Here is a 55859-nt window from a genome sequence, read left to right on the forward strand (position 1 = left end):
AACCACAACTCGGACACCAGCAGCACCTCCTTGGTGCCGCGATTGAATCAGCCCATCGCCGCCAGCGCAAGCGATTTAATGGGTCCTGAGCCTAGCTATCCCGAAAGAACTTTGGCCTTCGAGCCGATTCTACCGACAAAATAAAAGGGTTCGCGCAGAGATCCGTTCAAGGTGCCGAATAGTCGGCGCGACTGAAGCATGTACACTAAATAATCAAGGGAAGGCGAGTAGTTATCTTAATGATATTAAGTGCAAAGCTGGAATTTATCGACGCCACCTCTGGCAAATGCAACAGCACCTTCTTTAGAAAACTCTCATAGCTTGCCACATCACCCACAACCACTCTAAGCAGATAATCCCTTTCCCCTGACATCGAAAAGCACTCCACGATCTCGTCCCGACAGCGCACGCTTTCTTCAAACGCTTCAAGCGTCGCCTCGTCATGCTGGCGAAGTCGCACCTCGGCAAAAACACTGATCGGAAAGCCCAAAATCTGAGGGTCGAGAATAACGGCCCGTTCCCGAATCGCGCCCGACGCTTCGAGCCTTTTCAGGCGTCTCCAACAAGGCGTGTGCGATAGCCCGATTTGCTCGGCGAGATCGGCGGTGGAGAGATCCGGCGATCGCTGGAGCGCATCGAGCAATTTGAGGTCAAGTCGATCCACGCAACCGTCATCCTACAAAGCCGCCTTCCGATAGGCATCGAATTGCCATATCTGCCAAAAATTTGCAAAACTAGAAAAGACCCTCCGCAGCGACCCATGCCACTCTCGAAGCGCGTTGCGAAGGAAGCTCATGTCCAATCTCCCGCCTCTCAGTTTCTATGTTCCAGAGCCCGCCGCTCGACCAGGGCAGACGAACCTGTTCTCGTCGTCGTCCATGCCTGCGGCCGGAGACATGCGGCGACCTGACCCGCTCGAAGCGGAAGCGGGAATGCGCGATCTGCCCTTTGGGCTCATCCGTGTATTGGATGACGAAGGCTTGGCGGCCGGTCCTTGGGCACCGCAACTGGCGCCCGGCCGCCTGCGCGATGGCTTACGCGCGATGGTCCTGACCCGGCTGTTCGACGACCGCCTTTTTCGTGCGCACCGCCAGGGCAAGACCAGCTTTTACATGAAGTCCTCCGGTGAAGAAGCGATCGGTGCAGCTCAGTCGATGGTGCTTGCTGCCGGTGACATGTGTTTTCCGACCTACCGCGTGATGAGCTGGCTTCACGCACGCAATTACCCGCTCGTCGAAATGGTCAATCAGATATTCTCCAATGAGAAGGATCCTCTCAAAGGACGACAATTGCCTATTCTGTTTTCGGCGCGCGACTACGGCTTCTACTCGTTGTCAGGCAATGTCGGCAGCCGGTTCGGCCATGCAGTCGGCTGGGCGATGGCGTCCGCCTATAAGGGCGATGACAGGATCGCGCTCGCCTATATCGGCGAAGGTACCACTGCCGAAGGCGACTTCCACGAGGCGCTGACCTTCGCCTCGGTTTACCACGCCCCCTGCATACTGTGCGTTACTAACAATCAATGGGCGATCTCGAGCTACGCCGGGATCGCGGGCGGCGACGAGACCACCTTCGCCGCGAAAGCGATCGCCTACGGCATCCCGGGCTTGAGGGTCGACGGCAACGACTTCCTTGCGGTCTGGGCCGCCACCGCCTGGGCTGCCGAACGCGCGCGGGCGAACAAGGGCGCAACCCTTATTGAACTCTATACCTATCGCGCCGGCGGGCATTCGACATCCGACGATCCGACCAAATATCGCCCAGCCGACGAGGCCGCGCATTGGCCACTCGGCGATCCGGTCGAGCGGCTGAAGAAGCATCTGATCACTCTTCGCGAATGGGACGAAGACCGGCATGCCGCGCTTTCCGTCGAACTGGACAGCGCGGTTCGCACCGCGGTGAAGGAAGGGGAATCGGTGGGCACGCTCGGCAAGTCCAAACCGCCGGTCTCGGAGATGTTCGAAGGCGTGTTCAAGGAACCTGATTGGCGCGTCGTCGAGCAACGGCGCGAGCTCGGGGTCTAGGTCCATGCCGACGATGAACATGATCCAGGCGCTCAACTCGGCGCTCGACGCGAAGCTCGCTCAGGATCCCGAGACGCTCATCTTTGGCGAAGACGTCGGCTACTTCGGCGGCGTCTTTCGGGTGACCGACGGGCTGCAGAAAAAGCACGGTCTTAAGCGGTGCTTCGATGCGCCAATCTCCGAAGGTGGGATCATCGCGACCGCTATCGGGATGGGCGCCTATGGCCTGCGTCCTATCCCCGAAATTCAATTCGCAGACTACATCCTGCCCGCTTTCGACCAACTCGTCTCAGAGGCTGCGCGGCTGCGCTATCGTTCGAACGGCGAGTTCTGGGCGCCGATCACGGTGCGCTCGCCTTATGGCGGCGGCATTTTCGGCGGCCAGACCCACAGCCAGTCCCCCGAGGCGATTTTCGCCCATATTACCGGGCTCAAGACGGTGATCCCCTCCAATCCCTATGATGCGAAGGGGCTGCTGATTCAGGCGATCGAAGACGACGATCCCGTGATCTTCCTGGAGCCGAAGAGGCTCTACAATGGCCCGTTCGATGGGCACCATGATCGACCAGTCGCCAGTTGGCAGGGGCACCCCGCAGCAGAAGTACCCGAGGGGCTCTACCGGATTCCGCTTGGAGAGGCATCGATCGTGCGGACGGGCGAGGCGGTGACCGTCCTCGCCTACGGGACGATGGTACATGTCGCGTTGGCTGCGATCCACGAGAGCGACGTCGACGCCGAGCTCGTTGATCTGCGATCGATCGTACCGCTCGACATCGAAGCGATCGTGGCATCCGTCAGAAAGACAGGCCGCTGCGTCATCATTCATGAGGCGTCCCGATTTGGCGGCTTTGGCGGGGAACTCTCGGCCCTCGTCCAGGAACGCTGCTTCCTTCACCTCGAGGCGCCAATCGAACGCGTGTGTGGCTGGGACACGCCCTATCCGCATGCCTTCGAGTGGGATTATTTCCCCGGTCCGCAGCGCATCTCCGCCGCGCTCACTCGCGTCTTGGAGTATTGATCATGGCGCGTTTCGAATTTCGCCTTCCCGATATCGGCGAGGGCATCGCCGAGGCTGAGATCGTCGCATGGCACGTCGCGGTAGGCGATGTCGTCGTTGAGGACCAATCGCTTGCAGACTTGATGACCGACAAGGCGACCGTCGAGATGGAATCGCCGGTTGCGGGACGGGTCGTTGAGATAGCGGGCGAGGTTGGCGATCAAATCCCGATTGGGTCACCGTTGGTCATCTTCGAGATCGAAAGCGAGGAGCCTGACGATCTCAACACCGAGGCGGAGCATGCTCTCTCCCCAACCGAGATTTCCTCGGCAGGCAACGAGGAGCCTTTGCCAGCAACGCCGCGCGCCTCCGAACCTCAGGATGCCGCTCCACCCCCCAACCAGCCGAAAGCGCCCCCCAACGATACGCACGATCAGCTCCCGCACCCGATCGAGCAGAGGCGAGAAGTCCTGGCCACGCCGGCGGTCCGCGAACGAGCGAAGGCACTTGGCGTCGACCTCCGTGAGGTGAAGGCCGATGGCGATCGCATACGCCACGCCGATCTCGACGCCTTCCTACGCTATGGTTCGAACCAAGGATATCACGCCCCGCACAACAGTCGCGCCCGCGCAAACGAAACCATCAAGGTCATCGGGATGCGGCGACGCATCGCCGAGAACATGGCGGCATCGAAGCGGCACATCCCGCACTTCACCTACGTCGAAGAAATTGACGTGACCAAGCTCGAGGAACTGCGCGGCGACCTCAACGCCACGCGCGGAGCCAAGCCAAAACTCACGCTTCTCCCGCTTCTGATAACGGCCATGTGCAGGACTCTGCCTGCGTTTCCGATGCTAAACGCCCGCTATGATGATGAAGCCGGCACGGTTGTCCGGTACGGCGCGGTTCATATTGGCATGGCGACCCAAACCGATGCCGGGCTGATGGTCCCCGTGATCAGAGACGCACAGGATCAGAATATCTGGCAGCTCGCGACCGAGATCGGTCGCCTCGCCGAAGCAGCCCGGACTGGAAAGATCACATCCGGGGAATTGTCCGGATCCACCATTACGCTGACGTCACTCGGCCCCTTGGGCGGCATCGCGACGACTCCGGTAATCAACCGACCCGAGGTGGCGATCATCGGTCCTAACAAAATCGTCGAGCGACCGATGTTCAGTGGCGACGAAATTGTTCGCGCTAAACTGATGAACCTTTCGATCAGCTGCGACCATCGTGTGGTCGATGGCTGGGACGCGGCAAGTTACGTCCAGGCCCTCAAAAAGCTTCTCGAAACCCCTGTCCTCCTGTTCGCGGATTGAAAGATACCAAATGGACGTGACCTTTGATTTCGCCCTCGGCGAGCAAGCCGATATGATCCGGGAGGCGACCGCCCGCTTTGCTGCCGACAAGATCGCCCCGATCGCGGCGAAGGTCGACGCCGAGGACTGGTTTGCCAAGGAACTTTGGCCCGAGATGGGCGCGCTCGGCCTACATGGCATCACAGTCGCCGAAGAGGACGGCGGGCTGGGGCTTGGCTATCTCGAGCATGTCGTGGCGCAGGAGGAGATCGGCCGCGCGTCGGCCTCGATCGGCCTCTCCTACGGCGCCCATTCGAACCTCTGCGTCAATCAGATCCGCCGCTGGGCGACCCTCGAACAGAAAGCCCGTTACCTGCCGAAGCTGATCTCCGGCGAGCATGTCGGCAGCCTCGCCATGTCGGAGGCGGGCGCGGGCTCCGACGTCGTCTCGATGAAGCTCAGGGCCGAGAGGAAAGGCGATCGCTACATTCTCAACGGCACGAAGTTCTGGATCACCAACGCGACCTACGCCGACACGCTGGTCGTCTATGCCAAGACCGGCGAAGGTTCGAAGGGCATCACTACCTTCATCATCGAGAAGGGCTTCAAGGGCTTCTCGATCGGCCAGAAGATCGACAAGATGGGAATGCGCGGCTCGCCCACCGCGGAGTTGGTGTTCGACGATTGTGAGGTGCCCGAAGAGAATGTGATGGGCCCGGTCGGTGGCGGAGTCGGCGTGCTGATGTCGGGGCTCGACTATGAGCGTACCGTGCTGGCCGGCATCCAGCTCGGCATCATGCAGGCCTGCCTCGACACGGTCATCCCCTACGTCCGGGAGCGCAAGCAGTTCGGCAAGCCGATCGGCGCCTTCCAGCTGATGCAGGCCAAGATCGCCGACATGTATGTCGCGCTCAATTCGGCGCGTGCCTATGTCTATGCGGTGGCACGCAACTGCGACGCGGGGCGCACCACTCGCTTCGATGCCGCCGGCGCGATCCTGCTCGCCAGCGAGAATGCGGTGAAGGTCGCCAACGAGGCGGTCCAGGCGCTGGGCGGCGCCGGCTACACGAAGGACTGGCCGGTCGAGCGCTACATGCGCGACGCCAAGCTGCTCGACATCGGGGCCGGCACCAACGAGATTCGCCGGATGCTGATCGGCCGCGAGCTGATCGGGGCATGACGCGGCTTTCCTCCCTGCTCGATCCCGCATCGGACGCCTTTGCCGCCAATGCCGCGCACAATCGCGCGCTGGCCGAGGAGCTGCGCACCAAGGTCGCGACGGCGGCGCTCGGCGGCTCCGAAGCGCATCGCGAGCGCCATGTCGCGCGCGGCAAGCTGCTGCCGCGCGACCGCGTCCACCGGCTGCTCGATCCGGGCTCGCCGTTCCTCGAGATCGGCCAGCTCGCCGCGAACAACATGTACGATAAGGAGGGCGGACCTCCGGGCGCGGGTGTGATCGGTGGCATCGGCCGGGTCAACGGTCGCGAGTGCATGATCCTCGCCAACGACCCGACGGTGAAGGGCGGCGCCTATTTCCCGATGACGGTGAAGAAGCATCTGCGCGCGCAGGAGATCGCTCGCGAGAACCGGCTGCCGTGCATCTATCTCGTCGACAGCGGCGGCGCAAACCTGCCGCACCAGGCCGAGGTCTTCCCTGACAGGGAGCATTTCGGCCGCATCTTCTACAACCAGGCCCAGATGAGTGCCGCTGGCATCCCCCAGATCGCCTGCGTGATGGGAAGCTGCACCGCGGGCGGCGCCTATGTGCCGGCCATGTCGGACCAGAGCGTCATTGTGCGGGAACAGGGCACCATTTTCCTTGCCGGCCCGCCGCTGGTGCAAGCGGCGACGGGCGAGGTGATCTCGGCCGAGAATCTGGGTGGTGGCGATCTCCATGCGCGCAAGTCCGGCGTGGTCGATCATCTCGCTGAGAATGACGAACATGCGCTGCTGATAGTCCGCGATATCGTCGCGACGCTCAATCGTCCCAAGCCGATTGACATCGCACTAGCCGAGCCGCGCCCGCCAAAGCTCGATCCGGAGGAGCTTTACGGCATCGTGCCGCAGGACGTGCGTGCGCCTTATGACGTGCATGAGGTGATCGGCCGGCTTGTCGACGGGTCAGAACTGCATGAATTCAAACCGCTCTACGGCGCCACGCTCGTCTGCGGCTTCGCGCATATCTGGGGAATTCCGGTCGCGATCCTCGCAAACAATGGCGTGCTTTTCTCGGAAAGCGCGCAGAAGGGCGCGCATTTCATCCAGCTGGCGTGCCAGCGCCGGGTTCCGCTGCTGTTCCTCCAGAACATCTCGGGCTTCATGGTCGGCGGCAAATATGAGGCGGAAGGCATCGCCAAGCATGGCGCCAAGCTGGTAACGGCGGTGGCGACGGCGAGCGTGCCCAAGATCACCGTGCTGATCGGCGGCAGCTTTGGCGCCGGCAATTACGGGATGTGCGGGCGGGCCTATTCGCCGCGCTTCCTCTTCACCTGGCCCAATGCGCGCATCTCGGTGATGGGCGGGGAGCAGGCGGCCTCGGTGCTGGCGACGGTGCATCGCGACGCGGAGAAATGGACGCCGGAGGAGGCGGAAGCTTTCAAGGCCCCGATCCGCCGAAAATATGAGGATGAAGGCAATCCTTATTATGCGACTGCCAGACTGTGGGACGACGGCATCATCGATCCGGTCCAGACCCGCGACGTCCTCGGCCTCGCGCTCGCCGCTACGCTGAATGCGCCGACCCCGGAGCGCGCGCAGTTCGGCGTGTTCAGGATGTGATGGTATGATCCGATCCCTCCTCATTGCCAACCGCGGCGAGATCGCGCGGCGGATCATCCGCACCGCGCGCGGCCTCGGAATCCGCACCATCGCGGTCCACTCGGACGTGGATGCCGCCATGCCCTTCGTGCGCGAGGCGGATACTGCGGTGTGTATCGGCCCCGCGCCCGCGCGCGAAAGCTATCTGGTGCAGGAGAAGATCCTGGCCGCCGCGCGGGAGACGGGGGCGGAGGCGATCCACCCCGGCTATGGCTTCCTCTCCGAGAATGCGGAGTTCGCCGAAGCCGTGCAGGCAGCCGGGCTCGTCTGGGTCGGCGCGCCGCCCGCCAGTATCCGTGCGATGGGCCTCAAGGATGCAGCCAAGAAGTTGATGGTGGCCGCCGGCGTGCCCGTGACGCCCGGCTATATGGGCGAGGACCAGTCGCCCGAGCGCCTCCAGGCCGAGGCAGATGCGATCGGCTATCCCGTTCTCATCAAGGCGGTCGCGGGCGGCGGCGGCAAGGGGATGCGCAAGGTCGATGAGCCAGGCGTGTTCGCCGATGCACTGGCGAGCTGCCGACGCGAGGCCTCGTCGTCGTTCGGTGACGATCATGTGCTGATCGAGAAATATATCCTGAACCCGCGCCACATCGAGGTGCAGGTGTTCGGCGACACCCACGGCCAGGTCGTCCACCTGTTCGAGCGCGACTGTTCGCTCCAGCGCCGCCATCAGAAAGTCATCGAGGAAGCGCCCGCGCCGGGCATGGATGATGTGACGCGCGCGGAACTCTGCGCCGCGGCGGTCAAGGCAGCTCGCGCTGTCGACTATGTCGGGGCCGGCACGATAGAATTCATTGCCGACGGATCGGGTCCGCTCACCCCCGACCGCATCTGGTTCATGGAGATGAATACCCGGCTCCAGGTCGAACATCCCGTCACTGAGATGATCACGGGGCAGGATCTGGTCGAATGGCAGCTCCGCGTCGCATCCGGTGAACCCCTCCCGAAACGGCAGGAAGAGCTTTTGATCTCTGGCTGGGCGATGGAAGCACGGCTGTATGCCGAGAATCCGGCAACCGGCTTTCTACCTTCGACCGGCCCGCTCGCCTGGCTGCGTTTCCCGGGTGGAATACGTGTCGATGCGGGTGTGGAGGAAGGCGGCGAGGTGACGCCGCATTATGATCCGATGATCGCCAAGCTGATCGTGCATGCCGAAAGCCGCCGCGGAGCGGCCGCCCGCCTGGCACAGGCCTGCAGCGAGATGCAGGTCTGGCCGGTGCGCACCAACGCCGCCTTTCTGGCGCGCGCGGCCGCAGACGAGGATTTCGCAGCCGAACGCATCGATACGGGCTTCATCGAGCGACGTGCCGACCGGCTTGTGCCCGGTGCGGATCCTTTGGAACCGATCCTCCAAGCTGCTGCCCGCGCCCTTCTGCCGCGTAACCCTGCCGATCCCTGGGGGACGCTCACCGGCTTCCGCGCCAACGCTGCACCGGATCGGCGCATCGCGGTGGAGGTGGCGAATGTCCTCTATCTGGTTGACCTGAAGGCGACCGGGCCTGCTGCGACCACGGTCGAGGTAGCGGGCGAGCCGGTGCTGTTCCTGAGCGGAGAAGCTTGGCCGTTCAGGCAGCCTGTGGCCGATCATGCGGGCGCTGGAGCAGGCGCCTCCGATGGCGCGATCCTTGCGCCCATGCCTGGCCGGGTGATTGCGGTAGAGATCAGTGCCGGTGAGGCGGTTGCCAAGGGGCAGCGGCTTCTTGTTCTGGAGGCGATGAAGATGGAGCAAGCCTTGCTCGCCCCGTTTGATGGCATTGTCGAGATGTTGGACGCCGCCACAGGCGCGCAGGTCAGCGAAGGTACGCTGCTGGCCCGGATCGCGAAGGGGGAGGGATGATGGCGGGGCGTGGTTTTGACGAATGGCAAGTCGGCGATCGCCTCTCTCATGAAATCAGGCGAACCGTCACCGAAACCGATAATCTCCTTTTCTCGACGATGACGCATCATCCCCAGCCGCTCCACATCGATCTGGAGGCTGCCAAAGCAAGCGAGTTTGGCCAGATCCTCGTCAACGGTACCTTCACATTCGCTCTGATGATCGGGCTTTCGGTGGGTGACACGACGCTGGGGTTTCTTGTCGCCAATCTCGGCTACGACAAGCTGGTAATGCCCAAACCCGTTTTCATTGGCGATACGCTACACGCTGAGACCGAGGTGATCGAACTGAAGGAATCGCGCTCGCGACCAGACGCGGGCGTCGTCACCTTCCGCCATGTGCTCAGCAATCAGCGCGATGAGATCGTCTGCCAATGTCTGCGCATGGCTCTCCTCAAGCGTACGTTCGCATGAGGCTCCGCTCGCTGCTGTTCGTACCCGGCGATCGGCCGGAGCGGATCGAAAAGGCGCTGGGGCTCGGAGCCGACGCGTTAATCCTTGATCTCGAGGATTCAGTGGTCCCAGCCGCCAAGGAAAATGCTCGCCGCGCTGTGGCCGAGGCGCTCGCACGGCCGTTACGAACGGTGCCGCTATTCGTGCGGATCAACCCTCTGGACTCGGGCATGCTTTCGGAAGATGTGATGGCCGCGCGAGGTGCTGACGCCCTCATACTGCCCAAGGCTGAGGGCGCTGAGAGCGTGCGCGCGCTCGACGCCGTTTCGGGCGGGGTCGCGCTGATCCTGCCTATTGCCTCGGAGACAGCGGCAGCGGTATTTCAGCTTGGCCACTATGCCGAGGTCGCCGATCGCCTGGTGGGGCTGACCTGGGGGGCTGAGGACCTTCCGGCCGCGATAGGCGCCTCAACCAGCCGCGAGCCGGACGGCCGCTTTACGCCGCCCTATGAGATGGTTCGCGCGCTCACCCTGTTCGGTGCCCATGCGGCGGGCGTGTCGGCGATCGACACTGTGTTCCCCGCCTTCAAGGATCTCGATGGGCTCGCCACCTATGCCGAGCGAGCAGCGCGTGACGGCTTTAACGGCATGATGGCGATTCATCCGAGCCAGGTGCCCGTAATTAATGCCGCTTTCACGCCGACCCCCGAAGCGGTGGCCCATGCACGCGCAGTAGTGGCGGCTTTCGAGGCCAAGCCAGGCGTCGGCGCGCTTCAGCTGGAAGGCAAGATGATCGACGCCCCTCACCTCAAGCAGGCGCGGCGTGTCATCGCCCTGCTGGATGCCTCAAGTACCGGGGAAGATGAGCTTCGGTGAGGCTCATCGCAGTCGGTCGTAGCATGCTGTCTCGAAGAAAGCCTCGTCCTTCTCGTTGAAAAGCACGGTCTCGATGCAGCTTCGCGCGGAATTATCTTTGTAGTGGAGCGCTAGGGCGAGATGGCCGCTGTAGACTGCGACCTTCTCTAACGAAAGGTCCGGAATTCTTCGCATTGCTTCGGCCCAATAGTCTCTCAGCTCTGCCTTTCCCCTGACCGTGCCGTCACGCGCATAAACCTTCGCGAAGGGAGACCGTAGCTGGATATCATTTGCATAAAGAGAAACGAGGCCGTCGAGATCTCGCTTGTTCCATGCTTCGATCCACTGATCTGCCCATCGATCAGGATATATCATCCAACCTCCTCTTGTTTTTTGTCGTGTCATCCCCGTTCGGCAGCTCGCCCGGCGAAAGCGGTCGACACGAACCTGCCCCCTGCTGCGGTCGTCATGCAGAGTGTCGCAAGCATCGCCGATTGCGTAATCCGCTCGTGCAAGAAAATGGCTCCGAGTAACGTCGCGACCGCAGGGTGAACACAGAGCGCCAGGCTGAAAGTTTCCGCTCCGAGGCGCTTTATTGCGATATAGTCCAGCGCGTAGGGGATTGCCGTCGATAGTATCCCAATACAAAGGGCCGTCGGCAGGATCGCAATATCGATCAGCCGAAACCCAGCGGACACGATGCCGACCGGGATGACGATCATGGCTGAGACGGCGATTCCAAAGCCAACCAGATCGGAAATTTCGCTGCGCTGGGCGCGTTTCGCGATTAGAATATAAGCTCCCCAGCACAGCGCGGCGAGCAACGCGAAGAGCGTTCCACGGGCGCCAGCGTGAACGGCCTCATCTCTCGGCAGAATCTCTATAAGGCCGATAAGGGCAAGCGCGACCCAGACCAGATCGATGCGTCGCGAGGGATTGCAGGCAACAACAATCGGTCCCAGGAGTTCGATCGTTACAGCCATCCCCAGAGGCAGGGTCTCGAGCGACTTGTAGAATGCGAGATTGAGGCCGCTCAGCGCGATACCGTATAGCGCGACATATTGAGCGGTCCGAAGGTCCGAGCCGGTGCCGCCAGGGCCGTCGAATGAGGACGAGCAAGGCCGCGCCAATACCAACCCGTGACACCAAAGCCGCCGATCAACGGAATAATCGACTTGGCAAAGAGTGCGCCGCATTGGATGCTGAGCACCGCACCAAATGCGGTCGCGGCGCCTTGCAGGATATTCCGAGAATGCTCCTGCCTCGAAGGCTCCGGATTGGTGTCTATTGTCTGACGCCGAAGGAGGCGAGATCGACCGCCTCTTTCGAACCACGACATCATTCACGCTGGCTCATAGCGGACCGCATCGAGCGGCCTCGTGGAGCGCGCCTTCTCGACGATGGCTTCCACCTGCGCACGCCGCGCGCCGCTGAGCGGCAGCCGCGGTAGTCGCACGCGCTCCGTCCCCCGACCCATCATCTGCTCAGCGAGTTTGATCGACTGAACCAGATCATGCTCGGCGTCGAGGTGAAGCAGCGGCATGAACCACCGATATATGCGGCGCGCCTCCTCGATCTCGCCGGCTTCGAAGGCAGCGACCAGCGCGACCGATTCCTGCGGAAATGCGCTGGTAAGTCCCGAAACCCACCCACGCGCGCCAAGCATCAGCCCTTCGAGCGCGACGTCGTCGAGACCCGCCATTACCACGAAGCGATCGCCGAAAGCGTTGAGGATGTCGGTGAAGCGGCGGGTGTCGGGCGCGCTCTCCTTCACGGCGACGATGTTTGGAAGCGCCGCAAGTCTTTCGAGGAGCGGCAGGCCAATCGAGACCCGGTAGGAATGCGGATTGTTGTAGAGCATGATCGGCAGTGATGTCGCCATGGCGACCGCCTCGAAATGCGCAAACAGTTCATCCTCGCTCGGAACGTACACCATGGCGGGGAGAACCATGAGACCGCTTACGCCAGCCTTCTCGGCGTCCCGGGCGAACTGAGCTGCCGCCGCCGTCGTCAATTCCGATACGCCGGCTACCAAGGGCACCCGCCCGCCGACCGCTTCGCGGCTGGCAGCGAGGATCGACCGCTTCTCCTGTCCGGTGAGCGAATTGTTTTCGCCACAGGTGCCGAGCAGGATGAGGCCGTTGACGCCATCGTCCACGAGTGCGCTCTGCGTGGCTTGGGTCGCCGCGATATCCACGTCGAGCGCCTCGGTAAATTGAGTCGTCGCGGCCGGATAGACCCCGTTCCAGTTCAATTCTGCCATGTTTTTCTCCTCCGACGACGTACCCAGACGCGCCAAACTTTCAAAATCTGAAAATACCCTCTAACGATTATCCATTATAGAAAAAAGGGGGAATCGTTGCGAAGTGTCTCGGTGATCGGGGGCGGAATAGTCGGACTCTCGATAGCGCTCGCCGCGCAGACACGCGGCTTCGCCGTCACGCTCGTCGATGCTGGTCTGGATAAACCGGCCTCCTGGGGCAATGCCGGTCATATCGCTGTCGAACAGGTCGAGCCGCTGGCCTCGTTCTCCGTGCTTCGCAACCTGCCACGCCGCCTTCTGTCAAGCGGGGGAGGGCTGGCGCTGCCACTGGGAAGTATTGCCGCCTGGGCGCCGTTCGGCCTCAGACTGGTGAGAGCAGCACTTCCGGCGCGCTATGCGGCTGGGCGCGTGGCGCTGACCGACCTACTCCGTGAGGCGATGCCAGCGTGGCGCCGCCTGGTCTTGCAACTCGGTGACCCGGACCTGCTCCGTCAGGATGGCCACTTCATCATCTGGGAAACACCCCAGTCAGCGCGAAGCGGTCTGCAGCGATGGCAGACTTCCGATGTCGATACCGCGTTCGCGCGTCCTGCGAGCGCCTCGGAATTCGATCTGCTCAGCCAGTTGGTGACCAAGCCGATCTCCGGCGCCGTGCGCGTGGAAGGGAGTGGTCAAATCGCCGACCTGACGCGTCTTGCCGCGCTGTTGCGATCGACCTTCCGCGGCTGTGGAGGCACAATCATCGAGGGGCAAGCGCATTCGATTTCACAGGTCGGACATCAGTGCGTCGTGCGAGTCGAAGCGGGCACGCTTCTCGCGTCCGACTTCGCCGTCATCGCCGCCGGCTACGGGTCGAAAGCGTTGCTCGCGTCGACCGGATTGAATGTGCCGATGATTGCCGAGAGGGGCTATCACTTGCAATCGGCGGGTAGCGGTTGGCCTTCCTCGCTGCCGCCGCTCGTGTTCGAAGACCGCGCGCTGATCGTGACACGCTTCGACAAGCAGTTGCGCGCCGCGAGCTTCGTCGAGTTCGCCAAGGCGGAGGCTCCGCCAAACCCGGCGCGCTGGCGTCGCATTTTGAGCCACATCGAGCAACTCGGCCTACCGATCGAGCAACCCCTGGAACGTTGGGTGGGCTCGCGTCCCACTTTGCCCGATTATCTGCCCGCCATCGGCCGCAGCAACGCTCATCCCTCGTTCTTCTACGCATTCGGTCATCAGCATCTCGGACTGACGCTCGGACCGCTGACGGGAGAACTCATCGCGGCCCTCCTTGCGGGGGACGAGCCTGCGGTTTCGCTCGAGCCGTTCGATCTGGCGCGCTTCCACTGACCAACCGGGAGATCCCAATGCTAGAGTCTGTGCCCATCACGCTCGACGAAGCGCGAGCGCTGGCGCGCCGCGTGCTTTTGCGACACGGCCTGGCCGAAGACCATGTCGCCTCTGTGATCGAGACGATCGTCGCCGGTGAGCGCGATGGCTGTACATCGCATGGTCTCTATCGTCTGATCGTGTGCGCCCACACGCTTAGCACGGGTGCTGTCGCAAAAGCTGCTAAACCAGAGATCATCGATCTGGCGCCGAGCATCGTCCACGTCGACGCCGACGGCGGCTTCGCGCCGCTTGCACACAGCATGGGACTTCCCTTGCTGATCGCAAAAGCCCGTGCGCAAGGTGTCGCCGCGATGGTGCTCACGCGTTGCGTCCACTTCGCCGCGCTGTGGCCCGACATCGAACCGCTGGCGGATGAGGGTCTGGTCGCCCTGGCCTGCACCCCCAGCCATGCATGGGTCGCGCCGCATGGCGGCACGCTGCCAATGTTCGGAACAAACCCGCTTGCTTTTGCCTGGCCTCGCCAAGGCCGCCCCTCCCTGGTGTTCGATTTTGCGACCAGCGCGGTTGCCCGGGGAGAAATCGAACTTCACAGACGGCAGGGACGACCGCTTGCCAAAGGATGGGCGATCGACTCGCAAGGCGCTCCTACCACCGATCCGGAGGCGGCGCTTGCCGGGGCGATGCTCACCTTCGGCGGTCACAAGGGGTCGGCACTGGCCCTGATGATCGAGCTCATCGCCGGGCCTCTGATCGGCGATCTCACGAGCCGAGAGTCGCTCATCCATGACGACGGGCGCAAGGCAAGCCCGTTCGGCGGTGTGCTGATCCTTGCGATGGATCCCTCGGCTTTTCTTGGCGACACCGCAGCGTTTCACCTAAGCCGCGCCGAAGCGCTGTTCCAATCGCTCGTCGAGCAAGGGGCGCGTCTACCGGGCGATCGCCGCCTGGCAGCGCGCCGTGCTCACGACACCGCACCCTTGTCGATCGATCGGGCTCTCTATGACGATCTGATCGCCCTGAGCGGCGATCCCTAAACCTGGGAAGTATCCGAACTATTGCTTCTGCGGCCAGGTATCCGTGAGACGGTAGCCCCGAGGCCAGGGGTCTGTTTCATCCAGCCGATGTTCCTGCGTGCCGGTGATCCAAGCCCGCCCGGCTATCGATGGGATGATCGCGCGCAGGCCCGCGACGTCCACATCCTCTTCGATCTTACAATCGAACCGGCCACCGATAATCGAGCGCCCGATCATGCGATCGCCGACGCGAAGAAGGCCGCGCGCCGAAAGCACCGCCATCCGGGCGGAACAGCCGGTTCCGCAGGGCGACCGGTCGATCTTGCCGGGTTGAATGGCCACTGCATTCAGGCTGATGGGAACGCCGTCTTCCACGAATAAGGGGGCCGCGATCTGGCAGAACGAGATGTGCGACCAGTCCTTCTCAGGATGCACGAATCCGATCTGCTCGTTCGCAGCATTCGTAATCGCTATGCCAACACGAGCCAGATCAAGCGCCTCACTTGGGTCCAAACCAAAGCCGAGCTTGTGCGCATCGACGATGGCGAAACTGTCTCCGCCGAAGGCCACGTCCACTTGGACAGTTCCCAGTCCCGACACCTCTACATATGCATCTAGTCGCGCCGTGAAGCTCGGCAGGTTAAAAGTGCGGACCTCAACGACGCGGCCGTCCCTGCAGGTTGCGAGGATCTCAACGAGACCGCCCGGCGCCTCAAGGCGAACGATCGTCTCAGGCTCGATCATGCGGATCCTGCCGGTCTCCAGCAGCACCGTCGCCACGCACATCGAATTGGAGCCCGACATCAGCGGCGTGTCCTCGGGCTCCATGACAATCCAGCCGGCATCGGCACGAGGATCGATGGGCGGTACGAGCAGGTTGACGTGTCGGAAAACACCGCCGCGCGGCTCGTTGAGCACATAATCGCGCAACCCCTGATCCGTGGCCACCCAGCGTGCTTGTTCTCGAATGGTCTCTCCCGGCGGCGCTTCAATTCCTCCGACAATGACGTCGCCGACCTCACCCGCGGCGTGGCAGTTGACGATTTTCACAACGTCCGAGGGGCGCATCGCAATCTCCCGTCAGCAATTTTTTCACTGCGCTCGTTCGCGCCCATCCGCAGTTTTGGGATTGGTTCAATGGTAGCGTCCGATGCCAAGGTCTTCGGTGCGGATGGCCGAGGGCCGTCCGGCGATGACATCCGCCAATATGCGACCCGACCCGCACGCCATGGTCCATCCGTAGGTGCCGTGGCCGGTATTTGTGAACAGGTTTGAGATCGGCGTCGAACCGACGATCGGCGTCGTGTCCGGCGTCATAGGTCGCAAGCCGCTCCAGAAGGCCGCTGCGGCCAAGTCGCCCGCGCGCGGGTAGAGACCCTTGACGACCAGCTCCAGCGTTTCGCGCCTATTCGGTGGCAATTGCTTATCGTAGCCGCTGATCTCCGCGGTTCCGGCAACTCGAATGCGATCGCCGAGGCGCGTGACGGCAACCTTATAGGCGTCGTCGATCACCGTCGATTGCGGCGCATTGTCGGGATCGACGATTGGCAGTGTCAGCGAGTAGCCTTTTATCGGATAGATGGGCAGGCGAAGGCCCAGGCGCTTCACCAGAAGGGGGCTATAGCTTCCAAGCGCAAGCACATAGGCATCGCCCCTGACCATCCCGCGATCGGTCAGAACGCCGGACACGAGAGCGCCGTCGCGATCGATGCGTTCGATCGTCTCGTTATAGCGGAACTCGACGCCGGATCGCTCTGCGATCGCGGCGAGCTCGTTACTGAACTTGAAGCAGTCACCGGTCTCGTCATTGGGGAGGCGAAGCCCGCCCGCGACAGGAACCGTGGCGTTCGCCAAACCCGGCTCCACGGCTATGCATCCGGCTCGATCCAGGACCTGGTAGGGAACCCCGTCTGCTTCGAGAACCTTTACGTCCTTCGCAATCGATTCCATCTGAGCGGCGTCGCGAAAAAGCTGCAGCGTTCCTTCGGTTCTCTGGTCGTATTGGATCCCGGTCCGTTGCCGCAGGAGACGCAACTCGTCGCGGCTGAACTCAGCAAGGCGCAGCAGCCGCGCCTTGTTCTCCAGATATTTGGCCTCGCCGCAATTGGCGAGCATTGTCCACAACCAGCGCACCATATCCGGGTCCGCTTTCGGGCGCCAAACGAGGGGTGCGTGCTTGGTGAACAACCATCCCAACGCTTTCCATGGGGTGTTGGGCGTGGCCCACGGCGCGGCATAGCCCGGCGAAATCTCTCCCGCGTTGGCGAAGCTGGTTTCGAGTGCAGGCCCAGGCTGCCGATCCAGAACGACGACTTCATGGCCTTCCTCGGCGAGGTAATAAGCGGTGCTCGTCCCGATGACGCCTGCACCAAGAACGATGATTCTCATGCCGCATCCCGATCGCGCGATGTGTCTGACCGCGCGGCCGTCACCTCGATCTCAACCAGCGCGCCATCCAAGACCAGATCGCTGATGACGGTCGAGCGAACCGGGTAAGGCGCGGAAAACCTGCTTCCATAGATCGCGTTGAATCCGGCGAAGTCGCTCTTCCGCGTCAGCCAGACCGCAACCTTGAACACGTCCCTCAGGGTCAGATCCGCTTGAGCAAGGATCTTTTCGATCGCGTCAATGACTGCCTTGGTCTGCTGCTCGATGCCGTCACCAACAAGTTTGCCGTTGATGAGAGCAAGCTGGCCCGAAAGATAGACGATGCCGTCGATCTCGACCCCTGCCGTCAAGGGCAGCGGTTGTCCCGCCGGACCTATGATCGCTGAACCAATTTGTGTTCGCATGTTGCACCTGGATTTCTTTCGCGAACGATATCACGCGACAAGAAGCGCCCCCGGCGCAATCGCTGCACCGGGGGCGCCGGCCGGCGGCGTTCGCTTTCCCGCCGGCCTCCCGTCAGACGGGGCGCCGCACTTCCATCAGAATTCGAAGCCGACGCGCCCTTCGATCGTCCTCGGTGCACCGTAGTTGGCTTCGAGGCCCGGAGCGCCGCGGAAGTCTCCGAGATTGGCGGCATAGAGTTTGTCGGTGACATTCCGTCCAAGGACCTCGACGTACATGTGGTTCTTGAAGGTCAGACGCGCCGATAGGTTGAGCAACCCGTATCCGGGTGACCGCTCGGTGCGGTAGTCGCGTAGGTTCGAGGCAAAAAGATATGATGACCGGTGATTCCAGTCCGCACGAAGACGAAGCGCGGTCTCGCCGAAATTGGCATCATACTGGCCGCCGAGCGAATATTCCCATTTCGGAGCGAGCGGCAAAGGCTGATCATTATAATCGATGCCTTGGCGATTTACAAAACCGTGCAGCTTCGAGTCGAGATAGGTGAGGCCACCGTCGAGACTGAAGCCTCCCCCGACACGAAAGCGACCGCTAATCTCACCGCCGGTAATGTTGGCGCTTCCGGCGTTGTTGATGGTTACCAGTGTCGCCGTGCCCGAGACCACCGCATTCCTAAGCTGGAGATCCTTGTAATCGTAGTGGAAAACGGACGCGTCGATGAAGAAACGATTATCGAGCAGGGTCGCCTTCACGCCAGCGTCATAGTCGGTCACGCGTTCCGGCTTGAACGACAGGTTTGCCTGCTGCGAGTTCAGGCCGCCGGCCTTGAAGCCCTGCGCGAAATTGAAATAAGCCATGACGTCGGGCGTGGCCTGCCATGTGATACGCGCACGCGGTGTCGCCGAATTGTAGCTCACTTTGCCGGCGCCTGAGGGAAGCACAACCGCGACCGTGTCGGCTTTCTTGTCTTCCGTCGTATAGCGCAAGCCGCCAAGGACAGTCAGGGTATCGGTCAGCTTATAGCTCAATTCGGCATAGGCGCCGAGCGAACGGTTGCGCGCCTGCGTGTCGAGCGAGATCACGCCATCCTCGTTGAGGAAGATGAACTCGTGCGCGGTTTCCTGGTAGGCGAACACGCCTGCCGTGTAGTTGAACCGCCCGGAGCCATTACTCGCGATCTGTGCTTCCAGTGTATCGGCCTTCGATTTCACATTCGAAATCTGGTACCAGCCAAACGCCGGATCGGACGACAGGTCGATGTCCTGGAGATCATTCGCCCGATAGTCCGTATGCCCATAAATCAGCTTGGCGGTCGCGAACCCGAGATCGGCGTCGAGAGACGCGGAGCCCACGAACGATTTGCGTCGGCTGATGTAAGGCGTGTCATGACGAATATTGCGCGGATCCTGGCGTTCAAATTGCGGCGCAGTCAGAAAGCCGGTCGGCAAGCCCGGCAGCGCTGGATAAGGCGTTTGCGAATAGCCGTAGCCCACATTCCCGCGATCATCGGTATATTCGGCGGTCGCATGGAATGTAATTGCCGAGGACAACTGACTCTTCAGAACGCCGCGCACCGAGCGAATATTCGTCTGATCATCCTTCGAGGATTGATCGGTCAGGTTCTTGGTGTACCCGTCGTCGTGCGCGTAATAGCCGGAGATACGGATCGCGGTCCCGTCGGTGATCGGGGCGTTGAGAGCCGCCGACGCTTCCATTAGTCCATAGCTTCCGCCGCCGATATAGCCGTTGCCAGAGAGCGTATCGGTCGGCTGCTGGCTGATGATGTTGATGACGCCGCCTGTCGCGTTGCGGCCGTAAAGCGTTCCCTGGGGCCCTTTGAGCACTTCGACACGCTGTACATCGTATAGCGCACCAAGCACCATGTTCGATCGGGACAAATAAACTCCGTCGAGATAAGTCGCGACCGAAGGGTCCGCAGAGATGGCGCGTACATTGTTCGCGATGCCGCGAATGGCGACTACCGTCTCTCGATTGGTTGGCTGCATGAGAAGGCCCGGCGTGATCGTCTGAAGATCGCTGGTTTGCGCTATGCCTCGCGAGGTCAACTGTTCGCCCGAAAAGGCGGTGATCGCGAGCGGGACCTTACTGAGATTCTCGCTGCGCTTCTGCGCCGTAACGACGATATCGCCAGTGGTGTCGGACGTGTCAGTCGAACTCGCAGCGGCCGGCGGCGCGGCTTGCGGACTCGGTGCTTGCTGCGCAGCGGCCGCGGTGCTGATCGCCAACGCGCTTGCAGCAAGCGCAAATCGAATAGTTTTCATCTTGCCCCCCTTCACCTGTGTGGTTTCGGTCCGAGTCGTTAGCTCTGTTTTTCAAAAATGGCAAATATATTTCATGTCTAGACAAAACGTGAGAAATCGCTGCAAGATGGGCTGGGACAGGCTAAGCATCAGCAAGAGAGGACAGGCGATTGGCGCTTCCAGCAAAAAACGACGACCATCGCGACCGACCGGGCCATTTCGATGATGCAGCCACCCCTGTCATGGGTACCGAGCCGTTTGGGAAGCATGCATCGCCGGTCAATTGGTGGGGGGTCAATCAGTGACTGGGGCTGCGTTAACACCGCAGCTTAGCGAAGCTGAAGCACGCCCTTCCGCGGTCAAGGCCTGGTGGACCGTCGCGATCTTCTGCGTCTGTGCGATACTGTCCTATACGGACCGCCAGATTCTTGGGCTTCTGGTCGATCCGCTGCGGGCCGATCTCGCAATCTCCGACACGCAGGTCAGCCTTCTTCAGGGTCTCGCCTTCGCGATCATTTACTCGTTCGCGGGCCTTCCAATGGGACGTCTTGCCGACATGGTCTCGAGGCGGCGGCTCATCATGGCTGGCGTCGTTATCTGGACTGCGGCAACGGTCGCCTGCGGTCTGGTTGCGGACTTTGGACAGCTGTTTGCTGCGCGCGTGTTTGTCGGTATCGGCGAGGCGGCTCTGGCACCCGCGGCGATCTCGATGATCGGCGACATTTTCCCACCACAACGTCGTGGCACTGCGCTCGGCATCTTCGCGATGGGCATGATCGTTGGCAGTGGTGCTGCCCTCAGCGTAGGCGGCCAGTTACTGCAAGCCGCCCAAGATGGCTGGTTTCAGGGCTGGCCAATCGTGGGCCAACGCGCACCGTGGCGGGCCGTGCTCCTGCTGCTTGCTCTACCCGGCGTGGTCATGCTCCTGCTGCTGGCAACCATCGCCGAGCCGATCCGCCACAAGCGTAGCTGGCAAGGTTCAGGAGTGCCGATCAGCGCGGTATTCGCCGGGAAACGGCACCTTCTCCTGCCGCTGCTCGCAGCGATGGCGTTTATGTCGGCCGGCGACTTCGCCCTTCTCAATTGGACACCCTCGCTCCTCGCGCGACGCTTTCACGAGCAGCCAGGCCTTATCGGTTCGCAGCTGGGTGCCATCGCCATGACCGCTGGCGCCTTGGGAGCTTTGATCGGTGGCTGGCTGTCCGACCGCCTGGGTGCAATCGGCGGCTTGACCCTCCGGGCTCGTACCGCTGCCTTGATCTGCCTGGTCGCTGCCCCGGCAGCGACCATTGCCTTCTGGACGACCACTGGGCCCATCTACGTCGTTTTCGGACTCTGGGTCTTCGCCTCGACCTGCGTCGGCACAATGGGCATCGCCGCCGTCCAGCAGTCGGTTCCGTCAGAGGCGCGCGGACTGACGACGGCGGTCAACGCCTTTTCGAACATGACAGTGGGCCTTGGGCTTGGCACGATGGTCACGGCGTTGATCACCGAGCATGTTTTTCATGATCCGCTTGCCGTCGGAAAATCGCTGTCGCTGGTCACTTTTTTCGCGGCCTGTGTCGGAATTATCTCGTTCCTGATCGCGTCGCAGCGCGCGTGCGAGCAAAATGTGAAAGGCTGAAAACAACTTGGAACGCGCTTGGCGCAATCGACAAAACAGCGTAGGAATTTTCTATGCCTGAAAAAAGTACATCCGCAACGTCGATTGCCCGCCCCGGCGATGTTCTCAAGGCCCTTCGCGCAGAGAAGGGATGGACGCTCCAGGAGGTGAGCCGACGGACCGGTATGCCGATCTCAACCTTGTCCAAGATCGAGCATGGCAAGATGTCGCTCACCTACGACAAGATCACGCGTCTCAGTCGCGGTCTCGAAGTCGACATAGAGCGGCTGTTTGCGTCATCGCCTCATCCCGATCCCAGCGCCCCTATCAGGCTCCCGGCGGGTCGCCGCAGCGTCAGCCGCTCCGGTGAGGGGACATTGATGGAATCGGACGTCTATTCCTCGCTTTATCCAGCCGCTGACCTTCTCGCCAAGAAGCTCCTGCCCATCGTGACCGAAGTGAAAGTCCGCAGCCTTGCCGAATTTGGGCCGCTTCTGCGTCACTCAGGCGACGAATATTCCTATGTAGTTGAAGGTGCGATCGAGCTTCATACCGACCTTTATGCGCCGCTTCGTCTTGAAGTCGGCGACTCCGTCTATTTCGACAGCACAACGCCCCATGCGTATATCGCGGCAGCTCCGGGCACCTGCAAGCTTGTCACCGTCTGCTCGGCGGACAGCGCCGAGCTGCGCACCGAGCTCGAAGCATCTGTGCAGTTCTCGAACACTGAACCCAAGATCGGCCGCGGCGGCCGAACAGGTTAAGCTGGTCGGCCGAGAGGATCGTCGACGGCGGGAAAGTAAGGCATTGGCCTGCGCTTTCGATAGGCGATCCGCTCGAACGCCATGTCGATCGCGCCAGGTGTTGCTATCTCGAAGAGATGATCGCTGATTGGCTCGAAATGCTCGCGGAAATGCTGCGAGGATTTAACCACGATGATGTGCTTGTCACTGAGGTCGATGCCGAGCCCGGTAAAGGCGTCGGGGGCGAATGTCTGGGTGCGAACCGAGTTGATCACGACATCGACGCCCATGATTTCGAGCCATACCGTCCGACCCATGGGGATACGCGACGGTCCCGGGCCGCCCTGGTCGAACTCTTCACGAACCGCCATTATCCTGGCGTCGTAATCGCGGCTCCCACCCGATGCCGGCCCACACTTCCCGCCGAGGCGAACGGAAAGCCTCGTGCCGACGCCGGCATCCGCACATGCCGCGGCGACGATCGGATCCCAGATGCATCCGAATGCGGCGCGTTCAACCCGGCGTTCAATCAATTCATCGAGGACCGCGACCGTGTCGCTTGGCGCCCCGCCTCCGGCATTGTCGCCCACGTCCCCAAGGACGACGCGGCCGTCGAGAACCATAGCCTTGGCGATCGCTTCGGGGATTCGAGGGTAGCGCGGCAAGAGTGCGTGTCTCTGTTCATAGATGCGCAGCCCGAGTTCCTCCGCGGTCTGCGCTGCCAGCGCACGATCGTGATCGGCATAGACCAGCATTTTGCTTCCGGTCTCCCATGTGTCCCCCCACGGAAATCCATGGACGAAGCTTACCGACAGGATGCCAGGACGCGTCTCCGCCTCTCGCAAATCCCGAACGAGCCCAGACATAGGTTCGCGCATCGTCGGGTAGAAGCCGATCATCTGGCAGTCGAACAGTGCTGGCACGGGCCTGATCTCACCCCGGGCAGCCTTCAGCGCCAGCCCGTAAAGCTCCTCGGCCCGGACAAGATAATCGACATGGGGATATTCCTTGAACAGAATGACGAGCGATGCCGCCTCCAATAGGCGCTCCGATACGTGACAGTGCGGATCATGCTCGGCCGCGATAATCGTTTCCGGGCCAACAACTTCCCGGATGCGCTCTACCAGGTCCGCTTCGCAATCGTCGCATTCGGTCGAGACCATGGCGCCGTGCAGCCAGAGTAGCACCACGTCGAACGGGCCCTCCCGAACGAGATCCGCCAGAATCGTCTCGACCATATTTTCATAAAAGGCATGGACGGTTGGTCCAGACGGTTCGGCGGTGGCGAACAGGCTCTCAACGAACGCGTGCCCATCCCGGCCTGCGAGATCGCGATATTGGCGCGCGACAAGATTCTCCCGCATATCGCCCGATGCGCTGGCGTTTCCGGGATAGAAGCCGCCCTCGTGAAAGGCGGCTTCGCCGGTAGGCCAGGGTGCAAAGGTGTTGGTCTCAGTCGAGAGCCCGGCTGTAAAGATTCGCACTCTCGATTCTCCAAAACTGAAAATTTTTCTAACTGCCTATTGGCTGAGGGTCTTGGCGTCAATCCCGAGCGTTTTAACTCGTCCCTTCGAGAAAAATCGCGGCGACCCTTTGGGCCACTGCTGGGATTCACCGTCAATTGGACCTTGACGCTTGCAAAAGTTTGCTACTTTTGAAAAATCGTAGACCGCGGCATTCCTGAGGACTAAGGGAGAGGATATGGATATCAACGCCACACACCGCGAAGCGATCATCGTCGATGGCGTGGCGCCTCTTCTGCAGCGCCAGAAATATGTTGATCTGTACAAGGCCGGTGGAGTGACATGCGTCGCACCCACGCTTTCGACGACCGAAAATGCCGCGGATGCCTTCCGGGCGGCTGCAGGATGGCTAGGTTTCATCGATCGTCGCCCCGATCTGCTGCACGTTCGAACCGTCGACGATATCGCGCGCGCCAAGCGCGAAGATCGGCTCGGCATCCTCTTCCATTTCCAGGGGACATCGCCGTTCGAACAGGATCTAGATCTCGTCGCAGCCTTCGAAGCCGTAGGCGTGCGCATGGCGATGCTCACCTATAACACCCGCAACTATGTGGGCGACGGATGCGAGGAAGAGAGCGACGCCGGTCTCAGCCGGTTTGGCCGTAAATTGATCGAGGCGCTGAACCGCACAGGGATCACTGTCGATCTGACGCACACCGGAAAGCGAACGACCATGGAGGCGATGGAGGTATCAACCAAGCCCGTCGTTTTCTCGCATTCCAACGCCAAGGCGCTTCTCGACGTCCAGCGCAATATCGACGACGAGCAAGCACGCGCGGCAGCTCGGACCGGTGGTTTGGTCGCCGTGACCTTGGCGCCCTATTTCATCACCGTCGGACGCAAGCCGACCATCGATGATTTCGTCGACCATCTCGCCCACTTCGCCAATCTCGTCGGTTGCGACCACGTCGGCATAGGCCTGGACTATTATTGGGGGCAGCAACCCTTTGCCAGCGACCAGGAGGCCGACGATCTTTGGTCCGAATTCGTCGCGGCCGGAATCTGGGATCCGGCAACCTATCCGCGGCCGCCTCACTATTATCCTGACTCACTCGCTACCCCTGCCGAGCTGTCGGGCCTCACCGCGGCACTGGACCGGCGCGGCTTCTCCGAAGTCGAGATTCTGAAAATTCTCGGCGCCAACTGGCTTCGCGTGTTCCGCGACACCTGGCGCTAGGCGACCGCTCGAAATCGACAAGGACGATCTGCATGCACGACAATCTAATAGGTGGCGACTGGGTAGGCAGCTCGTCCCTTCTCTCGAACATCAACCCCTCCGACATCACCGAAAACGTCGGCAACTATGCCAAGGCGAGCCAAGCCGATGTGGCGAGGGCCGCCGAGGCGGCGCGCGCCGCGTTTCCAGCTTGGCGAAATGCGACGGCGCAATTGCGAGCAGACATCCTTGCCGCAGCCGGCGAAGAGATTCTGGCACGCCGTGACGAACTCGGCGCCTTGCTGGCACGGGAAGAGGGGAAGGTTCTTGCCGAAGCGATCGGCGAGGTAGTGCGCGCTGGTCGGATTTTCCGCTTCTTCGCTGGAGAAGCCGTCCGAACCCCCGGAGAGATTCTTCCCCAGGTGCGGCTAGGCGTCGATGTCGAGGTAACCCGTGAACCAGTCGGCGTTGTCGGGATCATCACGCCGTGGAATTTTCCAATCGCGATACCGGCGTGGAAAATCGCCCCGGCTCTCGCGTTCGGCAACTGCGTTCTGTTCAAGCCGTCCGAATTGACGCCGGCAATGGGCTGGATGCTCACCGACATCCTCCTGCGAGCCGGGCTTCCGCGAGGCGTGCTGTCGCTGTTGATGGGTGAGGGTCGCGACGTGGGTGCTGCCCTCGTAGAGACCGTCGACGCCATCAGCTTTACGGGATCTGTTCAAACCGGCCATTCGATTATGGCGGCTGCAAGCCAGCGAATGCCGAAGCTCCAGCTCGAGATGGGCGGCAAGAACCCGCTGATCGTCCTCGACGATGCGGATCTGACTTTGGCGGCCGAGGTTGCCGCGAATGGTGCCTTCGGACAGACCGGCCAGCGTTGCACGGCATCAAGCCGGCTCATCGTCACCGCCGGTATCCATGACCGCTTTGTGGCAGCGCTTCAAGAACGCCTCGAAGCCTTCGTGGTCGACAATGCCATGAAACCGGGCAGCCAAATCGGCCCGGTGATCGATCAGCGCCAGCTCGATAAAAATCAAAACTATATCGAGATCGCCAAATCCGAGGGTGCGAAGGTTTATGGCGGCGAACTGCTCCAGCGCGACACGCCCGGGTTCTACATGCGCCCGTGCCTCTTCCTTGAGACAAACTCCGGGATGCGTATCAACCGCGAAGAAATCTTCGGCCCTATTGCCTCAGTCGTCCGCGCGGCAAATTATGAGGAAGCGCTCGCGATCGCGAATGACACGGAATATGGTCTTTCCGCCGGCATTTGCACGACGTCGCTCAAATACGCCCAGCACTTCCGCCGCCATGTTGAAGCTGGTCTCGCGATGGTCAACTTGCCGACTGCTGGCCTGGACTATCACGCTCCGTTCGGAGGCACCAAAGCATCCAGTTTTGGTCCGCGCGAACAAGGTAGTTATGCGGTCGACTTCTACACAGTAACAAAGACCGCGTACATCTCCCCAGGCTGACAGGAATCATTCACTTATTTTACCGATTTTCGACAACGGCTACCGGGCCGAGCGCATCCGTCTTTCATGGGTGTCGACCAGGGGCTTCAATCCCTGGCCACTTCATATGTCAGTCTCACCTACTTTTATGGCTATCGCTGGTGAGTAAGGGGATAAAGCGACAACCTCGTCGTTCGGCTGCTCGGCCGGACTTTCACCAACTCGAAACTTTCCTCAAAGTCGTCGAAACGCGTAGCTTCGCAAATGCTGCTCGGCAGATTGGGATTAGCCAGCCGGCGGTCAGTCAAACGATTGCTAGGCTGGAAGAGATCTATGGTGCAGACCTGTTCGAGCGCCATCGAGGCGCTCCTGTTGCCCTGACGCCCGTCGGCCGCGCGATTCTGCCAAAAGCCAAATTGCTACTGTTCATGGTGGATGCCCAAATGTCGCGGGCAGTTGAGACTGCTCAAAGCATAAGGGGCGTGCTTACAATTGGATTCCATTCGGGGCTTGCGAATGGCCCGCTTAATGTTGCAATTTCGGAGTTTCTCTCGAGCAAACCAGACGTTGAGCTTCGCATTGTCGAAGCTTCACCAAGCGATCTCTATCGTCAGCTTAATGAGCGATCCATCGATTTGATGTTCGTGGCGCTGTTCCCCGACTTGGACCACGGCCCCAACGTACAGGAACGACTTTGGGACGAACAACTCGTCGTCGGCTTGGCCGAGGGTCATCCCTTGGCCGATCGTAGCACTTTGACCTGGAATGAAGTTTCTCGCTTGCCGATCATTCTTCGCTCCAACCAAGGAGATTTGTGGTCATATCGGACCGTTGCCGCCAGAATGCGAGATCAGCCTTTTGAATGCGGTCTGCACGATGTATCGCGAGGCACGCTCATAGAAATGGTTCGACTTGGCATTGGTGCGACGATCCTGCTTTCTTCAGGAGCTGTCCCTCGGGATGGTGTAGCCTATAGACCAATCGCCGACAGAGACGCCATTGTACACATTGAAGGACTCTGGCCCAGACATGATCGCAACCCGATCCGGCACAGCCTGCTGTCCTACGTCCGCAAACATGCCCAAGGATCGGAACCGTGAGTATTGCGGAAGAGTCCACTGCTCTTGCTCAATTCTATGGCCATCGTATCGGCAGGAGTAATCAATCCTGCGTGATTTGATCCTCCTCATCATCGGGGATGGTATCTTCAGAAAAGAGGTCCGCTGGTCGCAACTTGAGCGCTTCGCACACCCCCCATATCGTCAATAGCGTGACGTTCTGCTCGCCACGCTCCATCAAGCCGACATAGGCGCGGTCGACGCCCATTCTCGCACCAACAGCCTCCTGGCTGAGTTTGGCGGCCAAACGATAATGACGCAGGTTGCGACCGAAGAGCTTGCGAATATCCATCGCAAGGTTAGAAGCGATCCGGGTACTTTAGTGCTACGTATTATAACACCCTAACGCTTGGAGGCTCGATGGGCCAACGATCGAATCAGTGTGCAGAAATCCCGACGTCGGCCGCTGGACGGCAATCCGTTGGCCGGCGCATCGAAGCCGAACGTCTGATCGATCTGGCGAAGGCTCTGCTCACTGAGCCCGAGGAAGAGATAGCCGCGATCTATCTAGATCACGCTGTCGATGCGTTGCGCATGATCGCGATCCACCCAGTCTCGTAGGGCATTGTTAGCGCTGCCCTCATGTCGGCGCTAGCAGCAAGTCCCGCGACACGAGCACCCGCACCCGCGCGCCTGGCCGTATCGTGATCGCCGGCTGCACATCGAGTTGACGCGACACGATCTTGTCTCCTGCACTTTCGACCGACCGTCCCGCGCTTTCTCGAATCGCAAAAGCGATGTCCGCATTGTCGCCGCCCGTTGTAGCGGCATTCGCACCAACCCCGAACAACGTCGACAGCAGGCCTGCCACCAGAAGCTTGCCTGTATGGCTGTTGACCCGATCCGCGAAGCCGGATTGCCCGGCCCCGTCTGTCCCGATCATACGACCGAGGTTGATCGAGCGCCCATCCGGGAAGATCATCCGTGTCCAGACCACCAACACGCGAGACTGACCGTAGGTCACACGCGCGTCGTATGTGCCGATCAGCCGCGCGCCCTGCGGAATCAGCCGGCTCCGGCCGGTCGCACTATCGAACACATCCTCTGTCACCTGGGCCACGACCTGGCCGGGAAGGTCGGAAGACAGGCCGGTGATCAGAGCGGCGGCGATCGTCGATCCGGCGGAGATAACATAGCGACCAGCGGGCGCGTTCAGCCTGCCACTGTTCACGGTCGGCTGCGCGCCGCCGCCGGCAACGAACGCCGCCTTACGATCCTGCGCATCGGCGTTTCCGGCGCGCGCTTCATTGCTGGGCGCTTCTCCGGGAGGCGCGGCGACGGGTTCCGGTGCGGAGGCCACGGCTCTCACGCCGTCGCCCGCGCCGGCGAACAGCTTGCTCGACCGCGCACTGTCGCGTTGTTGTCGACGACGCTGCTGGTCCGCCGCTGCTTCATTATTGACGGGAGCCGCTGATCCGGATGCAGGGCCAGAAGGCGGCTGCGGTGTGACCGGCTCGGTCGCAGTCGCCGGCGCCGCGATACCGGCGGCGGCAGTCCGAGCCAAATCCCCATAGTTTTTCGGCGCATCGGCAAGCGCGTCGGTATTGCGGCGTTCAACAGACACGGTTTCCTGAGGGACTTCGGTGCGATGGCTCATGGTCAGACTGTAGCCGAGCGCCGCAGCCACTCCGAGCGCGCTGACCCCGGTGAGCGTCACCAGCGCCTTGCGCGATAGCCGCCGCGGTGTTGGCGCGGGTGCGCGGGTCGCGATCGGCGACCGCGCCGCCGGATCAACCGGACGATCGTCGGGACCGCTCATTTGCCGGTCTCCCGGGCACGCGTGCGCTCGATCCGCACAATCTGCTGCTTCTTCGTGCCCAGCCGCAGCTCGGCGACGGAGAACAACCGGTCGACCACCATGTAGCGGCCCGACACCCGATAGTTGACCAGTTCGGCCTTCTTCCTCTCGCCGATCAGGAATAGCGGCGGCAGTTCGCTCTGCGCGATCGTGGCCGGGAAGAGGATGTAGGTCTTCGCGCCGTCGTCGAACACCTGGACTGGCTTCCACGCCGGATTGGCCCCGGTCAGCCGGTAGGCGAAGTCGAGGTTGGCCGGATCGATGCCGGTCTGGACCTGCGTGTTCGCCACCGCGTTCGCAGCCTCGATCCGGGCGCGCACCGCTATCAGCTCGTCCTGAGGATAGGACCAGCCGACGCTCGCCATATAGATGCCAGGCGTCGAGCGGAGCTCGATGTGATAGGTGCGCCTGTCGGTGTTGATGACGAGATTGGTGCGGATGCCGGGGTCGGTCGGCTTGATCAGGATATGCGTGCGGCGGCCAGTGCCAGTGCCGCTCGCTGCCTCGCCGATCACCCAGCGCACCGTGTCGCCGGAGGCGACCGCGCCGGTGTCGGAAAGCGTCTCACCCTCCTGCAGCATGATGTCAGTAACCTGGCCTACCGCCGCATAGACTTGGTAGAGTCCGCCCGGCGCATAGACAAACAACTGGGTCGCACCCTGCCAGCCGGCGGCGCGTGGACTGACTCGTGCTGCTTCAGTGGCAGCGGCGACCGGGCGTACGGATGCCGGCGTCGATTGCGCAAACGCGGGCATAGAGGCGAGCAACAAAGGCGTGGCGAACAAGGGCAGACGCATGATCATTCTCCAAGATCCTGGGACCAGTTGATGGCGTGGACATAGAGTCCGAGCGGGTTGCGGCTGAGGGTCGCAGCATCGTTCGGGCTACGGACCACGATCGTCAGGACCGCCGTCCAGTGGGTCGTGGCGCTGAGCTGGCCGTGGTCGTAGTGACGCTCGTCCCACGCGACGCGGAAACTGTCGGCGGACGCCCGCACGACATTCTTCACGTCGACCGACACCTGTTTGTCGGCGAGATCGGCGAACGGATCGCTGGCGCGCGCATATTCATTGAGCACCGCCGCGCCCTGCTCGGTCGTGAAGTCGTAGGCGGCCGCGAGGTTCTGCCTGAGCACGATCGCATCGGCGGGTCGCGACCGCACATTCTCGATGAACCGCGCGAGATGCCACGCGATCTGCGGATCAGTCGGGCGGAAGTTGGAATCGGCCGGCGACACCGCGCGTGCGGCGCCCAGCCGGTCAACCTCGACGACATAGGGCACGATCTTGCTGCCGAACCGCAGCCGCAGATTGTCGGTCACCGACAGCGACAGGAGCGCGGTCGCGCCGAACGCCATCAGCCGCCAGCTATGGGCCTGTGCGCGCGCTGAGCCGATGCGATCATCCCAAGCCTGGCCGGCGCGCTGGTAAGGGGTTTCAGGGGTCGGCTCGCGCCCGAGGCGCGACGAGGGACGACGGAACGGGTTCATGAGCGATCCTCCAGCGAGATGTGAGCAGAGCCGCCGTGATGGTCGGCCGAGCGAAGGGTGTGCGCCGCCATGGTCGCGCCCTGGACCATGGCTTGCCGGCGGCGCAGGCGCTTCGCCCAGGCGGGAGCCGGGGTTTCCGCGGGGGCCGCAGTGGAGGTGCCGGCGGCTTCGACGGCGAGCGGTTCCGGCGCCGCACTGCTTTCGGCTCCGCCCTGGGGCGCGGAGACCGAGCCGTCATCGACAGCACTGCCGCCGCTCGATCCGCCCCCCGGCGCTCCGGACGGCGGGGGAACCGTCGGAGCGCCGCCCGTCGGCGCCTGGGGAGCTGGCGGCGCAGGCGGGGATCCACCGCCTGCCCCGGGGGCGCTGGGCGAGCCGGAGGACCGGGAAAGGGTGGAGGCAGCAGCCGATCCCGCGCGGCTGGCAAGCCCGGCGGCGCCGGCGACGCCCATCGTGGCCGCGGCACCAATCCCCGCGACCGTCGCGCCGGTCGCGACGGCGGCGCCGGCACCAAGCTGGGGACCGCCTGAAATCAGGCCGGAGGCGATGCCGGGGCCGAAGATGGCGAGCCCGAGCAGCGTCAGCGCGGCAAGCGCGAGACTGACCACCTGTTCGATCGTCGGCTGCGCGCCGCCGAAATCGATCACAAAGTCTCGGAAGATGGTCGAGCCGATGCCGATGATGACGGCGAGCACGAGAACTTTGACGCCGGTCGCCATGACATTGCCGAGCACGCGCTCGGCGAGGAAGGCGGTGCGGCCGAACAGCCCGAACGGCACCAGCACAAAGCCAGCGAGCGTCGAGAGCTTGAACTCGATCAGCGTGACAAACAGCTGGATCGCGATGATAAGGAAGGCGAGGAGCACGATCGCCCAGGCAATCAGCAGCACCGCAATCTGCACGAAGTTGGTGAAGAAGCCGACCGGCCCGACGAGCAACGATGCCTGGTCTAGCAGCGGCTGCCCCGCATCGATGCCGATCTGCGCGATCTTGCCGGGATGGAGCAGGTCGTCCGGGCTGCCCGAGCCTGCCGCCTTGAGTCCAATCCCCGAAAAGCTCAGATAGATGATCTTGGCGAGGCCGTTCCAGTTCGAGATCAGGAACGCGAAGAAACCGACCTGCAGCGTCTTCTTGACCAACCGCGCGACAACATCTTCGCCGTCGCCCCAGGTCCAGAACAGCATGGCGAGCGTCACATCGATGACGATCAGGGAACTTGCGAGAAACCCGACATCGCCGCGGATCAGCCCGAACCCGGAATCGATGTAGCGCGCGAAGAGATCGAGAAACCGATCGATGACGCCCGTGCCTTCCATGGCTCAGTGCTCCAGCGGATGAGAGGGTGTAGAATCGCCTGTGGGCGCGCGCGGCACGGCGGACCCGGCCGGCTGGCGGTCAGCAGGCGGAAGATAGCTCCGGCTATCGCCCATGAAGCGGCGCCGGTTCACCTCCCAGGCGGCCTGGCAGCGCGCATCGACGGTGTCGGCCGGCAGGGTGCGGCACCGCGCCAGCTCGATACGCAGTGGATCGACGTCGGCCGGTGCAGTCGTGTCCGGCCCATCTCCCACCGCATAGCGCGACGGAGGCGGCGTCTGGTCGCGCATCGCGACCAGGGCGACCATGCCAGTCATCGCCACCGCGGCGGCGATCGCTACCGATCGCCAGCCGAGGCACGGCAAGCGGCGCCCCACCGATTGTGTCCGCGCCTCAGTCACGGAACAGCGTCACGCTCTGGGGGACGTAGCCGCGCCCGGGCGCAAGGAAGCGGCGGGTCTGCTCGCGGCCCTGCGCCTCGTCGGCCGCGGCGCGCGCGGCTTGAACCGCTGCGGCACGCGATTGCGCCGCCACCATCGCGGTCAGGTCGGCGAGTTGGCGCGTCTCGAGCGCCAGCAACTGATTGCCGGCCTGTGCCGCCTGCAGCGCGCCCGTCGCGCTTTGGCTGGCGGTGACGAGGGTCGAAGCCTGATCGCGCGTGCCATCGATATTGCCGGTGACCGTCGCGCCGGTGCGCAGCGCATCCTGATAGGAGGCCAGCGCGTCGGTCCACCGCGTCTGCGCGTTGGCGACGAGATCGCCCGACGACGTAGCGGCGAGCGAACCCGAGGGGTAGCGCTGGCTGAACACCTGGTCGATGTTCTGGACGTTATAGGCGATCTGCTGCGCTTGCTGGATCAGCTGGCGGGTGCGGTCGATGTCACGCTGGATGCTCGACAACATGCTGGTTGGCAGATTGGCGAGGTTGCGTGCCTGGTTGATCAGGCTTTGCGCCTGATTCTGGATCTGAGTGATCTGGTTGTTGATCTGCTGCAGGCTGCGCGCTGCGGTCAGCACATTCTGTGCATAGTTTGTGGGGTCGTAAACGATCCCACCGAACTGCGCCTCGGCCGGTGCGGTGGCCATCAGCGCCATAGCACCGGCGCCAATGGCGAGAATGGATTTGCGGAAGCGGGTCATGCGAACGTCTCCTGGGGTTCGAGGGATTCAGGGATGAGATGGTCGGCGGCCCATGACAGGCCGCGGTGGCGCACCCAGGCCGCGGCAAAGCCGTCAGGGCCATGCGCTTCGAGCAGCGCCGTGATCGCGCCCAAATCGGTGCGCGACGACGCGGCGGCAAAGGCCAGCGCGACCGGCCCGAGCCCGAGATCGAACAGCCGGTTGCCAAGCGCCGACTGGCAATAATAATCGCGCTTGGGCGTGGCGCTCGCGATGATCTCGATCTGGCGATCGTTGAGCCCGAAGCGGCGGTAGACGCCCATGATCTGCGGCTCGAGCGCACGCTCGTTGGCGAGAAACAGACGTGTTGGGCAGCTCTCGATGATGGCGGGCGCGATCGCCGAGCCTTCGATATCGGCAAGGCTTTGCGTGGCGAAGATGACGCTCGCATTCTTCTTGCGCAGCGTCTTCAGCCATTCCTTGAGCTGGCGGCCGAACAGCGGATCGTCGAGCGCGAGCCAGCCCTCGTCGATCAGGATCAGGGTTGGCCGCCCGTCGAGCCGCCGCCCGATGCGGTGGAAGAGATAGGCGAGCACCGCCGGCGTGGCGGGCGCGCCCACCAAACCCTCGGTCTCGAAGGCTTGAGCGTCACTCTCTCCGAAATGCTCGACATCGCCATCGAGCAGGCGCCCATAGGGACCGGACAGCGTGTAGGGCGCGAGCGCACGCTTGAGGCCCGAAGCCTGAATGAGCACCGTGAGCCCCGTGAGCGTGCGCTGCGCGACAGGAGCATCGGCAAGACTACCCAGCGCCGTCCAGAGATGCTCCTTCACCTCGGGCGTGATCGCGAATTCCTCGCGGGCGAGGATCGCCGCGAGCCAGTCAGCCGCCCAGGCCCGTTCGTCGAGCTCATCGATCCGCGCCAGCGGCTGCAGCGACACCGGCGCGGCATTGCCGCCGAGCGCCCCGCCCAAGTCATGCCATTCGCCGCCGACGCCCAGCGTCGCCGCGCGGATCGAGCCGCCATGATCGAAGGCGAATATCTGCGCATCGCAGTAGCGACGGAACTGCAGAGCCATGAAAGCGAGCAGCACGCTTTTGCCCGAGCCGGTGGGACCGACCACCAGCGTGTGGCCGACATCCCCGACATGCAGCGAGAAGCGGAATGGTGTCGCGCCTTGCGTGCGGGCATGGAATAGCGGCGGCGCATTGAAGTGCGCGTCCCGGTCCGGACCGGCCCAGACCGCCGAGACGGGCATGATGTGCGCGAGATTGAGCGTCGAGACCGGCGGTTGGCGGACATTGGCATAGGGGTTGCCAGGCAGCGAGCCAAGCCAGGCCTCGAGCGCATTCAGCGTCTCGGCGATGCAGGCGAAATCGCGGCCACGGACGATCTTCTCGATCGCCTGAAGACGCAAATCGGCGTCCCGGGCCGTGTCGCCCAGCACCGTGATGGTGATCGTGACATAGGCGTAGCCGGCGATATCGGCGCCGAGATCCTGCAGGGCGGCATCCGCCTCCGCCGACTTGTTGGCGGCGTCGGTATCGACCAGCACGCTCGCCTCGTTGGTCAGCACCTCCTTGATGATCGCAGCCAGGCTCTTGCGCTTCGAGAACCACAGCCGGCGGATGCGGCCGAGCATCCGCTGCGCCGACACCTTGTCGAGACAGATCGCGCGCGTCGTCCAGCGGTAGGCGAAGCCGAGCCGGTTGAGCTCGTCGAGCATCCCGGGAACGGTCGATGCCGGGAAGCCTGTAATGGAGAGGCAGCGAAGGTGCTTGCTTCCCAGTTGCGGCGTCAGACCGCCCACCAGCAATTCGTCGGCGAGCAGCGCATCCAGATGCATCGGCGTTTCGGGCACCGCGATGCGCTGATCGTGGGTCGAGATCGTCGAATGCAGGTAGGTCAGCGTCTCGGCATCCGACAGCCAGGCGGCCTCGGGCATGACGCCCTCTATCATGTCGAGCAGCCGACCCGTATCACGCTCGAAATCTTCGAGATGGTCGGCCGCTGTAGCAACGCCCTCAGCGCCGCCTTCGTAGAACAGCGAGGACGCCTTCGCCGTATCGTCGGCCGGGGGCAGCCATTGCAGCGTCAGATAGAAAGCGCTGGTGAAATTGGGGTGGGCGATATCGCCGCCCTCGAACTGGTCGCGCCGTTCCTCGTCGATCAGCGCGGAAACCGGATCGGCAAAGCCGTCCGACATCGGATAGCCGGGCGATGGCTTGCGCTGCGCTTCGACATAGATCGCCCAGCCGGTGCCCAGCCGCTTCAAGGCCGAGTTCAGACGGTTCGAGGTGGCGATCAGCTCCGACTGCGTCGCGCTGTCGAGGTCGGGGCCCCGGAAGCGGGCGATGCGCAGGAAGCTGCCATCCTTGTTGAGGATGATACCCGGCGCGATCAATGCGGCCCAGGGCAGGAAGTCGGAAAGCCGGGAAGCCCGGCGGGCATGTTCGCGCAGGAACATCATGGCAGGTCAGCTTTCGAAAAGAGTGGGTAGTGCGATGTGACGGCGCGCGACCGGAAGGATCTGCGCGTCACGGCGCGCGGCGAAGACCGCGAGGCCGTGGCCGACCACCGCCATCACGATGCCGGCGATCCAGAGACGGAGCCCGATGCCGATCGCGGCGGCGAGCGTGCCGTTCACGATCGCCAGGGCGCGGGGGGCGCCCGCCAGCAGGATCGGTTCGGCGAGCGCCCGATGCACGGGCGCCGCGAACCCGGGCAGATCCTCCTGCATCAGACGAGCGCCCCGCCGCCGAAGCTGAAGAAACTCAGGAAGAAGGACGACGCGGCGAAGGCGACCGACAGACCGAACACGATCTGGATCAGCTTGCGGAAGCCGCCCGACGTGTCGCCGAACGCCAGCGTCAGGCCCGTGATCACGATGATGATCACGCCGATCACCTTGGCGACCGGACCCTGGACCGAGTCGACGATCGACTGGAGCGGCGTCTCCCAGGGCATGCCCGATCCGCCGGCCCAGGCGGGCGAAGAGGTGAGAATCGCGGCGGCGGCGAGGCCGGCGCGCTGAAGTTTCTGCAAACGGGTCATGAGACTGCTCCTGTGGCGGGGTGGATGGTGAGAAGGCGGTAGCTGCCGTCGGACTCGAGCCCTTCGACCCGGACGAGCTCGGACAGCCGACGCTCGGGCCCGCGGCCCGTCAGCACCGCGATCAGGTCGATCGTCTCGGCGATCAGTGCGCGGGGCACGTGGGCGATCGCTTCCAGGATGAGCTGCTCGAGGCGGTGCAGCGCCGCGGTGGCCGTGCCGGCATGGATCGTACCGATCCCGCCGGGATGACCGGTGCCCCAGGCCTTCAGCAAGTCGAGCGCTTCGGGGCCACGGACCTCGCCGATCGGGATGCGATCGGGGCGCAGCCGCAAGCTGGAGCGCACCAGGTCGGTCATCGTGACGCCGGGCGCGGTACGCAGCGCAACCACATTGGCGGCGTCGCAACGCAGTTCGCGCGTGTCCTCGATCAGAATGATCCTGTCGCTTCCGCCAGACGCGACGCCGAGCAGCGCGTTGGTGAGCGTCGTCTTTCCGGTCGAGGTGCCACCGGCAACCAGTATGTTGGCGCGGTCCTTCACCGCTTCGGCCAGATAGGCAGCGGCTGTCGCCGTCATCGTACCCGCCGCGACATAGTCGGCGAGCGCCAGCGGTAGGCTCGCCGGCCTGCGGATCGAGAAGACCGGTTCGGTCACCACCGGCGGCAACAGGCCCTCGAACCGCTCCCCACCTTCAGGGAGTTCAGCTGAAACGCGCGGGGAGCCGCGATGCACCTCGGCGCCGACATGGTGGGCGACCAGCCGGATGATGCGCTCAGCCTGCAGCGGGCTCAATTGCTCTTGCGTCGCTGCGATGCCGCTGTCGAGATGATCGACCCAGAGCCGGCCATCGGCGTTGAGCATAATCTCGGCGACATTGGCGTCATCGAGCCATGCGGCGATCGCCGGGCCGAGTGCGCTTCGCAACATGGCGGTGCCGCGTGCGTAGACGATAGCCGATGGCTGGGTCACTTCAGGTCTGTCTCCGTTGATCGAGGCCGCATCGGCGGCGTCGGAGACAGGTAAAGAATGCGATTTTCGGGGGCTTACAACAGCATTCCGTGGCCATCGTGGTGCCGGCGGTTGCCGGCTAAATTAGGGCGTGGCGGGTTCGCGCGAGCCGGATCAAAATCGCTGCGGATCGCTTCCCGTGGTGGACTGACGAAGGCTCTCGCCTGGGGCGATTCGCCGTTGAAGACGGGACGGGATAACCCGGCCCGAACAACTTCGGGGCTGTCAGCCGTTGAGCTTGTCCTTGATCGCATTGGCCGGCGTGAAGCCGAGCTTCTTCGACGCGGCGATCTTGATCGGCGCACCCGTCCACGGATTGCGGCCTTCGCGAGCAGGGCTTGGCTCGACGGCAAAATCACGGAAATCGATCTGCTGGTCACTCCGACGACTCGCACCTTCTCGATCGAGGAGATCGGCGGAAGCTGCCCGGTCCAGAAGGCCTTGGCGCTTTAAGACGAGCGGCGCTCGGTCAGGTACTCGGTTCCGCCTCGGCGGCCGCGATGGCAGCTGCCATATGGCCCTCGATCCACTCGGCGGTGATGCCGTAGCGCTCGCGCAGCGGCTGCATGAACGCCTCCAGCTCGGTGTCGATCGCCGAAAACCGCTCGATGATCGCCTCACATTCCGCGATCATGCGCGTCCGGCCGGCCTTGCCAAGAAAATCCTCGTCATGCTCCCGGAAGAAGCGGTGCGCGAGATGGTCGCGCTCGATCTTCGCAGCGCGCAGGCGGACCATCAGATCGTCAGGCAGGGCAAGCGGCTCCAACGCTCGCAGCATGTTGCCGAACGTCTTGGCCAGCTCGACGTCATAGGCGTGATCGAAGGCGACCTCCCATGCCGTCCTGTCACTATGCTCCCGCATGGTGGAGAGCATGCGCGTGACGATGACGGCATTGACCATTCCATGCTCGAGCACCTGCGCTTGGTACATCGCAAGGCCGTAGCGCGAGTAGACCTCCCGAATCTGGATCGAGTCCTCGTCTTCGGCGGGCCAGATTGCGCCCGGAGGAAAGCCGTCCATCCGCCTCAATCCTTCGCGCAGGTCATGTGTCGAGCATGTCCCACTCGTCACCCAGGATCCAGCGCAACGCACTCAGCTTCCCGTTGAGCATGCCCCATTCGAAATCCGACCAGGGGCCGCCGAGGTTGTCGAGGCCGACCTCCTCTTCCGTTCGCTTCGCGGCCTCCAGCGCACCGGCCCAGACGGTATCGAGGATCTCGCCAGGCTTATAGGGCGAGCGAGAATAGTCCTTTTCGGCCACGACCTTTTCGCGACCTTCCTCGATCGCGATCCGCGTATTCCAGTGCCGGTTATACCAGATCTGGCGAAAGAGCAGATGCTCGGCCTCGAGGATCTCGGAAATCCGGCGCGGCTCCTGTTGCCATTCATAGTCGAACTTGAGCTCTTCCATCCATTCCGGTGCGAAATCGTTGAGAAGCTCGGCGAGATTCAGCGCGTAAATCGAACCGGTGCCGTCGAACAGCCCCGCCAGATCCGGGTGGGGGCGGCGCTCATCCACGCCCATATTGCTGAAGTCCTGCTTGTTATGGGTGACGAAGGCCAAAGCCTCGCCGTCCGGCTTGCCGGCCAGCGCTTCGGCATAGAGCTCGATGAGAATAGCGTCCCCCATGCTGTTCTTGCTCTTATGGAAGGGCGCGCGCTTATCGAGGGCGCGTTCGGCCGCGAGAAGCTTCGCCGTGTTCGAAGTCTCGATGATCTTCGCCGCTGCAAACAGCGCTTCGACCTTTCCGATCGAGTCGTTCACAGCGCTGCCCAGCGTCGTGATTTGGTGATCGGCATCGTCCAGCTGCGACAGCGTCGCCTTGCGATCCTCGCCGCCAAGCGCGGTCAATGCGTCTTTGACCCGGCGGATCGTGGAGGACAGGCTTCGGCCGGCTTCGGCGACGATCCGATCCTTGTTCCGCGCGAACTCCTCGACGACCTGTCTCGGAACGATCAGCTCAACCGCGTCGCTCTCCACCATCTGCTGAAGCGCGGCGATCGTCGCGCGCTGGCGATAGTCTTTCGCGACGTCGAGCCAAACGCACGTGTCGACGAGGATGCGCAACTTGATGCCTGCCTCGGCATCAGGGGGCGTTTCGGGATCGTTTGTCGCTGTCATGACCCTTCACCCTCGGCTTGGCGGCCGCTCTTGCGATGGTCGGCGACGACGATATCCGGCGGGCGATGCTCGAACGTGTCGAACGGGTGGTAGCCGTCGGAGATAAACGCCTCGACCATCGCTCCCAGCTCGGGATCGCTGCGCCAATGCCCTTGCAGAAACTCCATCAGCGGGCCGGCCGTGACAGCCTCATAGGCAACGGTCAGCGGTCCTAACGGAAATTCGACCATGGTGGTGACCAGCGCCGCGTCGGCATGTTCCGCGTAGGTCGCCAGGACATGCTGGATCAGCGCCATGTCGCCGTCCGATCGCCGAAGCAGCCGCTCGAGCGTCCGGAAATTGATCACCTTGGTACTCTCGGCACCGAAAAACATGCCGGCGTTGTCGGAGGTGATGACCAGATGATCGAGCGCGACGACGAAGCCTTCAAAGTGCGGATGGCCCTCCTTGGGCAGCATGCGCGACAGGAAGCGGATGCCGTCCTCGGTCTTGATGAAGCGCTTCAGCGCTTCAACCTGCCGGAAGGCCTTGGACACGCTGTCCTTGTTGAGCACCTTCAGCTGGTCCTTCGCCCAGCGCGGCGGCACGGGACATTTCAGCTCGCACACGAAGATCACATAGCCGAGCGTCGGCTCGACCGAGATCACCAGTAAGTCGACATCAGGGAGCGAAGCATCGAACTCCCGCAGCGATACCTCGCTATGGCAGATGAACCCTTGTGCCTCCCAACCGGCCTTGACCCGTCGGACGAAGGCGCTGCCGATCTCGTTGCTCACCTGCTCGAGGAAGGTGTTCGGGCGTCGCTGCGCGATCACTCGAAGCATGTTCACCAGGCCTTCGGCGACCGCGAAGTGATTGGGGCGCATCACGATGCGGCGCTCGCCGCTGCCCTCCCGCATCAGGCTGAAGTAGGTCGCGTCAACCCGCGCAGCCGTGGCGTCCCGGTCGTACACGAGATCTTTCAGGATAAGTCGTCCGACTTCGGGTGGAACGCCGAGCTCCTCGTTCATGCCGTCGAGCAGCCCATCTTCCGGCATGTAGATCGCTCCGACCGCTTCCTGCGATCGAGCCAGGTAGCGATGGTACAGCGCCTTCTTCAGAAGCTCCCCGTACACTCTCAGAAACTGGTGATAGCTGTAGCCCCCTAGATCGATCTGACTGTCGGAGGCGATGAGAGAGAAATAGGCTGCGAGCTTGAGGTCAACTTCCTCCTGTATGAGCGGCTCGGCTGCCATCAGGTTGGGCGTCACTACGCCCTCTGGCTCATCCTTGAGCAGGCGCATGATCTCGTCGGAGCGATTGAAGTCGCGAAAGTGATGCTGCGACCCAAGCACCTGGTCGTTGTGAACCGTGAAGAACTGGCGCGGGATCGATTTGTCCGCAAAGCGGATCTCGACCCTGCTGTCCTCAAACGACCAGTCCATCGAGCCCGGCACGTTGTACGAGTAATAGAGATACTCGCGGAGCATGTAATAATGCTGCGTGAAGGCAAGATCGTCCATGATCTGTCGAGCATCGGCTTCCCGCGACATCTCGGCCTCATAGCCGTCCGTGCCCGCCACGAAATGGCTTGCGAGGATCGCGTAACCGCGCTCGATCCATTCCGCGCCACCGGGCCCCTTTCCGAACGCGCCGATCTCGTAAATCTCGGAGGCTAGGCCAAGCGCGCTCGTGCTCGACCAACGCAGGCTCGGCAGTGCGGCCAGTGCCTTGTCGAGCTGCTGTTCGAAATCCCGTAACTGCGATTTTTCGACCACCGCTAACGCCGTTCATTGTTCGCACTACCGACGACCAATATCGGAGCGGCGCGGCACGGTCGATTACTCTCGCTGGATCGCCGCGCGGTTCAAGTTGATCTCACCGGAGACGGATGATTTATGCTGCCGCGATGACCCGCACGCTCGAAGAACAATGGCGGCAACCGATGCTGCCCGGCTATGTCCGCAACGAGCCGGTCATGCAGAATTTGCTTGATGCGGTCGGTGACGGTGATCGCATCATTGAGCTGGTCGGGGCGCATGGCACGGGCAAAACGACCCTTCTCAAGGCGCTGGTGCACGAGCGGCCAGATTTGTTCGATGGCACGATCGAATATTTCGGCGGGAGCGAGTCCTTCCCGCTCATGGAAGCCGTCGATGTCATCGCCGACCGATTTCGCAAATCCGGCGGCCGAAACCTTCTCGTCATTGACGAGGGGGAGCGAATGGATCGAGGCGACCTCCTGGAAGGCATCAACCGGCTTGGCACCGGCCCATGGCGGTTCGCGACCATCGTCGCCACGACCGAGCCTCTCGATGTCGGCCACGCAGTCCATGTGCTGCCGCTGAATTTCAACGAGATGGGGGATCTCCTTGAAGCCCAGCTAGGCGAGCATTTATCGCCCGACATTCTCGGCAAGCTGTGGGCGGCATCGCAAGGCAAGCCGCGCCTCGCCAATATCTTGGCGCAACGCTGGCTGGCCGGCGGCGTGCGTGACTTCGACGCGCTCGCGAACCTCTTCAACCCGCTCGCCGTGCCGGGGCTGGTCGATCCCTATGGCCGCCCTCTTGCGCAGGGCGGCCACGAAGAGAAAACGATCATCTCGGACGTCCGGTTCGTCAGCGACGAACTGCTCAAGGCGGTGAAAAGCGATCCAAATCTTGTTCACGCTCTTACGCCTCGCGAGTTCGAAGAGCTCTCCGCCGAACTGTTCCATCGACAGGGATATAAGGTCACGATCACGCCGCAGACCCGAGATGGCGGCAAGGACCTCTACCTCGCCAAAGCCGACGGCTTCGGGTCATTCCTCTACATCGTCGAATGCAAACGCTATGCGCCCGACAACCCCGTGGATGTCGGCGTCATCCGCGCCCTGTATGGCGTCGCTCAGCATGAGCGCGTTACCGCCGCGATGACCTTGACCACCTCCTACTTCAGCAAGGACGCGGCCGATTTCGCGGCGGAAGTGCAATATCAGCTCGCGCTCAAGGATTTCGTCGATCTCAAGCTGATGCTTGAGACGCCCGCCAACCGGTGAAGTGCGCGCCTTCAGATTATGCGGCGATCCTTTCCGCCGGCGCGCGGCAGGCCGATTCCTACGATGCCAATATCGCCGTGATGTGGTCATTCCACACACGCAACGCCTCTCGCTTCTCATCTTTCCAGTCGTGTCGCTGATAGATCCCGGCAACACCGGATCGCGAAGCGCCAACATGATTGAGGACCGCTTCGGTAACCTCGAAGCGAACGCCTAGCCGTTGGAACCCTGTCGCCAGCGTTCGCCGCAGGTCATGCAGGCGCCAAGGCGGGAGGGCGTCGCCACCGTCACCCGCCACAAGCTTGTCCAGCTTCGTTTTGCCCTTCGAATAGGCCGTAAAGCCCGCTCCGCTGGAAGTCGGAAACACCCGTCCGCGGCGCGGCCAGGTTTCGCCCCTCGCAACCTCATCCAGCACCGCGATCGCCAGGTCGTTCAACGGTACCATGTTGAGCTCGCCATTCTTCGCGCGCGCACCCGGCAGGCGCCATTCTCGCTCTGCACGGTTCAGCTCTTCCCAAACCAGGCTGGTCACCTCCTCGCGACGCTGCCCGGTTACGATCAGCAATCGCACGATCGGTCCGAAGCAGCGATGCGTCCGCGGAGTTTGCTTCCAGATCCGACCAAGCTCCGCATCGCTGAGCCATCGCTCGCGCGCGGTGACGGCAGGCGGCGTCTCCATGCCTTCCATTGGGCTGCGGTCAATATCGCCGCGACTCACCGCCCATTTGAACAGCCGGCGCAGTACGGCGAACACGTTACGACGGTTCGCGGCTTGATCGTCCGGCATCCTATCGAAAACCGAAACGATGTCCGCGCGCGTGAGCTTGGGGAGAGGCTTGTCCTTCAGCACGGGCTTCGCGTGAAGCCGGAGCGATCTGATCACCAGCGTCTTCCATCCCTTGCCCACGCACGATTTCGCAAAGTGGTCCGCATATTTCGAGAATGCCAGGTCGACTGCCTCGCGACGGCGCTGATGGTCCGCTTCAACCGGATCGAAACCTTGGGCGACAAGACGGAGCAGGCGGCCTGCCTCCTCTCGGGCAGTCGCCGGCGTCCACGGCGAGCCATGCGCTCCGATCGTATAGCGCTTGGTCTTCGATTCCCGGCCGCCCATCCGGTATTGCACGATGTAGGAGGCGGCTCCCGTTGAGCTCGTCCGAAGCCCGAAGCCCCTCAAATCTTCATCCCACAGGTAGCCGGTAACGCCGCTCAGAAGGAGCGAGTCCAACGTCCGCTTTGTGATTTTTCCGGTGGCCATTGCGATACCTCAGGTACCACATTTGTAATCACCGTACAATCACCGTGGCGGATATCGTCGGATACGCCTTCGCACGATCGGCGATTTAACATTCAGAAAAACAAAGATTTCTGTGATTCCTGATTCGGCCTAAATCCGCCGGTAACGGAAGTACCAGACCTCATGCCCCTTTGTCCGTGCCTTGCGCTCATAACGGGTTTCGGGCCAGTCGGCGGGGCGGGTGAGGAAATCGCGCGGTGCCTCTGCCTGCCACGCAAAGTCGCGGCGCTGGTTCATGATCATCATCGACCAGCGGCAATAGGTCGGATCGTCGGTGCCGAGGCGAAATTCGCATCCCGGTTTCAGCTTGGCCGCGATCATGTCCAGCGGCCCGTGATTCATCATGCGCCGCTTGGCATGGCGCGCTTTGGGCCAAGGATCGGGGTGCAGCAGATATAGCCGCTCCAGGCTGGCATCAGGCACCCGCGCCAGCACTTCCAGCGCATCGCCCATATGAACGCGGACATTGTCGATTGCCTCGTCGCGGATATGGCCGAGCGCGCTCACCATGCCGTTCAGAAACGGTTCGCAGCCGACAAAGCCATAGCCGGGCCGGGCGCGCGCCTGCCCTGCCAGATGCTCGCCCCCGCCAAAGCCGATTTCGAACTCCATCGGCCGGTTATCGCCGAACAGCCGCTCTGCCGTGATCGGGCCATCGTCGGGCACGCTGACCTGCGGCAACAGGGTATCGACCAGCTCCTGCTGGGCGGTACGCAATTTATGCCCCTGACGGCGACCATAAAGACGGCGAAGGATGGTGGGATCGTTCATGGCCGCAGCGGCTAGAGCCAACCGCTCGTCCCATCAAGCCGCGGCTTCGTCCTTTTCTGAATAGCCGGGCGATTTTTCCGTGAACTTAGTAGCTTGCGCTTTGTTGGTCGCGCGAACGGCTGTGCCGCCGCCACTCGCCATGACGAAGGATCCCCCATGACCGACGACCTCAACCTCGACAAGGGCGGTGCGCCGCGCCAGACGACCGAACAAGGTTATGAAACGCTGACCACGCAGCAGGGCGTGGCGGTTTCGGACGATCAGAACCATCTGAAAGCGGGCGAGCGCGGCCCGATGCTGATGGAAGATTTCCATTTCCGCGAAAAGATGTTCCATTTCGACCATGAGCGCATTCCGGAGCGCGTGGTCCATGCCCGCGGCTATGGCGCGCATGGCTATTTCGAACTGACCGATGATTGTTCGGATGTGTCGATGGCGCATATCCTGACCAATGTCGGCGAAAAGACGCCTGCATTCGTCCGCTTCTCGACCGTCGCCGGGAATAAGGGCTCGCCCGACCTTGCCCGCGATGTGCGCGGCTTCGCGGTGAAGCTCTACACGCAGGAAGGAAACTGGGACATTGTCGGCAATAATATCCCGGTATTCTTCATTCAGGACGCGATCAAATTCCCCGATCTGATCCATTCGGCGAAGCAGGAACCCGATCGCGGTTTCCCGCAGGCGCAGACCGCGCATGACAATTTCTGGGACTTTGTCTCGCTGAGCCCGGAATCGATGAACATGATCATGTGGATCATGTCCGACCGCACGATTCCCCGCTCGTTCCGCTTCATGGAAGGGTTCGGCGTTCACACGTTCAAGCTGGTCAATTCCGAAGGCAAGCCGACCTTCGTCAAATTCCACTGGAAACCGAAACAGGGGCTTCAGTCGGTTGTGTGGAACGAAGCACTGAAGCTGAACGGTGCCGATCCCGATTTCCATCGCCGCGACCTGTGGGATTCGATCCAGTCCGGCGATTATCCCGAATGGGAGCTCGGGCTGCAGCTATTCGACGAGGAATTTGCCGAGAAATTCGATTTCGACGTGCTCGATGCGACGAAGATCATTCCCGAAGAACTGGTGCCGATCCGCAAGGTCGGCCGGCTGGTGCTCGACCGGGTGGTCGATAATTTCTTCGCAGAAACCGAGCAGGTTGCGTTCTGCACGCAGAATATCGTGCCGGGCGTCGACTTCACCAACGATCCGCTGCTTCAGGGGCGTAACTTCTCCTATCTCGATACTCAGCTGAAGCGGCTGGGCTCGCCCAACTTCACGCATATTCCGGTGAACGCCCCCAAATGCCCGTTCCGCAATTTTCAGCAGGACGGCCATATGGCGATGCATAACCCCAAGGGCCGGGCCAATTACGAGCCGAATAGCTGGGGCACCGAAGATGGCGGTCCGCGTGAGGACCCGAAGCGCGGCTTCAAATCCGTGCCCGAGGAAATCGAAGGGCAGAAGCTGCGCGTCCGCCCCGAACGCTTTGCCGACCATTACAGCCAGGCACGCCAATTCTATATCAGTCAGGCGGAAATCGAGCAGAAGCATATCGGCGATGCGCTGACCTTCGAACTGTCCAAGGTCGAAACGCCCGCGATCCGCGAGCGGATGGTGTCGCATCTGCGCAATATCGATGAGGATCTGGCAAAGACGGTGGCCAACGGCCTTGGCATTGATCTACCCAAGGCGGCGCCCCCCGCGCGGAAGCCGATCACCGATTTGCCGGCATCCGACCCCTTAAGCATCGTCAAAAACGCGCCGAACAGTTTCAAGGGACGCAAGCTCGGCATCTTCGTCACTGACGGGGCCGATGCGGGCCAGCTCGACGCGCTGAAAAAGGCAGTTGAGGCAGCAGGCGGCATGACCGAACTGGTCGCGCCAAAGGTCGGCGGCGTGAAGCTTTCCGATGGCAAGATGATGCCCGCCAAGCAGAAGATCGATGGCGGGCCGTCGGTGCTGTACGATGCCGTTGCGCTGCTTATTTCGGAAGCGGGTGCAGACAAGCTGAAAAAAGACGCGCCGACCCGCGACTTTATCGCCGACGCCTTCGCCCATCTGAAATTCATCGGCTATACCCCGGCAGCGATGCCGCTGATGGAAAAGGCGGGGATTGCGGACAGTCTCGATCAAGGCTGTGTGAAGCTCGACGGCGCAAGCGATGCAAAGAACTTTGTCGATCTGCTGCCCAGGCTTCGCGTCTGGGATCGCGAGATGAAGGTGGATGTTGACGCTTGAACGACCGACCCGACTTTTCCGCAATCGAAAAGGCGATGTACGAGGCCGCCGCGCGCGAGGATTTCGCCGCGGCGGCCAGCCTGCGTAACCGCCTGATGATCGCCCGACAGACCGGCAGCGATCCGGGCGAGGGCGATTATTCGGGTATCGCGCGTCCCGAACCCGGCAAAATGGGGCTGGGCAGTCAGGCACCCGGTCGCCGCGCGCCTGAGGGATGGAAAAGGCCCGAAAAGCCCGATCCGATGACGAAGGGACGGAAATCCGGAACGCCGTAGGAAGCGGCTTTTATACCGGGCATTTTTCGGTTGCCTGAGGATGCAGTGCTGCAAAATTACGGTATTTTTTATTTGCGCTACATCGGTAATCACCTGCCAGAATGATCTACTCGTGTCTGAGCAGGAGGGAATCGTGCTGAGCAGGTTGCTGCACGAGCGCCGCCGGCGCATTTTTGCGCAGCGTATCGGGGTCGGTTCGGATGAGCCGCCGATCGCACTGCTCGATCGACTGGTGGAGCGGGCGGCAAACGCATTTGGCAGCGATATGGCCGCGATCTCGATCATCGAGGGAAAATATCAATGGTTTCGCACGAGCATCGGCGTGGGCGATGGCGGCAGTCCCATGGCGCGCAGCGATAGTTTTTGCACGCACACCATCAAGTCGCCCGATGTGATGGAAGTTGTGAATCCCAATGATGATCCGCGCTTTGCGCAGTCCTGTCTGGTCCGGGCGGGAATGCGCCTGAAATATTATATCGGAGCGCCGCTGATATTGACCGACGGACTGGCCGTCGGCGCGCTGTGCGTACTGGATTGCAAACCGCATTCTGCCGCATCCGCCGATCAGCGCGCATATCTGGCGGCGCTGGCGCGTCAGGCTGCGAACGAGATTGAGATCATGTCCTTTTCGCGGCTGGTGAATATATGATTTCCGTGGCCCGATGTATCGTTGAGGACCATGATCCGTGGCTCGTCGTGCTGGCATTGGCGATCAGCCTGCTGGGTTCGGCCGCGATGGCGAAATTATTCACCCGGCTGCGCGGCGTGGACGGGGCGCAGCGTTATGGCTGGTTGCTGCTCAGTTCGGTCAGCGCAGGCACATCGATCTGGTGCACCCATTTCATTGCGATGATCGCTTATGAGACCAGTGCGCCGGTTCGCCTCAATTCGGTCCTGACGCTCATTTCGCTGCTGATCGCGGTCGTCGCCGCGGTGCCGGGAATCGCACTCGCGACGACGCGCTTCCGCTGGAGCGGGATCGCGGGCGGAGCGGTGGTCGGGCTTGCGATATCGGCGATGCATTATACCGGCATGGCGGCATATCGGATCGACGGTCTGGTGACCTGGAACTGGCGTTACATCTTTGCCTCGATCCTTTCGGCCTGTGTGTTGAGTGCGATAGCCTTTCATTGTCTGCGCCTGCCCGGCCGCGACAAGATGCTGATCGGTGCCGGCTTTTTTTCGCTGGCGGTGATGGTCCTCCATTTCACCGGCATGACGGCGATGCACGTCGTCGTGCTGGACATGGGAGATCACGGCATGAACGCAGCCGCTCTCGCGGGCCTTGCGATTGCCACCGCGCTTGCGGCGCTGCTCGTCATCGGTTGCCTGATCGCAGCTGCGTTGATCGATCAGCAGCGGCAGGATGAAACGTTCCGGCGTCTGCGTCGTATGGCGCTGCACGATCCGCTGACCGATCTTCCCAACCGCGCCAGCTTCAATGACGAACTTGCCCGTCGGCTACGCCGCAAAGGCGGTACGGAGCATATGGCGGTCATCATGATCGATCTGTCGCGGTTCAAATCGGTCAACGATGTGTACGGCCATCAGGGCGGCGATCAGCTGCTCGTGGCATTGTGCGCGCGCTTTACCGGCGCGATCCGCGATAATGAGCTGATAGGCAGACTGGGCGGCGACGAATTCGGTGCGCTGGTCTCTTTCGATGATCGCGCCGATCTCGACGATTTTCTCGTTCGGTTGCAGGGATGTCTCTCACCCCCGTTCGCGTTTGACAGGTTCGATGCGTCGATCGGGGCGAATATCGGTGTGGCGATCGCGCCGCAGAACGGCAACAGCGCGGATGTGCTGCTCGCCAATGCTGATCTGGCGATGTATCGGGGCAAGGCCGAACGCGTTTCCGAACCGTGTTTTTACGACGCGGCGATGGATGAAGCGGTGCGCGAGCAGCGTAACCTTACCAGCGACCTGCGCGCCGCGATCGGCACCGATCAGTTCGTGCTTCATTATCAGGTGCAGGCGAGGGGCGATGGCGATATCGCGGGATATGAAGCCCTGGCCCGCTGGACCCACCCCGCGCGCGGCACGGTTTCGCCGGGCCATTTCATTCCGCTTGCCGAACAATCGGGAAGCATCGTTCCGCTCGGCAACTGGATTCTGCGCCGCGCCTGTCTTGAAGCGGCGAAATGGCCGGAGCCGTTTCGGGTTTCGGTCAATGTCTCGCCGCTGCAACTCGCCGATCCGATGCTGGTGTCTACCATTCGCGATGCGCTGGACGAGAGCGGCCTGGCACCCGACCGGCTGATCATCGAACTTACCGAAAGCGCGATCATCCGCGATCGCGAAGCCGCGCTAAACGCGCTCAGCGCGATCAGGGACATGGGGGCGGGCCTCGCGCTCGACGATTTCGGCGTCGGCTATTCCTCGCTCGACGTGCTGCGCTCCTTCCCGTTCGACCGGATCAAGCTCGATGCTTCGTTCGTGTCGCAGATCGAAGAGAGCAGACAGGCCGTCGCGATCCTGCATTCTGTTGCAGAGCTCGGCAAGTCGCTGGGAATGGTGGTGGTGGCTGAGGGTGTCGAAAGCGCCGAACAGTTGCGCATCGTCCTCGAAAATGGCTGCGGCGCCATTCAGGGCTATCTGATCGGTCGTCCCGCCCCTGATCTCGCCGATCCGGAAGCGGTTCGCGCGACGGTACGGCGTTCGAGGCTTCGCGACCGCAACACGCTGGTCCTCTGAGCTCACCGCCCTTCGTGAAAAAAAAGCGGCGATCCGTGGGGGATCGCCGCCTTTCCTGTCTTGCGGGGCCGAAGCCTCAGCCTGCCGTTTCGGCGGTCAGCGCCTGTTTCAGATCTTCGACCAGATCGGTGCGTTCCCAGGGGAACATATCGCCTTCGGCCTTGCGTCCGAAATGGCCATAGGCTGCCGAGGGGCGATAGATGGGCTTGTTGAGCTGAAGATGCGTGCGGATGCCGCGCGGGGTCAGGCCGCCCAGCTTCGGATTGGCGCGGATCGCGTCTTCGATTTTAACTTCATCGACCGTACCGGTGCCGTGCGTGTCGACATAGATCGACAGCGGCTTGGAAACGCCGATCGCATAGGCAAGCTGAATCGTGCAGCGGCGGGCAAGCCCGGCAGCGACGATATTCTTCGCCAGATAGCGGGTGATATAAGCGGCCGACCGGTCGACCTTGGTCGGGTCCTTGCCCGAAAACGCTCCGCCGCCATGCGGGGCTGCGCCGCCATAGGTGTCGACGATAATCTTGCGCCCGGTAAGGCCTGCATCCCCGTCCGGGCCGCCGATTTCGAACGTGCCGGTCGGGTTGATGTGATATTCGGTCGCGTCCGAAAGCAGCTCGGCGGGAAGGATGTCGGCAATGACGGCCTTCACATAGTTTTTCAGCTCGGCTTCCTTCTCGCCCTTGTCATAGCCCGGCGCATGCTGGGTCGACACGACGATGGCGGTGCAGGCGACCGGACGGTCGTCCTCGAACCGCAGCGTGACCTGACTCTTGGCATCAGGCTCCAGGAAAGGCGCCTTGCCCGATTTGCGGTCGGCGGCCATCCGCTGCAGGATCTTGTGGCTGTAATCCAGCGTGGCGGGCATCAGGTCGGGGGTGTCGGCAACGGCATAGCCGAACATGATCCCCTGATCGCCTGCGCCCTCATCCTTGTTGCCGCTGGCATCGACGCCCTGTGCGATATGCGCCGACTGGCCGTGCAGATAGTTCTGGAATTCGAACGTTTCCCAGTGGAAACCGTCCTGCTCATAGCCGATTTCGCGAACGACATTGCGCACGGTCGTCTCGATCTCGTCGAGCGCGCCCGGTGCCCATTCGTCATTTTCATAGACGCCCTTGCAGCGGATTTCGCCCGCCAGCACCACCCGGTTGGTGGTGGTCAGCGTTTCGCAGGCGATGCGCGCTTCGGGGTCTTTCGAAAGGAACAGGTCGACAATGGCGTCGGAAATCTGGTCGGAAACCTTGTCGGGATGACCTTCGGAAACCGATTCGGACGTGAAGAGGTAGCTCGAACGCATGCAATTCCCTCTGCTTGGGCATGAAAGCGACCCGTAACAGGTCGATATAAAGAAATCGTTATATGACGGTTTAATGCGTTCGGCGGCGAATGGCAACGCCCGCAATCGCAAACATCGCAGCGACAATGAACGCCATCCAGTTGCCCATCCGCGCGAAAACCGTGGGTGCGCGGGGCAGCGGCAGGGGCGCCTCTGCAACGCCCTCGACATGCCGTGGTACCGCCGACACGATCCGCCCGTCGGCATCGATAATCGCTGAGATGCCGGTCGGCGTTGCGCGCAGGATCGGAAGGCCTTCCTCGATCGCGCGCATCCGCGCCTGCGCCAGATGTTCGGGCGGCCCCCAATTGCCGAACCATGCATCGTTCGACGGGTTGAACAGGAAATCGGGGCGGTCCTGCGGGTCTACCACTTGTCCGGAGAAGATGATTTCGTAGCAGATTTGCACGCCCGCTTTGCCGAAACCGGGAATGGCGAGCGTGCGCGGGCCGGGGCCGGGGATGAAATCGATATCGCCCATCACCAGCCGGGCAAGGCCGAGCGGCTGGAGCAGCGGACGCATCGGCAGATATTCGCCATAGGGGACCAGATGCGCCTTGTCATAGCGGCCGGTGATCTTCGCATCGGCGTTCAGCACGAACACGGAATTGCCCGCGCCGGTCAGCTTGTTATCCGCGTTGAAGAACAGCGCATTGCCGCCCAGCAGCGCGACGTCGCGCGGGCCAAGCTTGGCGGCGATCGCGGTTCGGATGGCGCGGGGATTGCCCTCCCAATACCATTCGGGGGGATAGCCGTCCTCGATATAATAATTCACCATGCCTTCGGGCCATGCGATGATCCGCGGGCGCTTCCCCGGTTCGCCGGACAATTCGCGAAGCTTTCGAAGCACGCGCAGCGCATAATCATCGTCATGCGCGGCTTCCTGCCCGATATTGGGCTGGACGACGCGCACCAGCGGCTGGCTCTGCGGCGGGGCGGGAACCCGGTCGAGCGAGCCGATAAAGCCGGTGATGAGCAGGGCAAGCGTGGTGACGAGCGGCATGCGCCATTGCCGATGGGCAAGCAGCAGCAACGCGCCCGCCGCGGCCACTGCCACCCCCGACAGCGCATAGGTGCCGATCAGACCCGCCGCCTGCGCCACGCCCCAGACCGGCAGCCAGATCATCCCGAGCGGGTTCCACGCATAGCCGGTGAACATTTCCGCGCGCAGCCATTCGGTGACGATCCATGCCGCGCTCGCCATGAAGACAAAGGCCGGGCCGGGAACCGTGCCGCGTCTGCCGAACCGCCATGCGAGCCCGCCCGCAAGCATCGGATAGACGGCGAGGTACAGCGCCAGCAGCACCACCGCCAGATAGCCGAGCGACGGCGGCATCTTCTCCTGATAATCGAAGGCGTGCTGAATCCAGTTGTTGCCGACCGTGAAATGCGCGACGCCGAACACCCAGCTGCGCAGCAACGCGGCCTTCAGCGTCGGTGCATCATGCACCAGCGCCAGCCACAATGCGAAAGCGAGCAGCGCGAGCGGCCAGAGCGACCATGGCGCGAATCCGGTTGCGGAGATCAGTCCTGCGATCAGCAGCGACCAATAAGGATGGCGGAGAAGGGCACGCATCATGGCTGGCGGATATCGCGCCGTCCGCCGCCGCTGGCAAGGCATACAGCGCCGCGTTCGGCAAAGCCCCTATCGAAACCGGTGCGCGCTGCGCTAGGGTGCGGCGCATGGCAGCTATCCGACCCTTTCATCTCGCCTTCCCGGTACACGACCTCGATGCCGCGCGGCATTTCTATGGGGAGGTGCTCGGCTGTGCCGAAGGGCGCAGCGCCGATCGCTGGATCGATTTCGATCTGTTCGGGCATCAGATCGTCGCGCATCTCGACCCCGAAGCGAAAGGGGGGGGGACAAGCAACCCGGTCGACGGCCATGATGTGCCGGTGCCGCATTTCGGCGTGGTGCTGACCATGGCCGACTGGGAAGCGCTTGCGGACCGGGTGCGCGACGCCGGAATAGCGTTCGGCATCGAACCGCATATCCGGTTCGCCGGACAGCCGGGCGAGCAGGCGACGATGTTCTTTCGCGACCCCAGCGGAAACGCACTTGAGTTCAAGGCGTTTGCCGATGACGCGATGCTTTTCGCGACTCAATAGGAGCAGTTTTCGCAATGGCCGATCCGATCACCGTCGATATCCCGCACAAGCTGGACCGCGCCACTGCGCGCGAACGGCTGGAAAAGGGGATCGGCAAGGTTGCCGACATGATTCCCGGCGGTGCGGTTACCGATCATCGCTGGGAAGGCGATACGGTGTTCTTCACGGTGGAGGGCATGGGGCAGCGCGTCGCCAGCCGTATGGATGTGGGCGAGGAAAAGGTGCATGCGGTCATCGACCTGCCGCCGATGCTTGCGTTGTTCGCCAACAAGATACGCGAGAAGCTGACCCGCGAAGGGCCGAAGCTGTTGAAATAAAGGGAGGGCGCTGATGTCCCGCCGCCACCGTTCGCATCGCCGTCGCCGGCCCCGCTTGTTGGTTTCCGGCAGGGGACTTGCACTCGTGTCGCTGGGAATCGCCGCAGCGATGTTGTGCGGACTGGTACTCGGGCAGTACACCACCTCGCATATGCGCCGCGACTTCGCTTATGGCTATGACGTGCCTGACGCAGGCTCAGCAAAGCGCCGCGCCGTTGCCGACTATGAAACGCCGTCTCCTACCCGCGTCGGGCAGGATGCGGCGTTCCATGCGAGCGTTACGGGCGACGAAGCCGCTGACTTCGACTCGGTCTATTTTCCCGATCCGTCCGACGGCGGCTGAGCCGACGCGCCCGATGCGCTGACCCGCCAGATCGTGTTGCCGACATCATCGGCGACGAGCAGGCCGCCCAGCGCGTCGGTGATCACGCCGACCGGGCGGCCATAAGCCTCGCCATCGGGGCTCAGAAAGCCGGTGAGCACATCCTGCGGCTTCGCGCCGTCCACGGGGAACCCTTTGGCGGTAAAGGGCACGAACACGACCTTATAGCCCGATACCGGCTGGCGGTTCCACGACCCGTGCTCGCCAATGAATGCGCCCCGGGCGAAGCGCGGCCCCAGCCGGGCATCGGCAGCGAAGGCGAGGCCCAGCGGCGCGACATGCGGTCCCAGCGCATAATCGGGACGCATGATATATTGCATCAGATCGGGGCGGCGCGGTTCGACGCGGCGATCCTCATATCCGCCCCAATAGCCCCAGGGCCATCCGAAGAACGCCGCGAAATCGACCTGGGTCAGATAATCGGGCGGCATGTCCGACCCCATCATGTCGCGTTCGTTGACCACCGCCCAAAGCCGTTTGGTCACCGGATTGAGTGCCATGCCGGTCGCGTTGCGAATACCGGAGGCCCAGACGCGGAAGCTCTTTTTCTGCGGAAACACCTCAAGGATCGTGGCGCGGTTCTTTTCCGCGTCCATCCCGTCCTCGGCGATATTAGTTGCCGATCCGACCGACACCCACAGGCTGTCGCCCTTCGGATTATACAGGACATTGCGCGCCCAGTGATTGCCGCCGCCGGGAAGGTCGATGATCTTTTCCGGCTTCGCGCTGATCTTCGTATCGCCCTCCTTATACGGAAAGCGCAGCAGCGCATCGGTATCGGCGACATACAGGTCGTTGCCGACCAGCGCCATGCCGAAGGGCGAGTTGAGCCCGCTCAGGAACACGCTGCGCTGATCCGCTTTGCCGTCGCCATTGCTGTCGCGCAGCAGCGTGATCCGGTTCGCCGACGGCACGCCAGCGCCCGCTTTGTCCATCAGATGGTTCATCACCCAGCCGGTGATGCCGCCCCCTTCGCGAGGCGGTGAATTGGTTTCCGCCACCAGAATGTCGCCGTTCGGCAGGCGATAGAGCCAGCGCGGATGGTCCAGCTTGTCGGCAAAGGCCGCGACCTGCAGTCCCTTTGCCGGGACAGGCGTCTTACCCGCGGGCCAGCCGACCGCATCGGCGACCTTGACCGTGGGCACCGTCTCGTCACGCGGCGGCGAAAGCTGCGGCACCCGGCCGGTAACGGCATCAACGGGATAGCGGGCGATGTCGGGCTGGAAAAGCCATATCCCCGCGGCGACCAGCGCCAGCACGAAGAGGCCCGACAGAATAAGGATATGTCTGCGCATGGCCGCAGGATAGGCCAGCTATGGCGCGCTTCAAAGCGGGAATTGAGGGCGTTTCAAACCAACTTAACGAACTCGCGAGAGGGCTGATGCTTTATGCCTTAGCTAGGAAAGAGTTCCACTTAAAAGGCCACGGGCTTGATCGATATAAAAGATAAAATCGCTGGCGTCAGAAAAATAGTTTCTGAAAGCCGTGCGCACGTCGTGCCTATTTCCTCTCACCAATACGATATCCTTTTCCGTCCCGGCGTGCTCCTTTTCCAATTCGAAAAGCACTGATATCGCTTGAGTCGCGTCTCTAAATGTCTGTATTTCCATTGGAGCGTCTTCGGAAAAGATAAGGATGATATTATGGTTCTTCCCGCCCTTGATATCAGCGCTGGCATCTAACTCGCGCAGCATATCCATAAGACCGAGTTGACGGTCTAACTCGTCAAACTCAACTACCAGATCATTATCGTCCATGTCAGGAAGAGGTCCTTTTTGGTTCTCCCATGCTCTAGCGATCATTTCGCTTGCAAACGTTAGCGCCTGTTCATAGCGCTTATCACCTTGCTTGAATTTCGGATTACTTTTTGTGATTAAACCAACGACTTCCACGCATGTCGTGGTCTGAGCCCCTAGATTTCCTCCATTGATAGGTAGAGTCCGGCCTTCGACAAGGAGACGGACGAATGAAGCGATCGAGGTTCAGCGAGGAG

Annotated in this window: 54 protein-coding genes; 24 read left to right on the forward strand and 30 right to left on the reverse strand. The window is 62.3% G+C overall.

What is annotated here, in order from left to right; genetic code table 11:
• Nucleotides 1-205 precede the first annotated feature (205 nt).
• A complete protein-coding gene (locus EV664_RS17455; RefSeq protein ID WP_133497007.1) occupies nt 206-664 on the reverse strand; it encodes an Lrp/AsnC family transcriptional regulator in 459 nt (152 codons plus the stop codon).
• A gap of 130 nt (nt 665-794) precedes the next feature.
• Between EV664_RS17455 and EV664_RS17460 the strand changes: the two genes are divergently transcribed.
• The 8 genes from EV664_RS17460 to EV664_RS17495 are packed head-to-tail and all read left to right on the forward strand — an operon-like array spanning nt 795 to nt 10282.
• Entirely contained in the window at nt 795-2024 is a 1230-nt protein-coding gene (locus EV664_RS17460) for a thiamine pyrophosphate-dependent enzyme (protein ID WP_133497008.1), read from the forward strand.
• Between the two features lie 13 nt (nt 2025-2037).
• Nucleotides 2038-3042, forward strand: coding sequence for an alpha-ketoacid dehydrogenase subunit beta (locus EV664_RS17465; RefSeq protein WP_133497053.1), 1005 nt, complete (start codon nt 2038-2040; stop codon nt 3040-3042).
• 2 nt (nt 3043-3044) lie between these two features.
• A complete protein-coding gene (locus EV664_RS17470) occupies nt 3045-4343 on the forward strand; it encodes a dihydrolipoamide acetyltransferase family protein (protein ID WP_133497009.1) in 1299 nt (432 codons plus the stop codon).
• 10 nt (nt 4344-4353) lie between these two features.
• Nucleotides 4354-5502 carry an acyl-CoA dehydrogenase family protein gene (locus EV664_RS17475; protein WP_133497010.1) on the forward strand — a complete coding sequence of 383 codons (1149 nt, stop codon included), beginning with the start codon at nt 4354-4356 and terminating at the stop codon, nt 5500-5502.
• A complete protein-coding gene (locus EV664_RS17480) occupies nt 5499-7100 on the forward strand; it encodes a carboxyl transferase domain-containing protein (RefSeq protein ID WP_133497011.1) in 1602 nt (533 codons plus the stop codon). The genes EV664_RS17475 and EV664_RS17480 overlap by 4 nt, the downstream gene beginning before the upstream one ends.
• Nucleotides 7101-7104: 4 nt before the next feature.
• Nucleotides 7105-8976, forward strand: coding sequence for an acetyl/propionyl/methylcrotonyl-CoA carboxylase subunit alpha (locus tag EV664_RS17485; RefSeq protein WP_133497012.1), 1872 nt, complete (start codon nt 7105-7107; stop codon nt 8974-8976).
• The gene (locus tag EV664_RS17490; protein WP_133497054.1) at nt 8976-9428 is read left to right on the forward strand and encodes a MaoC family dehydratase; all 453 of its coding nucleotides are present in this window, start codon (nt 8976-8978) and stop codon (nt 9426-9428) included. The genes EV664_RS17485 and EV664_RS17490 overlap by 1 nt, the downstream gene beginning before the upstream one ends.
• A complete protein-coding gene (locus EV664_RS17495; RefSeq protein WP_133497055.1) occupies nt 9425-10282 on the forward strand; it encodes an HpcH/HpaI aldolase/citrate lyase family protein in 858 nt (285 codons plus the stop codon). Before EV664_RS17490 ends, EV664_RS17495 begins: the two co-directional genes overlap by 4 nt.
• A 3-nt stretch (nt 10283-10285) precedes the next feature.
• Here EV664_RS17495 and EV664_RS17500 read toward each other — a convergent pair whose 3' ends face one another.
• The 3 genes from EV664_RS17500 to EV664_RS17510 all read right to left on the reverse strand — a co-directional run bounded on the left by EV664_RS17500 (nt 10286) and on the right by EV664_RS17510 (nt 12524).
• Nucleotides 10286-10636, reverse strand: coding sequence for a nuclear transport factor 2 family protein (locus EV664_RS17500; protein WP_162848897.1), 351 nt, complete (start codon nt 10634-10636; stop codon nt 10286-10288).
• A 26-nt stretch (nt 10637-10662) separates the two neighbouring features.
• Nucleotides 10663-11457, reverse strand: coding sequence for an EamA family transporter (locus EV664_RS17505; protein WP_133497014.1), 795 nt, complete (start codon nt 11455-11457; stop codon nt 10663-10665).
• A 146-nt stretch (nt 11458-11603) separates the two neighbouring features.
• The gene (locus EV664_RS17510; RefSeq protein WP_133497015.1) at nt 11604-12524 is read right to left on the reverse strand and encodes a dihydrodipicolinate synthase family protein; all 921 of its coding nucleotides are present in this window, start codon (nt 12522-12524) and stop codon (nt 11604-11606) included.
• Nucleotides 12525-12620: 96 nt separating this feature from the next.
• Here EV664_RS17510 and EV664_RS17515 point away from each other — a divergent pair, with 96 nt between their 5' ends.
• Both EV664_RS17515 and EV664_RS17520 read left to right on the forward strand, forming a co-directional pair.
• A complete protein-coding gene (locus tag EV664_RS17515) occupies nt 12621-13856 on the forward strand; it encodes an NAD(P)/FAD-dependent oxidoreductase (protein ID WP_133497016.1) in 1236 nt (411 codons plus the stop codon).
• 17 nt (nt 13857-13873) lie between these two features.
• Complete coding sequence (locus tag EV664_RS17520; protein ID WP_133497017.1) at nt 13874-14893, forward strand: Ldh family oxidoreductase; 1020 nt, start codon at nt 13874-13876, stop codon at nt 14891-14893.
• 18 nt (nt 14894-14911) lie between these two features.
• Here the strand turns inward: EV664_RS17520 and EV664_RS17525 are convergent, their stop codons facing one another.
• The 4 genes from EV664_RS17525 to EV664_RS17540 form a co-directional block, all read right to left on the reverse strand.
• Nucleotides 14912-15940, reverse strand: a complete 1029-nt coding sequence (locus EV664_RS17525; RefSeq protein WP_133497018.1) for a trans-3-hydroxy-L-proline dehydratase — start codon at nt 15938-15940, stop codon at nt 14912-14914.
• 66 nt (nt 15941-16006) lie between these two features.
• Complete coding sequence (locus EV664_RS17530; RefSeq protein ID WP_133497019.1) at nt 16007-17260, reverse strand: D-amino acid dehydrogenase; 1254 nt, start codon at nt 17258-17260, stop codon at nt 16007-16009.
• A complete protein-coding gene (locus EV664_RS17535) occupies nt 17257-17664 on the reverse strand; it encodes a RidA family protein (RefSeq protein ID WP_133497020.1) in 408 nt (135 codons plus the stop codon). Before EV664_RS17535 ends, EV664_RS17530 begins: the two co-directional genes overlap by 4 nt.
• A 135-nt stretch (nt 17665-17799) precedes the next feature.
• A complete protein-coding gene (locus EV664_RS17540; RefSeq protein WP_133497021.1) occupies nt 17800-19944 on the reverse strand; it encodes a TonB-dependent receptor in 2145 nt (714 codons plus the stop codon).
• Nucleotides 19945-20224: 280 nt separating this feature from the next.
• On the opposite strand from EV664_RS17540, the gene EV664_RS17545 reads away from it, so the two are divergent.
• A complete protein-coding gene (locus EV664_RS17545) occupies nt 20225-21547 on the forward strand; it encodes an MFS transporter (protein WP_162848898.1) in 1323 nt (440 codons plus the stop codon).
• 53 nt (nt 21548-21600) lie between these two features.
• Entirely contained in the window at nt 21601-22290 is a 690-nt protein-coding gene (locus tag EV664_RS17550; protein WP_133497023.1) for a helix-turn-helix domain-containing protein, read from the forward strand.
• Here the strand turns inward: EV664_RS17550 and EV664_RS17555 are convergent.
• Nucleotides 22287-23753: a M81 family metallopeptidase gene (locus EV664_RS17555; protein WP_133497024.1), complete on the reverse strand. Its 1467-nt coding sequence runs from the start codon at nt 23751-23753 to the stop codon at nt 22287-22289. The two genes, EV664_RS17550 and EV664_RS17555, sit on opposite strands and share 4 nt — an antisense overlap.
• Nucleotides 23754-23970: 217 nt before the next feature.
• On the opposite strand from EV664_RS17555, the gene EV664_RS17560 reads away from it, so the two are divergent.
• From EV664_RS17560 to EV664_RS17570, 3 genes are all read left to right on the forward strand, one after another.
• The gene (locus EV664_RS17560) at nt 23971-24969 is read left to right on the forward strand and encodes a dipeptidase (RefSeq protein WP_133497025.1); all 999 of its coding nucleotides are present in this window, start codon (nt 23971-23973) and stop codon (nt 24967-24969) included.
• A gap of 32 nt (nt 24970-25001) precedes the next feature.
• On the forward strand, nt 25002-26426 hold the full coding sequence (locus EV664_RS17565; RefSeq protein WP_133497026.1) for an aldehyde dehydrogenase family protein: 1425 nt from the start codon (nt 25002-25004) through the stop codon (nt 26424-26426).
• A 140-nt stretch (nt 26427-26566) separates the two neighbouring features.
• Complete coding sequence (locus tag EV664_RS17570) at nt 26567-27505, forward strand: LysR family transcriptional regulator (RefSeq protein ID WP_133497027.1); 939 nt, start codon at nt 26567-26569, stop codon at nt 27503-27505.
• 61 nt (nt 27506-27566) lie between these two features.
• Here EV664_RS17570 and EV664_RS17575 read toward each other — a convergent pair whose 3' ends face one another.
• Nucleotides 27567-27815, reverse strand: coding sequence for a helix-turn-helix domain-containing protein (locus EV664_RS17575; protein WP_133497028.1), 249 nt, complete (start codon nt 27813-27815; stop codon nt 27567-27569).
• Nucleotides 27816-27883: 68 nt separating this feature from the next.
• On the opposite strand from EV664_RS17575, the gene EV664_RS17580 reads away from it, so the two are divergent.
• Nucleotides 27884-28084, forward strand: a complete 201-nt coding sequence (locus tag EV664_RS17580) for a hypothetical protein (protein ID WP_133497029.1) — start codon at nt 27884-27886, stop codon at nt 28082-28084.
• A gap of 19 nt (nt 28085-28103) precedes the next feature.
• Here the strand turns inward: EV664_RS17580 and EV664_RS17585 are convergent, their stop codons facing one another.
• The 14 genes from EV664_RS17585 to EV664_RS17650 form a co-directional block, all read right to left on the reverse strand.
• On the reverse strand, nt 28104-29282 hold the full coding sequence (locus EV664_RS17585; RefSeq protein WP_133497030.1) for a TraB/TrbI/VirB10 family type IV secretion system protein: 1179 nt from the start codon (nt 29280-29282) through the stop codon (nt 28104-28106).
• The gene (gene trbG, locus EV664_RS17590) at nt 29279-30124 is read right to left on the reverse strand and encodes a P-type conjugative transfer protein TrbG (RefSeq protein WP_133497031.1); all 846 of its coding nucleotides are present in this window, start codon (nt 30122-30124) and stop codon (nt 29279-29281) included. The genes EV664_RS17585 and trbG overlap by 4 nt, the downstream gene beginning before the upstream one ends.
• The gene (trbF, locus tag EV664_RS17595; protein WP_133497032.1) at nt 30121-30810 is read right to left on the reverse strand and encodes a conjugal transfer protein TrbF; all 690 of its coding nucleotides are present in this window, start codon (nt 30808-30810) and stop codon (nt 30121-30123) included. The genes trbG and trbF overlap by 4 nt, the downstream gene beginning before the upstream one ends.
• Nucleotides 30807-32126: a P-type conjugative transfer protein TrbL gene (gene trbL / locus EV664_RS17600; protein WP_133497033.1), complete on the reverse strand. Its 1320-nt coding sequence runs from the start codon at nt 32124-32126 to the stop codon at nt 30807-30809. Before trbL ends, trbF begins: the two co-directional genes overlap by 4 nt.
• Nucleotides 32127-32129: 3 nt before the next feature.
• Nucleotides 32130-32525, reverse strand: coding sequence for a putative entry exclusion protein TrbK-alt (gene trbK-alt / locus EV664_RS17605; protein ID WP_342353543.1), 396 nt, complete (start codon nt 32523-32525; stop codon nt 32130-32132).
• A complete protein-coding gene (trbJ, locus tag EV664_RS17610) occupies nt 32518-33264 on the reverse strand; it encodes a P-type conjugative transfer protein TrbJ (RefSeq protein WP_133497034.1) in 747 nt (248 codons plus the stop codon). The genes trbK-alt and trbJ overlap by 8 nt, the downstream gene beginning before the upstream one ends.
• Nucleotides 33261-35714 (reverse strand): conjugal transfer protein TrbE, encoded by a 2454-nt coding sequence (trbE, locus tag EV664_RS17615; RefSeq protein ID WP_133497035.1) that lies wholly within the window; start codon nt 35712-35714, stop codon nt 33261-33263. Before trbE ends, trbJ begins: the two co-directional genes overlap by 4 nt.
• A gap of 6 nt (nt 35715-35720) precedes the next feature.
• Complete coding sequence (locus EV664_RS17620; RefSeq protein WP_133497036.1) at nt 35721-35984, reverse strand: VirB3 family type IV secretion system protein; 264 nt, start codon at nt 35982-35984, stop codon at nt 35721-35723.
• Nucleotides 35984-36298, reverse strand: coding sequence for a TrbC/VirB2 family type IV secretion system protein (locus EV664_RS17625; protein WP_133497037.1), 315 nt, complete (start codon nt 36296-36298; stop codon nt 35984-35986). Before EV664_RS17625 ends, EV664_RS17620 begins: the two co-directional genes overlap by 1 nt.
• A complete protein-coding gene (gene trbB, locus EV664_RS17630) occupies nt 36295-37224 on the reverse strand; it encodes a P-type conjugative transfer ATPase TrbB (RefSeq protein ID WP_133497057.1) in 930 nt (309 codons plus the stop codon). Before trbB ends, EV664_RS17625 begins: the two co-directional genes overlap by 4 nt.
• A 306-nt stretch (nt 37225-37530) precedes the next feature.
• Complete coding sequence (locus EV664_RS17635) at nt 37531-37812, reverse strand: HU family DNA-binding protein (RefSeq protein WP_373287535.1); 282 nt, start codon at nt 37810-37812, stop codon at nt 37531-37533.
• Nucleotides 37775-38326: a hypothetical protein gene (locus tag EV664_RS17640; protein WP_133497038.1), complete on the reverse strand. Its 552-nt coding sequence runs from the start codon at nt 38324-38326 to the stop codon at nt 37775-37777. Before EV664_RS17640 ends, EV664_RS17635 begins: the two co-directional genes overlap by 38 nt.
• 22 nt (nt 38327-38348) lie before the next feature.
• Nucleotides 38349-39374: a PIN domain-containing protein gene (locus EV664_RS17645; RefSeq protein ID WP_229668348.1), complete on the reverse strand. Its 1026-nt coding sequence runs from the start codon at nt 39372-39374 to the stop codon at nt 38349-38351.
• A 50-nt stretch (nt 39375-39424) separates the two neighbouring features.
• Nucleotides 39425-41185: a hypothetical protein gene (locus tag EV664_RS17650; protein WP_133497039.1), complete on the reverse strand. Its 1761-nt coding sequence runs from the start codon at nt 41183-41185 to the stop codon at nt 39425-39427.
• A gap of 131 nt (nt 41186-41316) precedes the next feature.
• Here EV664_RS17650 and EV664_RS17655 point away from each other — a divergent pair, with 131 nt between their 5' ends.
• Nucleotides 41317-42444, forward strand: coding sequence for a restriction endonuclease (locus EV664_RS17655; protein ID WP_162848899.1), 1128 nt, complete (start codon nt 41317-41319; stop codon nt 42442-42444).
• Between the two features lie 58 nt (nt 42445-42502).
• Here EV664_RS17655 and EV664_RS17660 read toward each other — a convergent pair whose 3' ends face one another.
• Together EV664_RS17660 and trmB are read right to left on the reverse strand one after the other, a co-directional pair.
• Entirely contained in the window at nt 42503-43702 is a 1200-nt protein-coding gene (locus EV664_RS17660) for a tyrosine-type recombinase/integrase (protein WP_133497041.1), read from the reverse strand.
• Nucleotides 43703-43831: 129 nt separating this feature from the next.
• Nucleotides 43832-44512 carry a tRNA (guanine(46)-N(7))-methyltransferase TrmB gene (gene trmB / locus EV664_RS17665; protein ID WP_133497042.1) on the reverse strand — a complete coding sequence of 227 codons (681 nt, stop codon included), beginning with the start codon at nt 44510-44512 and terminating at the stop codon, nt 43832-43834.
• A gap of 156 nt (nt 44513-44668) precedes the next feature.
• Between trmB and EV664_RS17670 the strand changes: the two genes are divergently transcribed.
• From EV664_RS17670 to EV664_RS17685, 4 genes are all read left to right on the forward strand, one after another.
• Entirely contained in the window at nt 44669-46747 is a 2079-nt protein-coding gene (locus EV664_RS17670) for a catalase (RefSeq protein WP_133497043.1), read from the forward strand.
• A complete protein-coding gene (locus EV664_RS17675) occupies nt 46744-47022 on the forward strand; it encodes a UvrB/UvrC motif-containing protein (protein ID WP_229668347.1) in 279 nt (92 codons plus the stop codon). Before EV664_RS17670 ends, EV664_RS17675 begins: the two co-directional genes overlap by 4 nt.
• A 133-nt stretch (nt 47023-47155) precedes the next feature.
• The gene (locus EV664_RS17680; RefSeq protein ID WP_162848900.1) at nt 47156-47671 is read left to right on the forward strand and encodes a GAF domain-containing protein; all 516 of its coding nucleotides are present in this window, start codon (nt 47156-47158) and stop codon (nt 47669-47671) included.
• Nucleotides 47668-49719: a putative bifunctional diguanylate cyclase/phosphodiesterase gene (locus EV664_RS17685; protein ID WP_133497045.1), complete on the forward strand. Its 2052-nt coding sequence runs from the start codon at nt 47668-47670 to the stop codon at nt 49717-49719. Before EV664_RS17680 ends, EV664_RS17685 begins: the two co-directional genes overlap by 4 nt.
• Before the next feature lie 76 nt (nt 49720-49795).
• Here the strand turns inward: EV664_RS17685 and metK are convergent, their stop codons facing one another.
• On the reverse strand, nt 49796-51019 hold the full coding sequence (gene metK, locus EV664_RS17690) for a methionine adenosyltransferase (RefSeq protein ID WP_133497046.1): 1224 nt from the start codon (nt 51017-51019) through the stop codon (nt 49796-49798).
• Between the two features lie 70 nt (nt 51020-51089).
• Entirely contained in the window at nt 51090-52637 is a 1548-nt protein-coding gene (lnt, locus tag EV664_RS17695) for an apolipoprotein N-acyltransferase (protein WP_133497047.1), read from the reverse strand.
• A gap of 104 nt (nt 52638-52741) precedes the next feature.
• Here lnt and EV664_RS17700 point away from each other — a divergent pair, with 104 nt between their 5' ends.
• The 3 genes from EV664_RS17700 (at nt 52742) to EV664_RS17710 (ending at nt 53827) form a co-directional block, all read left to right on the forward strand.
• On the forward strand, nt 52742-53167 hold the full coding sequence (locus EV664_RS17700; protein ID WP_133497048.1) for a VOC family protein: 426 nt from the start codon (nt 52742-52744) through the stop codon (nt 53165-53167).
• Nucleotides 53168-53181: 14 nt separating this feature from the next.
• Nucleotides 53182-53484: a polyhydroxyalkanoic acid system family protein gene (locus EV664_RS17705; protein ID WP_133497049.1), complete on the forward strand. Its 303-nt coding sequence runs from the start codon at nt 53182-53184 to the stop codon at nt 53482-53484.
• An 85-nt stretch (nt 53485-53569) separates the two neighbouring features.
• Nucleotides 53570-53827 carry a hypothetical protein gene (locus tag EV664_RS17710; protein ID WP_133497050.1) on the forward strand — a complete coding sequence of 86 codons (258 nt, stop codon included), beginning with the start codon at nt 53570-53572 and terminating at the stop codon, nt 53825-53827.
• On the opposite strand, the gene EV664_RS17715 is transcribed toward EV664_RS17710, so the two are convergent.
• Nucleotides 53797-55161 carry a PQQ-dependent sugar dehydrogenase gene (locus EV664_RS17715; RefSeq protein WP_133497051.1) on the reverse strand — a complete coding sequence of 455 codons (1365 nt, stop codon included), beginning with the start codon at nt 55159-55161 and terminating at the stop codon, nt 53797-53799. The two genes, EV664_RS17710 and EV664_RS17715, sit on opposite strands and share 31 nt — an antisense overlap.
• Before the next feature lie 102 nt (nt 55162-55263).
• Nucleotides 55264-55758, reverse strand: coding sequence for a hypothetical protein (locus EV664_RS17720; protein ID WP_133497052.1), 495 nt, complete (start codon nt 55756-55758; stop codon nt 55264-55266).
• Nucleotides 55759-55859: the final 101 nt, after the last annotated feature.

It is taken from the genome of Stakelama pacifica (assembly GCF_004361835.1).
In the GTDB taxonomy this organism is placed as follows: domain Bacteria; phylum Pseudomonadota; class Alphaproteobacteria; order Sphingomonadales; family Sphingomonadaceae; genus Sphingomonas; species Sphingomonas pacifica.

What these genes read in the sequence shown, in the direction of transcription:
- EV664_RS17585 (WP_133497030.1), bottom strand. Translation starts at nt 29,282, where the DNA reads ATGAGCGGTCCCGACGATCGTCCGGTTGATCCGGCGGCGCGGTCGCCG.
- EV664_RS17565 (WP_133497026.1), top strand. Translation starts at nt 25,002, where the DNA reads ATGCACGACAATCTAATAGGTGGCGACTGGGTAGGCAGCTCGTCCCTT.
- trbB (WP_133497057.1), bottom strand. Translation starts at nt 37,224, where the DNA reads ATGTTGCGAAGCGCACTCGGCCCGGCGATCGCCGCATGGCTCGATGAC.
- metK (WP_133497046.1), bottom strand. Translation starts at nt 51,019, where the DNA reads ATGCGTTCGAGCTACCTCTTCACGTCCGAATCGGTTTCCGAAGGTCAT.
- EV664_RS17685 (WP_133497045.1), top strand. Translation starts at nt 47,668, where the DNA reads ATGATTTCCGTGGCCCGATGTATCGTTGAGGACCATGATCCGTGGCTC.
- EV664_RS17520 (WP_133497017.1), top strand. Translation starts at nt 13,874, where the DNA reads ATGCTAGAGTCTGTGCCCATCACGCTCGACGAAGCGCGAGCGCTGGCG.
- EV664_RS17670 (WP_133497043.1), top strand. Translation starts at nt 44,669, where the DNA reads ATGACCGACGACCTCAACCTCGACAAGGGCGGTGCGCCGCGCCAGACG.
- EV664_RS17530 (WP_133497019.1), bottom strand. Translation starts at nt 17,260, where the DNA reads ATGAGAATCATCGTTCTTGGTGCAGGCGTCATCGGGACGAGCACCGCT.
- EV664_RS17490 (WP_133497054.1), top strand. Translation starts at nt 8,976, where the DNA reads ATGGCGGGGCGTGGTTTTGACGAATGGCAAGTCGGCGATCGCCTCTCT.
- EV664_RS17500 (WP_162848897.1), bottom strand. Translation starts at nt 10,636, where the DNA reads ATGATATATCCTGATCGATGGGCAGATCAGTGGATCGAAGCATGGAAC.
- EV664_RS17660 (WP_133497041.1), bottom strand. Translation starts at nt 43,702, where the DNA reads ATGGCCACCGGAAAAATCACAAAGCGGACGTTGGACTCGCTCCTTCTG.
- EV664_RS17625 (WP_133497037.1), bottom strand. Translation starts at nt 36,298, where the DNA reads ATGACCCGTTTGCAGAAACTTCAGCGCGCCGGCCTCGCCGCCGCCGCG.
- trbG (WP_133497031.1), bottom strand. Translation starts at nt 30,124, where the DNA reads ATGATCATGCGTCTGCCCTTGTTCGCCACGCCTTTGTTGCTCGCCTCT.
- EV664_RS17540 (WP_133497021.1), bottom strand. Translation starts at nt 19,944, where the DNA reads ATGAAAACTATTCGATTTGCGCTTGCTGCAAGCGCGTTGGCGATCAGC.
- EV664_RS17705 (WP_133497049.1), top strand. Translation starts at nt 53,182, where the DNA reads ATGGCCGATCCGATCACCGTCGATATCCCGCACAAGCTGGACCGCGCC.
- EV664_RS17715 (WP_133497051.1), bottom strand. Translation starts at nt 55,161, where the DNA reads ATGCGCAGACATATCCTTATTCTGTCGGGCCTCTTCGTGCTGGCGCTG.
- EV664_RS17550 (WP_133497023.1), top strand. Translation starts at nt 21,601, where the DNA reads ATGCCTGAAAAAAGTACATCCGCAACGTCGATTGCCCGCCCCGGCGAT.
- EV664_RS17640 (WP_133497038.1), bottom strand. Translation starts at nt 38,326, where the DNA reads ATGGACGGCTTTCCTCCGGGCGCAATCTGGCCCGCCGAAGACGAGGAC.
- EV664_RS17575 (WP_133497028.1), bottom strand. Translation starts at nt 27,815, where the DNA reads ATGGATATTCGCAAGCTCTTCGGTCGCAACCTGCGTCATTATCGTTTG.
- EV664_RS17655 (WP_162848899.1), top strand. Translation starts at nt 41,317, where the DNA reads ATGACCCGCACGCTCGAAGAACAATGGCGGCAACCGATGCTGCCCGGC.
- EV664_RS17525 (WP_133497018.1), bottom strand. Translation starts at nt 15,940, where the DNA reads ATGCGCCCCTCGGACGTTGTGAAAATCGTCAACTGCCACGCCGCGGGT.
- EV664_RS17485 (WP_133497012.1), top strand. Translation starts at nt 7,105, where the DNA reads ATGATCCGATCCCTCCTCATTGCCAACCGCGGCGAGATCGCGCGGCGG.
- trbE (WP_133497035.1), bottom strand. Translation starts at nt 35,714, where the DNA reads ATGATGTTCCTGCGCGAACATGCCCGCCGGGCTTCCCGGCTTTCCGAC.
- trmB (WP_133497042.1), bottom strand. Translation starts at nt 44,512, where the DNA reads ATGAACGATCCCACCATCCTTCGCCGTCTTTATGGTCGCCGTCAGGGG.
- EV664_RS17700 (WP_133497048.1), top strand. Translation starts at nt 52,742, where the DNA reads ATGGCAGCTATCCGACCCTTTCATCTCGCCTTCCCGGTACACGACCTC.
- EV664_RS17480 (WP_133497011.1), top strand. Translation starts at nt 5,499, where the DNA reads ATGACGCGGCTTTCCTCCCTGCTCGATCCCGCATCGGACGCCTTTGCC.
- EV664_RS17495 (WP_133497055.1), top strand. Translation starts at nt 9,425, where the DNA reads ATGAGGCTCCGCTCGCTGCTGTTCGTACCCGGCGATCGGCCGGAGCGG.
- EV664_RS17510 (WP_133497015.1), bottom strand. Translation starts at nt 12,524, where the DNA reads ATGGCAGAATTGAACTGGAACGGGGTCTATCCGGCCGCGACGACTCAA.
- EV664_RS17475 (WP_133497010.1), top strand. Translation starts at nt 4,354, where the DNA reads ATGGACGTGACCTTTGATTTCGCCCTCGGCGAGCAAGCCGATATGATC.
- EV664_RS17580 (WP_133497029.1), top strand. Translation starts at nt 27,884, where the DNA reads ATGGGCCAACGATCGAATCAGTGTGCAGAAATCCCGACGTCGGCCGCT.
- EV664_RS17465 (WP_133497053.1), top strand. Translation starts at nt 2,038, where the DNA reads ATGAACATGATCCAGGCGCTCAACTCGGCGCTCGACGCGAAGCTCGCT.
- EV664_RS17505 (WP_133497014.1), bottom strand. Translation starts at nt 11,457, where the DNA reads ATGCGGCGCACTCTTTGCCAAGTCGATTATTCCGTTGATCGGCGGCTT.
- EV664_RS17535 (WP_133497020.1), bottom strand. Translation starts at nt 17,664, where the DNA reads ATGCGAACACAAATTGGTTCAGCGATCATAGGTCCGGCGGGACAACCG.
- EV664_RS17620 (WP_133497036.1), bottom strand. Translation starts at nt 35,984, where the DNA reads ATGCAGGAGGATCTGCCCGGGTTCGCGGCGCCCGTGCATCGGGCGCTC.
- EV664_RS17460 (WP_133497008.1), top strand. Translation starts at nt 795, where the DNA reads ATGTCCAATCTCCCGCCTCTCAGTTTCTATGTTCCAGAGCCCGCCGCT.
- lnt (WP_133497047.1), bottom strand. Translation starts at nt 52,637, where the DNA reads ATGATGCGTGCCCTTCTCCGCCATCCTTATTGGTCGCTGCTGATCGCA.
- EV664_RS17560 (WP_133497025.1), top strand. Translation starts at nt 23,971, where the DNA reads ATGGATATCAACGCCACACACCGCGAAGCGATCATCGTCGATGGCGTG.
- trbJ (WP_133497034.1), bottom strand. Translation starts at nt 33,264, where the DNA reads ATGACCCGCTTCCGCAAATCCATTCTCGCCATTGGCGCCGGTGCTATG.
- trbF (WP_133497032.1), bottom strand. Translation starts at nt 30,810, where the DNA reads ATGAACCCGTTCCGTCGTCCCTCGTCGCGCCTCGGGCGCGAGCCGACC.
- trbL (WP_133497033.1), bottom strand. Translation starts at nt 32,126, where the DNA reads ATGGAAGGCACGGGCGTCATCGATCGGTTTCTCGATCTCTTCGCGCGC.
- EV664_RS17470 (WP_133497009.1), top strand. Translation starts at nt 3,045, where the DNA reads ATGGCGCGTTTCGAATTTCGCCTTCCCGATATCGGCGAGGGCATCGCC.